The 57671-nt window shown below is 50.3% G+C and carries 46 protein-coding genes and 2 riboswitches (1 of these 48 running past the window's edge); of the genes, 20 read left to right on the plus strand and 26 right to left on the minus strand.

All coding sequences use genetic code 11. The annotated features are described in order from the left end of the window. Positions 1–428: 428 nt before the first annotated feature. Together IQ256_RS01460 and IQ256_RS01465 are read left to right on the plus strand one after the other, a co-directional pair. A complete protein-coding gene (locus IQ256_RS01460) occupies positions 429–2744 on the plus strand; it encodes a heavy metal translocating P-type ATPase (protein WP_193853560.1) in 2316 nt (771 codons plus the stop codon). A gap of 45 nt (positions 2745–2789) precedes the next feature. Further along, positions 2790–3062, plus strand: coding sequence for a hypothetical protein (locus IQ256_RS01465; RefSeq protein ID WP_193853562.1), 273 nt, complete (start codon positions 2790–2792; stop codon positions 3060–3062). Positions 3063–3222: 160 nt separating this feature from the next. Here the strand turns inward: IQ256_RS01465 and IQ256_RS01470 are convergent, their stop codons facing one another. The 4 genes from IQ256_RS01470 to IQ256_RS01485 all read right to left on the minus strand — a co-directional run bounded on the left by IQ256_RS01470 (position 3223) and on the right by IQ256_RS01485 (position 8187). Further along, positions 3223–5070 carry a CHRD domain-containing protein gene (locus tag IQ256_RS01470; protein WP_193853564.1) on the minus strand — a complete coding sequence of 616 codons (1848 nt, stop codon included), beginning with the start codon at positions 5068–5070 and terminating at the stop codon, positions 3223–3225. Between the two features lie 36 nt (positions 5071–5106). Beyond that, positions 5107–5301 (minus strand): hypothetical protein, encoded by a 195-nt coding sequence (locus tag IQ256_RS01475; RefSeq protein ID WP_193853566.1) that lies wholly within the window; start codon positions 5299–5301, stop codon positions 5107–5109. Positions 5302–5563: 262 nt separating this feature from the next. Continuing rightward, positions 5564–6784 (minus strand): family 10 glycosylhydrolase, encoded by a 1221-nt coding sequence (locus tag IQ256_RS01480; RefSeq protein ID WP_193853568.1) that lies wholly within the window; start codon positions 6782–6784, stop codon positions 5564–5566. A 59-nt stretch (positions 6785–6843) separates the two neighbouring features. Continuing rightward, a complete protein-coding gene (locus IQ256_RS01485; protein WP_193853570.1) occupies positions 6844–8187 on the minus strand; it encodes an alpha/beta hydrolase in 1344 nt (447 codons plus the stop codon). 138 nt (positions 8188–8325) lie between these two features. Between IQ256_RS01485 and IQ256_RS01490 the strand changes: the two genes are divergently transcribed. After that, on the plus strand, positions 8326–9237 hold the full coding sequence (locus IQ256_RS01490; protein ID WP_193853572.1) for a pirin family protein: 912 nt from the start codon (positions 8326–8328) through the stop codon (positions 9235–9237). Between the two features lie 303 nt (positions 9238–9540). Next, positions 9541–11268 carry a SulP family inorganic anion transporter gene (locus IQ256_RS01495; RefSeq protein ID WP_193853574.1) on the plus strand — a complete coding sequence of 576 codons (1728 nt, stop codon included), beginning with the start codon at positions 9541–9543 and terminating at the stop codon, positions 11266–11268. A gap of 23 nt (positions 11269–11291) precedes the next feature. Here the strand turns inward: IQ256_RS01495 and IQ256_RS01500 are convergent, their stop codons facing one another. From IQ256_RS01500 to IQ256_RS01515, 4 genes are all read right to left on the minus strand, one after another. Then, positions 11292–12560: an amidohydrolase family protein gene (locus tag IQ256_RS01500; protein WP_193853576.1), complete on the minus strand. Its 1269-nt coding sequence runs from the start codon at positions 12558–12560 to the stop codon at positions 11292–11294. An 88-nt stretch (positions 12561–12648) separates the two neighbouring features. Then, positions 12649–15141, minus strand: coding sequence for a branched-chain amino acid ABC transporter ATP-binding protein/permease (locus IQ256_RS01505; protein WP_193853578.1), 2493 nt, complete (start codon positions 15139–15141; stop codon positions 12649–12651). A gap of 3 nt (positions 15142–15144) precedes the next feature. Beyond that, positions 15145–16014 carry a branched-chain amino acid ABC transporter permease gene (locus tag IQ256_RS01510; RefSeq protein WP_193853580.1) on the minus strand — a complete coding sequence of 290 codons (870 nt, stop codon included), beginning with the start codon at positions 16012–16014 and terminating at the stop codon, positions 15145–15147. Further along, on the minus strand, positions 16014–17264 hold the full coding sequence (locus IQ256_RS01515) for an ABC transporter substrate-binding protein (protein ID WP_193853582.1): 1251 nt from the start codon (positions 17262–17264) through the stop codon (positions 16014–16016). The genes IQ256_RS01510 and IQ256_RS01515 overlap by 1 nt, the downstream gene beginning before the upstream one ends. Positions 17265–17621: 357 nt before the next feature. Here IQ256_RS01515 and IQ256_RS01520 point away from each other — a divergent pair, with 357 nt between their 5' ends. The 4 genes from IQ256_RS01520 to IQ256_RS01535 all read left to right on the plus strand — a co-directional run bounded on the left by IQ256_RS01520 (position 17622) and on the right by IQ256_RS01535 (position 23274). After that, positions 17622–20126 carry an ATP-binding protein gene (locus tag IQ256_RS01520; protein WP_193853584.1) on the plus strand — a complete coding sequence of 835 codons (2505 nt, stop codon included), beginning with the start codon at positions 17622–17624 and terminating at the stop codon, positions 20124–20126. 180 nt (positions 20127–20306) lie between these two features. After that, a complete protein-coding gene (locus tag IQ256_RS01525) occupies positions 20307–21140 on the plus strand; it encodes an aldo/keto reductase (protein ID WP_370623322.1) in 834 nt (277 codons plus the stop codon). Positions 21141–21223: 83 nt separating this feature from the next. Further along, positions 21224–22018: a hypothetical protein gene (locus IQ256_RS01530; protein WP_228024471.1), complete on the plus strand. Its 795-nt coding sequence runs from the start codon at positions 21224–21226 to the stop codon at positions 22016–22018. Positions 22019–22146: 128 nt separating this feature from the next. Next, entirely contained in the window at positions 22147–23274 is a 1128-nt protein-coding gene (locus tag IQ256_RS01535) for a hypothetical protein (RefSeq protein ID WP_193853587.1), read from the plus strand. A 52-nt stretch (positions 23275–23326) separates the two neighbouring features. Here IQ256_RS01535 and IQ256_RS01540 read toward each other — a convergent pair whose 3' ends face one another. From IQ256_RS01540 to crtD, 3 genes are all read right to left on the minus strand, one after another. Next, entirely contained in the window at positions 23327–24370 is a 1044-nt protein-coding gene (locus IQ256_RS01540; RefSeq protein WP_193853589.1) for an alpha/beta hydrolase, read from the minus strand. Between the two features lie 856 nt (positions 24371–25226). Next, a complete protein-coding gene (locus tag IQ256_RS01545) occupies positions 25227–26096 on the minus strand; it encodes an N-formylglutamate amidohydrolase (protein ID WP_228024472.1) in 870 nt (289 codons plus the stop codon). A 39-nt stretch (positions 26097–26135) separates the two neighbouring features. Beyond that, on the minus strand, positions 26136–27644 hold the full coding sequence (crtD, locus tag IQ256_RS01550) for a C-3',4' desaturase CrtD (protein ID WP_193853591.1): 1509 nt from the start codon (positions 27642–27644) through the stop codon (positions 26136–26138). 190 nt (positions 27645–27834) lie between these two features. Between crtD and IQ256_RS01555 the strand changes: the two genes are divergently transcribed. After that, complete coding sequence (locus tag IQ256_RS01555; RefSeq protein ID WP_193853593.1) at positions 27835–28176, plus strand: hypothetical protein; 342 nt, start codon at positions 27835–27837, stop codon at positions 28174–28176. 70 nt (positions 28177–28246) lie between these two features. On the opposite strand, the gene IQ256_RS01560 is transcribed toward IQ256_RS01555, so the two are convergent. Together IQ256_RS01560 and purM are read right to left on the minus strand one after the other, a co-directional pair. Further along, positions 28247–29086, minus strand: coding sequence for a prohibitin family protein (locus IQ256_RS01560; protein ID WP_193853595.1), 840 nt, complete (start codon positions 29084–29086; stop codon positions 28247–28249). Between the two features lie 79 nt (positions 29087–29165). Then, complete coding sequence (gene purM / locus IQ256_RS01565; protein ID WP_193853597.1) at positions 29166–30230, minus strand: phosphoribosylformylglycinamidine cyclo-ligase; 1065 nt, start codon at positions 30228–30230, stop codon at positions 29166–29168. Positions 30231–30803: 573 nt separating this feature from the next. On the opposite strand from purM, the gene IQ256_RS01570 reads away from it, so the two are divergent. Next, positions 30804–31865: a septal ring lytic transglycosylase RlpA family protein gene (locus IQ256_RS01570; RefSeq protein WP_193853599.1), complete on the plus strand. Its 1062-nt coding sequence runs from the start codon at positions 30804–30806 to the stop codon at positions 31863–31865. A 295-nt stretch (positions 31866–32160) separates the two neighbouring features. Here the strand turns inward: IQ256_RS01570 and IQ256_RS01575 are convergent, their stop codons facing one another. Then, entirely contained in the window at positions 32161–33042 is an 882-nt protein-coding gene (locus IQ256_RS01575) for a universal stress protein (RefSeq protein ID WP_193853601.1), read from the minus strand. A gap of 77 nt (positions 33043–33119) precedes the next feature. Continuing rightward, complete coding sequence (locus tag IQ256_RS01580) at positions 33120–34622, minus strand: SulP family inorganic anion transporter (RefSeq protein WP_193853603.1); 1503 nt, start codon at positions 34620–34622, stop codon at positions 33120–33122. A gap of 267 nt (positions 34623–34889) precedes the next feature. Between IQ256_RS01580 and IQ256_RS01585 the strand changes: the two genes are divergently transcribed. Continuing rightward, complete coding sequence (locus IQ256_RS01585) at positions 34890–36524, plus strand: bifunctional pantoate--beta-alanine ligase/(d)CMP kinase (RefSeq protein ID WP_193853605.1); 1635 nt, start codon at positions 34890–34892, stop codon at positions 36522–36524. Positions 36525–36570: 46 nt separating this feature from the next. Further along, entirely contained in the window at positions 36571–37149 is a 579-nt protein-coding gene (locus IQ256_RS01590) for a 5-formyltetrahydrofolate cyclo-ligase (protein ID WP_193853607.1), read from the plus strand. Between the two features lie 149 nt (positions 37150–37298). On the opposite strand, the gene IQ256_RS01595 is transcribed toward IQ256_RS01590, so the two are convergent. Both IQ256_RS01595 and IQ256_RS01600 read right to left on the minus strand, forming a co-directional pair. Continuing rightward, positions 37299–37997 (minus strand): ROK family protein, encoded by a 699-nt coding sequence (locus IQ256_RS01595; protein WP_228024473.1) that lies wholly within the window; start codon positions 37995–37997, stop codon positions 37299–37301. 195 nt (positions 37998–38192) lie between these two features. Then, a complete protein-coding gene (locus IQ256_RS01600; RefSeq protein ID WP_193853609.1) occupies positions 38193–38999 on the minus strand; it encodes a creatininase family protein in 807 nt (268 codons plus the stop codon). Between the two features lie 493 nt (positions 39000–39492). On the opposite strand from IQ256_RS01600, the gene IQ256_RS01605 reads away from it, so the two are divergent. Continuing rightward, the gene (locus IQ256_RS01605) at positions 39493–40776 is read left to right on the plus strand and encodes a S41 family peptidase (protein WP_228024474.1); all 1284 of its coding nucleotides are present in this window, start codon (positions 39493–39495) and stop codon (positions 40774–40776) included. Between the two features lie 29 nt (positions 40777–40805). On the opposite strand, the gene ribBA is transcribed toward IQ256_RS01605, so the two are convergent. The 3 genes from ribBA to psaM form a co-directional block, all read right to left on the minus strand. Further along, positions 40806–42572, minus strand: a complete 1767-nt coding sequence (ribBA, locus tag IQ256_RS01610) for a bifunctional 3,4-dihydroxy-2-butanone-4-phosphate synthase/GTP cyclohydrolase II (protein WP_370623323.1) — start codon at positions 42570–42572, stop codon at positions 40806–40808. A gap of 79 nt (positions 42573–42651) precedes the next feature. Next, complete coding sequence (locus IQ256_RS01615) at positions 42652–43065, minus strand: hypothetical protein (RefSeq protein ID WP_193853619.1); 414 nt, start codon at positions 43063–43065, stop codon at positions 42652–42654. Positions 43066–43600: 535 nt separating this feature from the next. Continuing rightward, a complete protein-coding gene (gene psaM / locus IQ256_RS01620) occupies positions 43601–43696 on the minus strand; it encodes a photosystem I reaction center subunit XII (RefSeq protein WP_193853621.1) in 96 nt (31 codons plus the stop codon). Between the two features lie 464 nt (positions 43697–44160). Between psaM and phoU the strand changes: the two genes are divergently transcribed. The 5 genes from phoU to IQ256_RS01645 all read left to right on the plus strand — a co-directional run bounded on the left by phoU (position 44161) and on the right by IQ256_RS01645 (position 51702). Further along, positions 44161–45117, plus strand: a complete 957-nt coding sequence (gene phoU, locus IQ256_RS01625; protein WP_370623324.1) for a phosphate signaling complex protein PhoU — start codon at positions 44161–44163, stop codon at positions 45115–45117. Between the two features lie 473 nt (positions 45118–45590). Further along, positions 45591–47969 carry a ribonuclease R family protein gene (locus tag IQ256_RS01630; RefSeq protein WP_193853623.1) on the plus strand — a complete coding sequence of 793 codons (2379 nt, stop codon included), beginning with the start codon at positions 45591–45593 and terminating at the stop codon, positions 47967–47969. A 71-nt stretch (positions 47970–48040) separates the two neighbouring features. Next, the gene (locus tag IQ256_RS01635) at positions 48041–48652 is read left to right on the plus strand and encodes a flavin prenyltransferase UbiX (protein ID WP_193853745.1); all 612 of its coding nucleotides are present in this window, start codon (positions 48041–48043) and stop codon (positions 48650–48652) included. A 175-nt stretch (positions 48653–48827) separates the two neighbouring features. Further along, a complete protein-coding gene (locus tag IQ256_RS01640; protein WP_193853625.1) occupies positions 48828–50081 on the plus strand; it encodes a hypothetical protein in 1254 nt (417 codons plus the stop codon). 91 nt (positions 50082–50172) lie between these two features. Further along, positions 50173–51702: a hypothetical protein gene (locus IQ256_RS01645; RefSeq protein WP_193853627.1), complete on the plus strand. Its 1530-nt coding sequence runs from the start codon at positions 50173–50175 to the stop codon at positions 51700–51702. 42 nt (positions 51703–51744) lie between these two features. Here the strand turns inward: IQ256_RS01645 and IQ256_RS01650 are convergent, their stop codons facing one another. The 3 genes from IQ256_RS01650 to IQ256_RS01660 all read right to left on the minus strand — a co-directional run bounded on the left by IQ256_RS01650 (position 51745) and on the right by IQ256_RS01660 (position 53088). Then, positions 51745–52182: a ferredoxin gene (locus IQ256_RS01650; protein ID WP_193853629.1), complete on the minus strand. Its 438-nt coding sequence runs from the start codon at positions 52180–52182 to the stop codon at positions 51745–51747. Between the two features lie 149 nt (positions 52183–52331). After that, a complete protein-coding gene (locus tag IQ256_RS01655) occupies positions 52332–52724 on the minus strand; it encodes a DUF1257 domain-containing protein (protein ID WP_193853631.1) in 393 nt (130 codons plus the stop codon). 121 nt (positions 52725–52845) lie between these two features. Next, positions 52846–53088, minus strand: coding sequence for a DUF2997 domain-containing protein (locus IQ256_RS01660; protein ID WP_193853633.1), 243 nt, complete (start codon positions 53086–53088; stop codon positions 52846–52848). Between the two features lie 336 nt (positions 53089–53424). On the opposite strand from IQ256_RS01660, the gene IQ256_RS01665 reads away from it, so the two are divergent. Continuing rightward, a complete protein-coding gene (locus IQ256_RS01665) occupies positions 53425–53880 on the plus strand; it encodes a nitrate reductase associated protein (RefSeq protein WP_193853635.1) in 456 nt (151 codons plus the stop codon). Positions 53881–53939: 59 nt separating this feature from the next. Here the strand turns inward: IQ256_RS01665 and hypB are convergent, their stop codons facing one another. Genes hypB through IQ256_RS01680 form a run of 3 tightly spaced genes read right to left on the minus strand, consistent with a single transcriptional unit; the run spans position 53940 to position 56213 of the window. Next, entirely contained in the window at positions 53940–54620 is a 681-nt protein-coding gene (hypB, locus tag IQ256_RS01670) for a hydrogenase nickel incorporation protein HypB (RefSeq protein WP_193853637.1), read from the minus strand. Between the two features lie 31 nt (positions 54621–54651). Then, positions 54652–55014, minus strand: coding sequence for a hydrogenase maturation nickel metallochaperone HypA (gene hypA / locus IQ256_RS01675; protein ID WP_193853639.1), 363 nt, complete (start codon positions 55012–55014; stop codon positions 54652–54654). A 5-nt stretch (positions 55015–55019) separates the two neighbouring features. Next, positions 55020–56213 carry an agmatinase family protein gene (locus tag IQ256_RS01680; RefSeq protein WP_193853641.1) on the minus strand — a complete coding sequence of 398 codons (1194 nt, stop codon included), beginning with the start codon at positions 56211–56213 and terminating at the stop codon, positions 55020–55022. Positions 56214–56361: 148 nt separating this feature from the next. After that, a riboswitch (guanidine-I (ykkC/yxkD leader) is annotated at positions 56362–56472 on the minus strand. Between the two features lie 267 nt (positions 56473–56739). Further along, positions 56740–56858: riboswitch (guanidine-I (ykkC/yxkD leader) on the plus strand. A 121-nt stretch (positions 56859–56979) separates the two neighbouring features. Between IQ256_RS01680 and IQ256_RS01685 the strand changes: the two genes are divergently transcribed. Continuing rightward, on the plus strand, positions 56980–57671 hold the 5' end (the start) of the coding sequence (locus tag IQ256_RS01685; protein WP_193853643.1) for a sodium:solute symporter family protein. 814 nt of this gene lie beyond the right edge of the window; the window shows 692 of its 1506 coding nt (coding positions 1–692); the start codon lies at positions 56980–56982; its stop codon lies beyond the right edge, outside the window.

Raw genomic sequence — 57671 nt, forward strand, 5'->3', positions numbered from 1 at the left:
GAATAAAAGACAATACAGAGAAAATGTAATAGTTGCTGGGAACAATGCTAAACAAGTTGCCAGACGCGATCGCCTGCATGATAATCACCCTCAAACGGTAAGAATCTCTTCAACTATCCTTTTGACTGCTCCCCTAGATTGCCTTGGGATCAGACATCTCAGCATCTCCACATTCAGATATTTCTACATTCAAGTAAAAGCTTGATTTTGAACCATCGAGTTTCTTCGAGGTTAGGCGATCGGTTCATAGATAATGTCCAGTCGACTCATGAAAGTTTTCTACTATACCCCTTTACTCTGCAGCAGACTATAGGGTTTATGCTACTAACCACTCGTAGAAGGGATTGGTTAGTTGATTGCATCTATTCAAGCAAACTCTACTATCTTTTTCTCAGTCTACGTAAGCGCATACATAAGAGAGACTGCCGATGACAGCAACCATCTTAAAACTCAAGGGCATGAGCTGTGCGGCCTGTGCAAACAACATCGAATCTATAATCGCGCAGGTGTCAGGGGTTAGTCGCATACAAGTCAACTTTGCCGCTGAGCAGGCCAGCATTGAATATGACGAGTGCAGTACTACGCTCAAAAAGATTCAGACCGCTTTTGCCGATGCGGGCTACGAGGCTAATGCAAAGGAAAGCTTCAGCGCTAGACAAGAAGACAGCCAACTGCAGGAAGAGAAAAAAGCGTATCAGAAGAGACTACTGACTAAAACAATCGTCAGCGGTATGATTGGCGCGGTTTTGATATTAGGCACTTTGCCCATGATGCTAGGCGTAAACATGCCTAGCTGGCCAATGTTCTTACATAATCCTTGGCTGCAGCTGGTGCTAGCGACCCTGGTAATGGTTTGGTGCGGCCAGTCATTTTATGTGGGTGCGTGGAAAGCTTTTAGGCGTCGGACAGCGAATATGAATACGCTGGTGGCTTTGGGAACCGGATCTGCTTATCTCTATTCTCTTTTTGTCACGGTGTTTCCTGGCGTTTTACTTTCTCGCGATCTAGCTGCAGACGTCTATTACGAAGCCGCCGTTGTAATCATTGCGCTATTGCTGCTGGGCAGATATCTAGAGGATAGAGCCAGAGGCCAGACTTCAGACGCGATCCGTCAGCTTATGGGCCTGCAGGCTATCACAGCTCGGGTAGTCAGAAAAGGAGAAGCAGTTGATCTACCACTAGAAGATGTAATTGTGGGCGATATTGTTGTTGTTCGTCCAGGTGAAAAGATTCCGGTAGATGGCGATGTCATAGCAGGGGCCTCTACCGTAGATGAATCAATGGTGACTGGAGAACCGATGCCAGTCAAGAAAGAGCCGGGTGAGACCGTCATTGGCGCGACAATTAACAAGACAGGTAGCTTCAGGTTTAGGGCTTCGCGGGTAGGCGCTGACACCATGCTGTCCCAGATTGTTCAGCTTGTTCAAGCGGCTCAGGGATCAAAAGCGCCGATCCAAAGACTTGCCGATCGCGTCACCGGACTGTTTGTTCCAGTTGTGATTGCGATCGCGCTGCTCACATTTGTTCTCTGGTTCACCCTGATGGGGAACGTCACCCTAGCGTTGCTGACGACAGTCGGCGTGCTCATCATCGCCTGCCCTTGTGCGCTGGGCTTAGCGACGCCGACCTCGATTATGGTGGGCACAGGTAAGGGCGCAGAAAATGGCATCCTGATTAAAAATGCCGAAAGCCTAGAGCGGGCCCACAAGCTGCAAGCGATCGTGGTCGACAAGACAGGTACGCTGACTGAAGGCAAACCCACAGTTATTGACTATCTCACCGTTCGAGGCACCGCCAACAGTAACGAAATTCAACTGTTGAAGATGGCCGCCGCTGTCGAGCAAAATTCTGAGCATCCCCTAGCAGAAGCTGTGGTCAACTATGCCGAAACGCAGGGCATTGAGAAGAGAACGCTCCATGAGGTTCAAGACTTTGAAGCCATTATCGGCAGGGGCGTTCAGGCTAGCTTTGACGGCCATTTAGTGCAGATTGGCACCGAGCGCTGGATGCAAGAGCTGAGCATTGATACCGGGTCACTGCAATCTCAAAGGCAGGCGTGGGAACAGGCGGCAAAAACCACCGCTTGGATTGCTGTTGATGGCAAGGCCGAAGGGCTCATGGGTATTGCCGACGCTCTTAAAAAAACATCGGCTCAGGCAGTAAGCGCACTGCAGAAGATGGGCCTAGAGGTGATTATGCTGACTGGAGACAATCAGCAAACAGCCACTGCGATCGCCCAGGCAGTCGGTATCCGCCAAGTACATGCAGAGGTTCGCCCCGATCAAAAAGCAGATTGGATCAAGCAATTTCAGTCTGAAGCGTATGGGCGAAACAAAAGAAACAGGCGAAACGGCCAAAGCGGTCAAAACAGACAGGTGGCGATGGTCGGCGATGGCATTAATGACGCGCCCGCGCTGGCCCAGGCCGACGTTGGCATTGCCATTGGCACAGGCACAGACGTGGCGATCGCAGCTAGCGACATCACCCTGATCTCTGGCGATCTGCGAGGCATCGTTACCGCCATTCAGCTCAGTAAAGCCACGATTACCACTATCCGCCAAAATCTGTTCTTTGCCTTCATCTACAACATAGCCGGCATTCCGATTGCAGCCGGCATTCTCTATCCTCTCTTTGGCTGGCTACTCAACCCTATGATCGCTGGAGCGGCGATGGCGTTTAGTTCATTCTCGGTAGTGACCAACGCCCTGCGCCTAAGAAACTTTCAAGCGACCAATCTTTATTAGGAAAACGCGTCCACAAAAGCAGCTTCAATTCGCAGCTTCGATCCTATGAAAACAACTTCTATACTCAACCGCTCAAACAGAAAAAGACTACTCAGAAGAGCGTTGAATGTGAGTATGCTATCGGTTACGCTCGCATTCATTCTTCTGAGCATTGCTCAAACTGCTAACGCCCAGACTCTAGAATGCAAAGGTAAGTTTCACCGCATCGACCAGCCTACTAGTCTGAAAGCAGGCGTTGCAACTACCGGACTCGGCATGATTGGATTAGAGCTATGGTGGTTTCTCAGCAGGAAGATCAAGTCTAAAACGGAAAAGTAAGCCCTGAGCTGTTCATCCTGCTGAGGTATTGCAAAGTAATTTCTTTCAAAGAGAGAAGGACGCCAGATTCAAAGCTCCTCTCTCTTCGTACCTGTTTAGCGTCACCCTCAGGAGAGCCGCCGCTTGCGGCTGTCAACTTGACGCTACGGGCCTTCCGGGGCTATGCCAGCAAAGTCGTATCGTCGAAAACGACAAACAAACTTTCAGAAACTTCATCCACGCCTTTCAGTGTCGCTAGCCTCTCGTGGTCGGTCGATATGATCGTAGAGCCACTCCTCACAGAGATCAACAGATCTGCAAACGTTAGACCATCCGCTAAGCCAATTAAGTCTCTGCCAACTTCAAAATCCATAATATTGTCACGGCCTTCGCCCCGCGCTAGCACAAAGGTATCGCTACCCTTGTCTCTAGACGTATCGCCAAACAAGGTATCTTTTCCCTTACCGCCTCTGAGGATATCATTGCCCCCATCACCGTAGATCTTATCTTGACCAGAGCCGCCGTAGAGAATATCGTTGCCGCCCTTACCGCCGATCATATCCTTGCCTGCGCCCCCAAAGATGATGTCATCCCCACCTGGTTTGCCAGCCTGGGGACTAGACGAATCGCCATCGCCCCGTAAGATATCTCTTCCACCAAAGCCTTTGATGATGTCGTTCCCAGCTAAACCCGCCAAAACGTCTTTACCATTGCTCCCTAGCACAGTGTCGTCACCCGCCGTAGCTTCTGCTCTAAGGGCAACGTCAATCTGACCGCGTAGCTCACCGCTAGGATTGGCTTGTGTATGTAAGTTCACATACAAACCGTCAGCAATTAGCACCTCAACTTGTCTATTAGAAAGATCGAAAGCACCGCTAAACTTACCATCGGCTTCATCTACCGTCAGGTTTCTGATAATCGGACCGTTCTCGCCTGCTTCGCCAATATGAATATGAACAGCGCTTTCAGGGTTTCCCGCTGGGTCTACGCCGCCGATCTGCAAAAGCGGACTAGTGAGGCTATCAAAGCTGCCCAAGACAACCAGCCGGTTACCGTTCAAGGTTGCAGAAAAATTACCAGTAGACGCGGTATCGACAACATTTGAAGTTTGCTGAGATTCTTCTAGCGGAAGATTGTTGGGTTTGAGTTCGCTACTACCTAGATCAGTGCTGTCGATATTGAGCTGCGATCGCAGTTCACCACTAGGATTAGCTTGCGTGTGCAAATTCACATACAGACCGTCGGCCAGAAGACTATCGACCTGGCTGTCTTCGAGAGTGAAAATGCCGCTAAAGTCGCCACCGGCCTCATCTACCGTCAGATTTCTGATGATCGGCCCATTCTCACCCGCTGCAGCCATGTGGATATGGACGGGGCTCTCAGGATTACCAGCCGCGTCCGCGCCGCCGATCGGCAAGAGCGGGCTAGTCAGGTCGCTGAAGTTGCCTAAAACAATCAGCTTGTTTCCATTTAGACTGACTGAAAGCTCGCCTGTAGAAGCGGTATCTACAACGTCAGTTGGCTGCTGAGCTTCTTCTAGCGGTAGCCCCGTCGCCAAAACTTCACTAGAAATCAAATCGCTGCTTTCAACATTGACCTGACCGCGCAGTTCACCGCTAGGGTTGTTCTGTGTGTGCAAGTTCACATACAGACCGTCTGCAATTAGGCCAGCCACTTCGCTATCAGACAGCTTAAAGACGCCTGTAAATCTGCCTGCATCTGCTTGATTTGGCTTTTGGATAACTCTTAGGTTTCTAATGATCGGACCATTGGCACCCATCTCACCAATATGAATATGGACAGGGCTTTCGGGATTGCCAGAAGGGTCTACGCCGCCAACTGGCAGTAGCGGACTAGTTAGTTGGCTAAATTCACCAGAGACCCGCAGGACGTTGCCCTCTAGGCTGGCAACAAAGCTGCCGGTAGAGGCGGTTTCAATCACTGGGGCAGTTTGCTGCGATTCTTCTAGCGGCAGGACTGCTGTTGTCAGTAGAGCAGGAACTCGCTCTGTTATGCTAATGTGAGCCATTTTCTAATATCTGCGTAAAGTTGTTTGATTGGGGGGCTATTCACAGCTCACAAAGATTGGGCTAATAAGAATTAGGCCAGTGATGCCAACGGAGGCCAGTGGAGAATCAGCGTTAGCCATTAGCATCAGGCAGTATGAGGTCTGATTGGAATGGGTGGCTGCGATCGCGCCTCGATTGCAACTGAGCCTGTACTGCGCCTGCCAAATGTTAGGGATTATGCGCGTCCACATATGTCCACATATTTAGCGTGCAGGTGGCAGTTGTTATTGTTCGCCTGGTTCGCCCAGATCTGTAATAGAGATACGCGGACATATCAACTTTGGATGCATTCATACGCAACTACTTTTGGATTAGATTTTCTATGCATCCAAATCTATCTCTTTGTACGTATTATTTTTGCATTCATCTTTTGCGTCCTTTTGTTGATGCAGGTTTAGCATCTGTCTCAGCGACTCTGTTTCGAGTGCCGTGACCTGGGCGATTTGAGACCTTTTACTTTGCCGCTCTCAAAAATTCTCCAAATCGTCTAGCTGTCTCTTCCGGCTTGCCATTAGCAGGAAACAACAGAACGCTTTCAACGTTAGGATTGTTCGCTAGTGCTTCTAATCGATCAAACTGCGTATCCGAAATTGAAATTCCCTGATACTGTTCAACGTAGTCTAGCTCTACGGCAAAGTTGGCATCGTTATACACCTGAATAAAGGCTCTATCTACCTGCCAGTTGGCCCAGTCGGCATCGAAATAGCGCTTTCCCCAATACGGGTTGTGATGACACACGTCAAAACTCACCGCTGGATTAGCCTGCTTGACTGCGGCCCTGATATCTCTCATAAACTGAGTGAGCACAGCGGTGCGATCGACTTCTCCTGGTAGCTCATCGTGATAGCCGACATAGTCGTCCCACTGCACGGCGTCTATTGTGGGATAGCGCCTGACAAACTCAGCCGAGATCGCTTTAAAGTAATCGGCTACCGCTTTGTTTTTTACATTTAGCAGATAGTGATCTACGCCGGGATAGGTTTTATCTATTCCAGGGACAAACCATCCTTTGGTCGTTGCCACCTCAAAGATAGGACTGTTTTTATCTAGCTTGATGCCTTTTTCAAAGTAAGCATGTACCTGCATCCCCTGCTGGTGAGCTTCATCAATCAGCCAGTCTAGCCAAGGGTCTTGAAACTGGTTAGGACAGCTAGGATAGCCAAACGTCTGCTGCATGACGTCGCTTTTGTACATAGTACAGCCGTTGCCCCAAACGCCATGAAGAATCGTGTTGATGCCTTGCTGTTTGTAATAGCGCACGCGATCGCGAATCATCTGCTCACTAGCCCGGTTCGTCGCCTGATACCGACTTAAGTAGATGCCTCTAAATACTTTCTTAGACCAAGCCTCTGGCAGAACCAGCGTAGAATCATCGGGCGCTACGGCTGGCGGCGGCTCACTAGGGCTAACTTCAGGCAAGCTCATCTGAATGATTTCAGCAGGCGGTTCGGGTACGGCGGCGTTCAGTCCACCTGGCCTAGCCGAGTCAGCAACTAGCTCAGAGTCGGGAAGGGGCGTGGTTAGCTGTTTAAAAACGCCGATCAGATCGCCATCTCTAGCCGTCTCAATATCTATTCGCCCTAGTCTAGGAAAGATCCAGACGCCCGCTCCGACTACTAAAAGCAGCAAAAAGAAGAAACAACCACAGCCGGATTTTTGGGATGAAGCAGACATCGTCAGTGCCAGTCGATAGAACAGTCTTTTATAAACAATGCCCTTTATAAAAGCGCCCTTTACAAAATCGTCTCTGCCAAAAAGCGCTCTAGAAAATGAAGTGCCATCTGATTGCCTACACCGTTGAAGATTTTGTCGAAGGCATGCTCGGCCCAAGGAATTTTGACCCAGACGGCTGTATTGCGCGATCGCAATATCTGCTCATACAGATAGCTGCCATACTTCGCTTCTACAATATGATCGCGCCCACCATGAATTAGCAAAACGGGGGGCAAAGAGTCTGGCGTAGCTGCTTTGACATAGGTGATTGGCGACGCTTCCGTATAGGCAGCGGGCCGTTCGTCTGGCGATCCGCCTAGGTAGTCTTCTAGCACCTGGCGGACATCTAATGGATCGGGCCGAGGGGGGTTGCGATAGCCGTTCGCTAGATCGACCGGGCCGTAATAAGAAACGATGGCCCGCACGGAAAGCTGATTTGCTGTAGATGGCAAATTCAACGGCGTTTTGGACAACCGTGTTTCAGACAACCGTATTTCGGACAACGGTGCTTCGGATAATAATGCCTGGGACAACAGTGTCTGTGGCGCTTGAAATCCAGTCAGCATCGCTAGCTGAGCGCCTGCCGACCAGCCCAACAGCGCGATCCGATCGGGCATAATTTCATACTCATCAGCATGGTCACGGATAAAAGCCAGTGCCGCCGAAATATCCTCTAGCTGCGCTGGAAACTGATACTGCGGCGAATGTCGATAGTCTGCTGCGACTACTACATATCCTCTGCTTGCCAAGAACCGACCAAGCGCCTCATTTGCACCAGAGCTGCCCGTTCGCCAGCCACCGCCGTAGATCATCATCACCGCCGGATAGCGCCCCGGCGATCGCGGCTGATACATATCTAAAAATAAGTCTTCACCCGCTGGACTAGCGAATGGAATTTTGGCCTGATGCCGAACATTTGCTTGCGGAATGCCTCTAAAAAAGTTGGAAAGGCTGAAAGCTGGGACGGGTGCCAGTTGATGCCTAGCTAGATCGTCTTTAGCTAGATCGTCTTTGGCTAGATTGTCTTTGGATGAATGAGAAAATGCCTGTGCCATTGAGCGTTCCGCAGTGGCTACCGCCCGAGGCTGCTGCAAAAGTGGCAGACTGTTGAGGGCGATCACTATCAGCAAAATAGCGATCACAGGGCGCGGCGGTGACTCTATTAGCCCCAGCGTTAGGAGTAGTGCGATCGCTCCTAGCCCGCCTAGCAAAGGACTCACAGCAGGTGCCCCTACCGCCAGCGGCAGCAGGAAAAAATTAGGCGCTGGCAGCACAATCCACAGACTCAAAAATAGTAGAGTGCCAATCGCTAGCCAGCTAGCCCCACTAGCAATCAAACCAACCACTTTAAAGAGTATCTGCATAAGTCTTCTAGGCGTATACCGTGCGTACACTGTCGTCTTTGTAACTACCTACACCTGCTACAGGCTCGAACAACGTTGGTAAAGTCGTAAGTTTCGGCGATATAGTTTTGGCAGATTGAAACTGATGAGAAATTTGAAATGGCGCTTGAGCAAATTCTTATTCCTGAAAAGCACGACCTTGGCGGATTTAGTGTACAGCGTAGTTTGCCTCATCGCGATCACCAGATGGTTGGCCCCTTCATCTTTTTTGATCACCTCGGCCCTGCCGTCTTTCCACCGGGCGAAGGTGTCGATGTCAGACCGCATCCGCATATCAACCTAGCGACAGTCACCTATCTACTCGAAGGTAGCCTGCTACATCGCGATAGTTTAGGCGTCGTTCAAGAGATTGTGCCGGGTGAAGTTAACTGGATGACCGCCGGTAGAGGCGTTGTGCATTCAGAGCGATCGCCCGACAGCTTCAGAGCAGCCAAATCCACCCTTCACGCCATTCAAACCTGGATTGCCCTGCCCAAAGAATTTGAGGAAGTCGAGCCGAGTTTTTCTCATCATGCTGCCGACGATTTGCCAAAGTGGAAAGAAAAGGGCACCACGGCCACGCTGATCGCAGGAGAATTTGGATCACACACATCGCCCGTACAGACCTTTTCTCCGACGATCTATCTATCTCTATCTTTTGCCACCAATAGCCAGTTCCAGCTACCTGTAAATAATCAGCAGCAGGCCATTTACAGCGTAACGCCTGGTCTATTCGTTGACGGCAAGCCCCTCAGACCAAACTGCCTGTCTATTGTTGAAACAGGAACTCCTGTAGAAATCAGCGCGGCGGCAGAAGCGCAGGCGATGGTCATCGGCGGTAAACCTTTGGGCTCTCGTCAAAAGTATTGGAACTTTGTTTCTAGTCGTGCAGAAAGAATAGAGCAGGCAAAGCGATACTGGAGAGAAAAGCGGTTTCCACAAGTACCCAAAGAGGAAGAGTTCATTCCGCTACCAGAGACAGCTTCTGATCGCGAATCTTCAAAAAGCAACAAACCTAACCGAGGAAGCTAGTCGGCTGCTTCTGCTAATCCACTTTCCTGAAACTAGCTTCTCTCATGGCTAGCTTGGTCATGGCTAATTTAGCTGCGATTGGTTTGAGTTGTTCTTTTTTCTCTGCTCAAATCAATTTGTTTTCGCAACAGCACTAGCTAGCTTGGATACACAGCGTTTTGTCTTGCCTTACAGATTTCCAAGCATTGACAGATTTTCAAGCATATGGATAAGACAGGAATAGTCTTTCTTGAACGTATAACTAAAGTTTGAGTCAGCATGAGAGACTAGGGTAAGAGATCGCGCCGAGGGCATACCTTATCTATGCAAAGAGCTTACAAATTGACTAATCAAATTAATTTTAAAAACGTTCGCGGTGACTTGTTTGGTGGCCTGACTGCTGCGGTCATCGCTCTGCCGATGGCGCTGGCTTTTGGCGTAGCTTCGGGGGCTGGGCCTACTGCTGGCCTATATGGTGCGATCATAGTCGGCTTTTTTGCGGCGCTGTTCGGTGGCACTCCCACCTTGATCTCTGAACCGACAGGTCCGATGACGGTGGTGATTACCGGTGTAATCGCCTCACTGGTCGCAACCAATCCAGAGAACGGCATGGCGATGGCCTTTACGGTCGTGATCATGGCTGGGGTGTTTCAAATACTGCTCGGCGTATTGAAGCTCGGTAAATACGTCACCCTAATGCCATACAACGTGATATCAGGCTTTATGTCGGGTATTGGACTGATTCTAATCATCTTGCAGATTATGCCAGCCTTAGGGCTTAGAGTCCTAGGAGAAGAGTCTCCACCTAGCGGAGTGCTGGGAACGCTGCAAGCCTTACCCGGATTGATTGGAGGGACTCATTGGAGAGATGCTGTTCTGACCTTGCTTACCGTTTTAATCATTCTCTTTTTTCCTAAAGGCCTGCGAAAGTTTGCGCCGCCTCAGCTAGTAGCCATGATAATTGGCACAATACTATCGCTGACGTTCTTGTCAGGCGATGTAGATATGGCCCGCATTGGCGAAATTCCTTTGGCACTGCCGACCCTGACGGTGCCTACTTTTAGCGGCGCTCAAATGCGCGAGATGCTGGTGGATGCCGGCGTACTAGGCACCTTGGGCTGTATTGACGCGCTACTCACTTCAGTGGTAGCAGACAGCTTGACTCGCACTGAGCACGATTCTAATAAGGAGCTAGTGGGTCAAGGCATTGGCAATATTGCGTCGGGATTACTAGGAGGATTGCCTGGTGCGGGCGCGACAATGGGAACGGTCGTCAATATTAAAGCGGGTGGACGGACGGCGCTGTCGGGCCTCTCACGGGCGGCAATTTTGCTGGTTGTGGTGTTAGGCGCTAGTACCCTGACAGAGAACATTCCGCTTTCTGTGCTAGCAGGCATCATTATCAAGGTGGGTATCGACATCATCGACTGGGGCTTTTTGAAGCGGGCTCATTATATCTCGCGCAAGTCGGCAGCGATTATGTATGGGGTCATTTTTCTAACGGTGTTTGTCGACTTGGTAGTGGCTGTGGGTGTAGGCGTGTTCGTGGCGAATATGCTGACGATTGAGAAGCTGAGTATGCTGCGTTCGGATAAGGGCGTGACAGCAGTGACCGACGACGACGATACGATCGCACTCAGCGCTGAAGAAAAATTACTACTAGACAAAGGGAAAGGTCGAATCTTACTGTTTAGTCTCAGTGGGCCTATGATCTTTGGCGTCGCCAAGGCGATTTCTAGAGAGCGAGCAGCGATGCAAAATTGCCAGGCGCTGGTGTTAGATATCAGCGAGGTACCGCACTTAGGCGTCACCACATCGCTAGCATTAGAAAACTCGATCCAAGAGGCAGTAGAAGGCGATCGCACTGTTTACATCGTCGGTGCCAAAGGCCAAACCTACAAACGCCTGACTCGTTTGGGTCTGCTAGACATTGTGCCTGCGGATCAGTTTTTGCCGAGTCGAGCAGAAGCGCTAAAGCAGGCATTGAGCGCGATCAATCAGCGCGGCCAACAGCAAGATAGTGACGTTGTCAGGCCGCAGCCAATCGCCTGATACACTGCAAGGGCATAGCGTTGTCAAACTATCTGGACAAGTTGGTCTTTTGGCGTTCGAGAGACCAGCGTTTGAGAGATAATGTTTCCTGATTTGATCGTGATGCGATCGCCCGGCGCAGCGCCAACGACTTGCGAGATTGAGTCTGCCCCGAGAATAACTAGATCAGCTGCGCTGCCCGGTTCGATACGGTGATCGCGCAGGCCGATCGCTTTGGCCGCCTGGGTCGTTGCCATCTCTAGACACAGAGCGTGGCGCTCCTGTGTGCCTAGCTGTAGCGTTTGGGCCAGCAGCGTGCAGATTTTGAGCGGGTCGCCATCCCCAAACGGGGTAAAGAGGTTCTGAATATTGTTGGTTGCGATCGCCGTATTCACATTGAGATCAAACAGCGTCTGAATCGGGGCAACGCCGCGACGAACGTTGTGCGTGTCCTGGCGAGCCATCATGTAGAGATCCGAAGCTGGCAAAGCCAAGATAGAAATGCCTGCCTCACGCAAAAGCGCTGCCGCCTCTTTTAGCTTTGCAGGCGAAAGCCCAGCTAGCCGAGTCATATGACCTAGGCAAACTCGGTTTTGCCAGCCGCGCTTGATGGTCTCACGCGCCACGATCGGAAACAGCAGCGGCTCGTCATCGTCGAGAAAATCAAGATGAAAATCAACGTCGCAGTCAAAAGACTGAGCTAGGTCAAAGACAATATTGATATTGCGTTCAGGGTCAGGGTCGGTGTAGGGCGCAGAGCCGATTACGTCACCGCCTAGCGTCAGCGCCTGATGCAAAAGCTGTTCGGTTCCGGGCTGGTTGGTAATGCCTTCTTGAGCAAAAATGGCAAGCTGGAGTGTTAGACGCTGAGCGTATTCTTGCTTTAGCGGCAGCAGCGCTTTGATCGAGGTGAGTTGCAGAATCGGATCGACTTCTACGTGGCTGCGAATAGCGGTAATGCCAAAGCCGATCGCATTTTCGATCACCCGACGCGATCGCGCTTGAATATCCTCGATCGTAAACTCTTTTTTTAGCCGCAGCGTTTCTTCTAGCGCTTCTTGAAAGGTGCCTGCTTGAGCCGGAGATTTTTCTAGTAAAAAGGCTTTATCGAGATGAAGATGAGGATCGACAAGACCAGGAACAACAATGCTTCCTGCCGCATCAAGGGTTTGCGCTGCGGGCGGAGAAATGACTGGCGCAATCTGGATAATTTTTCCGTTTCGTATAGCAATCGTCTGCTGCTCTGACTCTTTTGCTAAGGTCGCATTCTCAATTTTGAGATCGATCTCAAAATCAATAGATTGATTCTGCATCATTGTTTATCTAGACTTGTTAGGAGACTTTAAGAAGCTTTTATTAGAAGGCTTTAAGAGACTTTTGTTGAAAGATATTAAGAGACTTTTATTGGGAGACGGAGCCGCCTAGATACACCTGAGAAATTTCAGGGTCATTCCGCCAGTCTCTGGCATCGCCAGATCTGACAATCTGGCCAGTCTCTAGTAAATAGGCGCGATCGGCAATCTCTAACGCCAGTGCCGCCATCTGATCTACCAGCAAAATGGTCATGCCTTCATCTCGAAGGCTTGCCAAAGTTGCGTAAAGACTACTCACCAACTGAGGGGCCAGCCCTAGAGAAGGTTCATCCAGCAATAAGAGCCGAGGCTTGGCCATCAGACCACGGGCGATCGCCAGCATCTGCTGTTCGCCGCCAGACAGCAGCCCTGCCTTTTGCCGCCGCCGCTCTCGCAATCGGGGAAACCGATCTAGCATTTGTTCTAAATCCTTATCAATATGCGCGTCCTGACGATGAAACCCACCTAAACGCAGATTATCGATCACGTCTAATTCCTTGATGACCTGACGACCTTCTGGCACCAAGACCAATCCACTCGCGGCCATTTTGTGTGCTGGAATTGTCAGCAGCGGCTGTCCTAGAAAGGTGACTTCACCCGACCAGATAGGCAGTGAGTTGACTAGGCTTTTGAGCAGCGTGCTTTTGCCTGCGCCGTTTGCGCCAATGACTGTCACCAGCTCGCCCTGGTTAACCGTTAGTGATAGATCTGATAAGACTTGCAGCGTATCGTAGCCCGTCGTCAGTTTCTCTACGCTAAGTACAGACGCTTGAGCGGCTATGGTCTCCCGGCTAAGTTCGGCTTCGGCGCTACTGACACCTAAATAAGCAGCCAGCACCTTCGGATCTTGTTTGACCTGAGTCGGTGAACCTAGCGCGATCGCCTTGCCGCTATCCATTACCAGCACCTGGTCAGAGATTTCCATTACCAGCTCCATATCGTGCTCGATCAAAATCACCTTTAGTCCGCTGCTGGCGATTCGGCGAATCAGCTTAGCCAACAGCCTTTTATCTTCTTTGCTTAGCCCCGCAGCCGGCTCATCGAGCAGCAATATCTGAGGACGGGTCACCAGCGCCCGTGCAATCTCAACCAGCCGCCGATCGACGAAAGGTAGGTTTGCCGCCACCGTATGCACATCGCCTCGATAGCCGACAAACGACAGCACTTCCAGCAGCGCTGGCTCTGGCTCAGCAGCGATGCCAATGCCCAGCAGCGCCTTCAAAACCAGACCCAGCCGCTTACCGACTAACGCAACCCGCAGGTTGTCTAAGACAGAAAGCGTATTGAACAGCCGAGTCGCTTGAAACGTGCGGCTGATGCCCAAATCGGTGATCTGACGGCTAGACAAGCGATTAAGAGAATATTTGTCAAGCTGAATACTGCCTGAGCGAGGGCGATAGAAGCCGCTAATTAGGTTTAGCAGTGTAGTCTTACCTGCACCGTTCGGCCCGATCACCGCTGCAATCGTGCCAGGCTGCACGGTTAGGCTAACGCCATCGACTGCTTTGATACCGCCGAACTGGATACCGACATTGTTGATTACTAAGGGCGATCGCTGTTTGTTTTCAGCGACAAAGCTAGGCAGATCGGGCGGCACCGCCAGCGGTCGAACAGCAGGCGCTGGCGCTGACCAGCGGCTGAATAAACTAGCGATACCGTCTGGGGCTAACCGCAGAGCCAGCAGCAGCAGCAAACCAAAGACCAATAGCTGATAGTCGGTAAAATCGTGTAAAAATTCTGGCAAAATCACCAGAATGCAGGCACCGATAAACGCCCCTTCTGCGGTGCCTAAGCCACCTAAAATAACAGCGAGTAAAAATAAAACAGAGCGGTTAAACGTAAAGCTATCAGGACTGACAAATCCGATCACTACCGCGAAAAAGACCCCTGCTAAACCCGTCAGCGCCGCCGATAGGGCAAACGCCATCACTTTCACATAAAAAGGATTGAGGCCAACGGCGGCGGCGGCGATCGCATCATCACGTACGGCCCGAAAAGCCTTTCCCCAAGCGTGACGTTTGAGCAGTGCAAAAGAGACGACAGACAAAAACGCCAGCACGATCGCTAAAAGAACACTCTCTCGCAGCGCTGGCTGCAATCCTAAAAAGGTCGGGTTGGGAATGCCTGAGAGCCCACCAAAGCCACCCGTCAACCCTACCCACTCGATCAAGACCCGCTCGACGATAATGCCAAAGGCAATCGTCACCATTGCCAGATAAGGGCCGCTGACTTGCAGCGCCGGGCCGGAGAGCGCCACGCCCATACCCGCCGCTGCGATCGCCGCCATCACTGCCGCCAGTCCAAAATGCCACTCGGCCCTTAGCATCAGCAGACTACCGGTATAGGCCCCAATCGCAAAAAAGCCCGCGTGGCCAATCGAAATCTGCCCCGACAGCCCGGCTAGAATGTTCAACCCAACCGAGACAATCGTCGTCACCGCGACCATGCCCAGCACAAACAGATAGTAAGTATTCGGCGCGATCAGCGTGGCGGCGATCGCCAGGGCAAAGACAATCAATCCCCCAATCAGACGACCTTTCATGAACTACACCTTCTTGATATTCGTTCTCCCAAACAGTCCATTGGGTCTGACAGCCAAAACCGCAATCACCACCAAAAATCCAATAATTTCTCGATAGCTGCCGCCCAGCATCCCAGCGGCGATTGATTCGACCACGCCGTAGAGCACACCGGCAACCATCACGCCCCACGGATTGCTCAGTCCGCCAATAATGGCAGTCGCGAACGCTTTGACCCCTAGCAGTGTCCCCATCGTGGCAGACACATTCGCAATCGGCGCAATCAGCATACCGGCCAGACCCGCCAGCGCTGTAGACAGGCCAAAAGATAGGGCAATCAGCCGAGTAACCGGTATCCCTAGAATCTGAGCAGTCATCGGATTTTCGCTGGCGGCGCGAAAGGCTTTGCCCCACAGCGTTCGGTTAAACAGCAGCCAAAGGCCAACAGCCGTAGCTAGCCCAACGACCGGAATCACGATCTCCAGCGGAAACACGCCAAAGTTCAAGATAGAAACCGTCGTCTCAGCTAGCGGTGAAGGGTAGCCTCGCACTTCTTTGCCAAAAGTAAGCATCGCCACGTTTTCAGCGATGATGCCAAGCGCAATTGTGCTCAGCAGCCAAGACTGAGAACCCTTACGAGCAAAAGGGCGCACGATCCAACGTTCGATCACGAGGCCAAGGGCAGCACAAAGAGCAAGAGTGATCGGAACAGCAGCGATCGCAGGGACGCCCCAGGCAATGTTCAAGCAGTAGCAAATCACCGCGCCCACCATCACAAACGCCCCTTGCGAGAGATTCATGGTATTTGAAACGGCGTAAGTGATCTGAAAACCCAACGCAACCAGGCCATACATACTGCCGATTGCCATCCCCGATAAAATCAGCTGCGGCCACATCAGGACGCTACCGGCACAATCTGATCGCCGTCCCACTGCACCAAAATATAGTCGTCTTCGTTAAGCGCATCGTGATTATCAGGCGTGAAAGGCTGCTCATAGGTTTTAATTAGCCCCTCATAAGCTGGCAGGTTATAAAAAGCCTCTCGCAGCACCACACCTTCAACCGATTCAGCCGTATCCAATGCTAGCGCCATCAGGTGCATGGCGTCGTAGGCATTCGCCGTTCCTACCGGGGCTAAGATATCTGCTGGCCCGGCTAGATCGTATTTCTCTTGTAGAGCAGCTAAGACTCTTTCACCGACTGGGCTTTGCTCACCAAAAAAGCTGTAGGTTTGCACAAAGGTCACCTTTCTCGCGGTTTCTTCTCCAGCTAATTCAGGAAACCGTCCTCCAGAAATACCCCAGTGAGACACCACCGGCACATCCCAGGCCAGCCGCTCTAAAGACCGCATCATCTGCGCGCCCGGTGCGGCATTCGCAACTAACAGCAGCGTTTCAGCGCCGCTAGACTGCAGTCGTCCTAGCTGAGCCGAGATGTCGGTATCCCCATCGTTAAATCTTTCGACGCCGACAATCTCTACGTCATATTCAGGAGCCCACTCTTCAAACCCGACCTGATTCGACTCGCCCCAAGGATTGTTGATTAGCACCAAACCGACTTTAGAAGCCCCAGTTTCCTCTTTGGCGTAGCGAATTAGAAAGCTATCGACAATATTGTCATTGGCAGAAACGCGAAAAGCATAGTTGGGATCAAAGTCGTTGCGCGTGATCCCAGTTGCCGCTGCCCATACCCCCATATAGGGCGTCTCTAGCTCATGAAGAACAGGCAGCATCGCCAGCGAGACTGGCGAATCTAGGCCCCCAAAGATGGCGGCAACTTGCTCTCGCTCAATCAGCTCACGGGCAGCCGCAACGCCCCTTGCCGGGGTCGATTCATCGTCTCTAATGACCAGCTCAATCGGGCGACCTCCCATCACGCCGCCGTTTGCATTAATCTCGTCTATGGCAACTTCTAGTCCCCGCTTGATCGACTCGCCAGAGAGCGCCGACGGTCCAGTAATAGCTGCGATCAGTCCGAGTTTAAGCGGCTCACCCCCGCTTTCTGACCCACCTTCTGAAGTAGAGGGCGTACAGCCAGTCAGTTTGGCGATCGCAACTGCCGAGCCAAACCCTGCTATCCCTCGCAGGAAAGTTCGACGATGAAAACCCTTTTGCCCAACTGTTCGGTGATGGGGTTTAAAGACCATGGAGAAAGTATCCTATCGCTGCGAGACATCAAGACAAAAGCGTTGTCCCAGACAGAATACTCCACATTTATCAATGCGGGTAAGTTCGTTTGCGAAATTTCTCTTCCAATCTTTGCCTCTTATTCTCATATTGCTCATTTTCTTATATTGCTCATGGATGCGTAGTTGACGACGCGGGTGATACTTGTCTTTTGTTGGTCGTCACGCAGTCGTCACGAACTAGCAACCCCGAATAAGACAAGCTTCGCTAAATATTTCCCCGTAGTGTCTATATCCTCCAGGTTTGATATCGAGCAATGGGTATTCTAAATTCGGAAAAAGCCCATCTCGCTTGCTTCGATATCATTCTCAAAACATATGGACGCTCCATACACTGCAGCGGCTGCCAACTTCAGCGGTGATCTTCGTCATCTCGTAGCACAACAAACTTTGCAGGTAATGGCTTGCTACGGTAGCGACTGTCGATACAGCGCTGTGAGCCCAGCGCTATCCGAGCTGCTGCAATGCTCAGAGCAGATGCTGATTGGCCAAACAGACCAAGCGCTGGTGAGCCAAGCACAACGCCCGGATACAAGCCAAGACTATTGGCAACAAGCGGCTGATGCTCTCTCGGTAGTTGTGCAGACAGAGCGGTCTGTTCAGCGGATTTTCACTGTATCGACTACAAGCGGTGAGCAGCAGTATCAAACGACGTACACTCCGCTCAAAGACGAACACAGTCAGCTATGTCAGATTTTGGCCATCAGCCAGGCCGTCAGCTTAGTCTATTTACAACGCCCAAACCTGAATAACCCAGTTATGGACATCGAAATGCCCGGTCTAGAAACAGCCTCTCTAGCAGATTTATCAACCGCAAAATCACACATAGCTGCCGATTCTTGTGATGCTCATACTAGTCAGTCTGTAGATAGCTCATCTTTTGTAGGCGATCGCACCACAAACGACGAGCCTAGCAATCCCAGTGCCAAAGACGGGGTCTCAACCTATCACATGGCCGAGCTGATGCAGATCGTGCTTGATAGCATTCCTCAGTACATCTTTTGGAAAGATAAAAACGGCGCATATTTAGGTAGCAATCATCGCTGGGCTAAAATGGCCGGATTCAAAGATTCGAGTCAGGTGGCGGGTATTACCGACGATGACCTACCTTGGACTCCAGAACAAAGAGCTTGGTATCGGCAGTGTGACAACCAGGTGATGGAGACTAACACGCCTATGTTGCGAATCAAGCAGTCTCAGCGTCAGGCCAACGGGCAGCTTAGCTGGCGAGAAACCAGCAAATTTCCTTTGCATGATGCTAAGGGCAACGTGGTCGGTCTTTTAGGAACTATCGAAGACATCACTGAGCGTAAGGTTGCTGAAGATTTGCTCAAGCAGTCTGAGGCGACCTTTCGTAGACTGGCCAAGCAGAGCGAGATGCTCAACCAGCTCTCGACTCAAATTAGGCAGTCTCTCAAAATAGAATCTATTCAGCAAACAACGGTGGATGAAGTTCGCCAGTTTCTATCTGTCGATCGAGCCTTGATCTATCGCTTTACCCCAGATTGGAATGGCCAAGTTGCGGTAGAGTCCGTGGCTGACAAAAGTTTTTCTGCACTGGGCAATGCTGGAATGAACAATCAGTTTCACCGTGAGTATGTTGAGCAATATAAACAGGGCCGTATTATTGCGATCAGCCACGTTTCTTCAGCGTCACTCGAAGCTCAGCATCGAGACTATCTAAAAAGTCTTGGGGTTCAGGCCAAATTGATAGTTCCTATCCATGTACAAGAAGCGCTTTGGGGTCTATTGATTGCTGACCAGTGCTCTGATGAAGAGCCTGGCACAAAAGATACAGAAGAGAAAGCCGCTAAGACCAGAGAATGGGAAGCGGACGAGATTGATCTACTACGCGCCTTAGCTGGGCAAGTGGGCGTGGCGATCTATCAAGCGAATCTGTTAGCACAGGCAAAGCAAGGCGCTGTCGAGGCCGAAGAGAAGGCAGGGCAGCTAGAAGCAGCTATTCAAACGCTTCAGCAGGCACAAGCGCAGCTAGTTCAAACTGAAAAAATGTCTAGCTTAGGACAGATGGTGGCCGGCGTTGCTCATGAGATCAACAACCCGGTCAATTTCATTCATGGCAATATTAATCCTGTAGAAGACCACACCCAAGACTTGCTCGATTTCTTGCAGCTCTATGAAAAGCACTATCCAGCACCGCCAGAAGAGATTCAAATAGCGGCTGAAGAGATTGATATTGAGTTTGTTCAAACCGATCTAAAAAAGATACTGGTGTCTATGCGAGCAGGCACACGGCGAATCCGCGAGATTGTTTTATCTCTGCGTAATTTTTCTCGAATGGATGAGGTTGGATGCAAAGCCATCGATATCCATGAAGGCATAGAAAGTACGCTATTAATTTTGCAGCATCGGCTCAAAGCTCAGACCAATCGGCCTGCGATTGAGCTAGTACGAGACTTCGGTAATCTGCCCCTCATAGAATGCTTTGCCAGCCAGCTCAACCAGGTTTTTATGAACATTTTGGCAAATGCAATTGATGCGCTAGAAAGTGAGCTAAAGGCTAATCCAAACGGTGAGAAAGTGCCGCGAATCACTCTGCGTACAGAAGCACACGGTGATCGCATCGTTATCAAGCTAGCGGACAATGGCACTGGCATGCCAGCTACGGTCAGAGACCGGATGTTTGACCCATTCTTTACAACGAAAGCTATCGGCAAGGGTACGGGTATGGGCATGTCCATCAGCTATCAAATCGTGGTAGAAAAGCACCACGGCCAGATTGAATGTTTTTCTGAAGCAGGAGTTGGCACAGAATTCGTCATCACCATTCCAGTGAGTATGAAGGAGTGCCGGGTAGAGTAAAAATCCTGGCGCGTAAACATGATTCGCGCGTCAGCTTGCCTACGGTGGCCAAATAGTTTTAGTGATATGACTGTCTTGATGCAGTCTGACAGGTGCAGCCTGTTATTGCAGTCTAATGGGTGCTATGCAATCGAGCGTACTCGCTAGAATGGACAAAAGAACATCGAGGGGAAAGGCACCGTGCAAGCAATTGAGCTGCCAAGCGGGCAAAAGATTCCTAGGCTGGGCATGGGCACCTGGCGTATGGGTGAACAAGCTGTGAGCAAGCCAGATGAGATTGCAGCCCTTCGGCGCGGCATGGAGTTAGGGTTAACGCTCATTGACACCGCAGAGATGTACGGTGAAGGCGGCGCAGAAACTGTCGTAGGGGAAGCTATGACCTCACGACGCTCAGATATCTTTCTAGTCAGCAAAGTATATCCGCATAACGCATCGAGAAAAGGAGTGATTGCGGCTTGCGATCGCACCCTAAAGCGCCTAAACACAGACTATCTCGATCTATATCTACTCCACTGGCGCAGCGCTGTGCCGTTAGCAGAGACGCTAGAAACTTTTCAAGCCCTAAAGCAGGCCGGAAAAATCCGTGACTATGGCGTCAGCAACTTTGATACTGATGATATGGCAAAGGCCGCTGGACTAGAAGGTGGCGAGTCAATAGCGACTAATCAAATTCTCTACAACTTGAGTAGGCGGGGCGTAGAGCTAGATCTACTGCCGTGGTGCAAACAGCATCGCATTCCAGTAATGGCCTATTCACCGATTGAGCAAGGTAGACTCTTGAACAACCCAGCGCTCAAGCAGCTTGCCCAAACGCACGATGCAACAGCCGCTCAGATCGCGATCGCCTGGCTACTACATCAAGAGAACATTGTCGTCATTCCCAAAGCCAGCAAAATTGAGCATGTAGAACAAAACTACGCCGCTTTAGACATCGCTCTAGGACCAGAAGAGCTGGACGCGCTAGACTCAGCCTTTCCAAGACCTAGCCGTCCTATTCCACTAGAGATGCTTTGAAAGAGGAATTGTGCGATCGCCCGCATTTGCCAACTAACCACCAACTAACTATGATTTGAAGCTAAATACTTTACTGGCTACATTTGTCAGCGATCGCAGTGGTTTTGAACCAGCAGTTCGGGTACCTTTCCCAGCACCTCACTCAGATATTAGCAGCCGTGCCAAAGGTGGATGCCTTTAGCCAGCTTTGGGGCTTAGTAAAAGGCGTGATCGCCTTGCGGCCCATCACTTTTCAAACCCTGCAAAACCAGCCTCATAGTCTACCCGCTGCTCTCACTATCGTCTTTATCGCTGGCATCGCCCAGTCGCTCAGCCAGATCGTTGTCCTCTTTATCAACCAGGTTCGCCCACTACGGTTTATTCTTAGCCTGGTTATCTCTGCTATTCTCTTCGTGGTTGGCTTTGGCTTTTGGGCCCTCAGCACCTGGGTAATGATCAATACTGTCTTCAATAGCTATCTACCGCTGAGCGCCGTTATTCGGACCATCGGCTTTAGCTACGCGCCGCTGATGCTAGGGCTGTTCGTGGTTATGCCTTACTTTGGTAGCGCCGTCTTTATTTTGCTCTCTATCTGGACACTACTGGCTGTCGTTGTTGGTATAGATACTATCAGCACGCTGGCTCTCTGGGAGGCTTTCGGCAGCGTTGCCCTTGGCTGGATCGGCATTCAGCTTATCCAGAAGACGGTCGGCCAGCCCATCGCTTCTCTCGGTCAGTGGATAATCAACTGGGTCGCTGGTGAAGATTTAATCCGAAACCGTAATCGCCTAGCCGAAGAACTCTACGCCGGACTTAGAACTCAGATTGCCGGGTCTGACTCTCTTAGCCAAACACAGCCTGTTCGTCCAAGTAATGTTCCTTTCCATCCTAGAAAATAAATCTTCTAATAAACAACAGAAAATTTATTCAACTGCTGGAAAACCTAGCCCCTTGCCAAAGCAGCTTTACCCCTACAAGACTTACAGCCAGTTTCATTTAGCCAGTTCCATTGTCGCCTCGTTCGTTTATGCGCCGCTATTTTATCCAGCTCTGTGCCGCTATCTTTCTGGCAATTGGCACCATTGTTTTACTATCACCTGCCAACGATCAGTGGCTGCAATGGTATATAGCCTTCAACAGCAAACTACTTGGCTTCATTTTTGATCTCATTCGCGTCGGTCTTATTGCCCTAGTTCTAGCTGGCCTGCTCTCTCCTTTTGAATCTTTGGGATGGTGGGCTGGCTGGTACGGTGACGGTATCGAAACTCATAGCTTCCTCATCCCCCAGACGCTTTCTTCCCCACAGGCTACGTCTGCTCACATCCATCCTCCCTCCCGTGAAGAGGCGACTGAACAGGCGATCGCATCCCCACATTCCCTGCCTCAGCGATATGTCATCTATCTAGACGGCATTTCCCAGAGCTGCGCTGACTATCCCAAGCGCGTCCAGAATTTTCTAGATACGCTAGAGGCTGCCCTGCCTAAAGAGATGGTTTTCATTCAAGACATCATGGCCTACTCTGCGCTCAATCGGCCCCTGACTAGCCAAAGACCCTTTGCCTCATTTTGGCGCTGGGTGAATCGGATTGAAGTCAGCAATCCTAACAGCCCGCTAGATATTTTGATCAACCTTCGCAATACCTTTCAGGTTGCCGTTTCTACGGATAATCGCTACGGCCCTGTTTTTAATAGAGGCACCGCGCAAGTCATTCTCAATAGTTTGCGACAAAGAGGCTACCAGCTAGGCACACCGATTACGCTGTTAGGCTACAGTGGCGGCGCACAGGTTGCTCTAGGTGCGGTCACCTATCTAAAGTATGCGCTAGATGTTCCGATTGATGTGATTTCGATAGCGGGCGTTGTCAGTGGCGACAATGGCGTCGCCGAAATCGAGCGGCTCTATCACGCTAGAGGCGATCGCGACATGCTGGCCAAACTAGGGGCAGCTATGTTTCCTAAGCGCTGGCCAGTGATGGCCTGGTCTAGCTGGAACAAAGCGAGAACAGAAGGTAAAATTCAGTTTATTTCGCTAGGCCCAGTGAGTCATAACGGTGCTACTGGACCGATCGACCCGGTGGCCAAACTGCCTAGCGGTCAAAGTCACCTTTCTCGCACCATGGAGATTATTCTCAATATCTTGGCAGCCCCATCCTAAATTCAACAGATCAGAATCACCTGGTAACCGAACGCTCGACCTAATGCCCGACCTAATGCCCTGAAGGGAGCTGGTATCGACGACATAGCCAGATCAAGCCAATTGCCACACCGATGCTGCTGACCCAGGTACTGGGTTCAGGTACGGCTTCAGCCTCCACGCTGACTACAATCGGATCTTGTCCTGCCCCCGTATCGAGCACATACTCTAGGGCGGCTTCATCCTCAAGTAGCGTACCTCTCAGGAATAATCCGCTCCACCGAGCAGTCGTTTCGATCGATACAGTTTGATCTACGGTCTGAGCCGTTGGATCGGGAATAGCCCCGTCTGGCATATTCACATCGGTGATGCCAAAATGATTGACGCCGCTAAGTGTGATCCGTGCTCTAGGCGGCGATTGAACCTGGTCGTAGGTCAGCTTGGCGCGAAGGGGTAGGGCTCTGCCATCGCGATCGCCTTGAATAAGCGCAACGCCAACGCCGTCATTTTTAATAGGGAGATAAGCATCATTACGATCGCGTAAATTCGCCCCAAAGAATGCGCCTGCCATTAGTGCTTCTGGCCGCTCAAAAGGCGCTGCACATTGAACGGGCAAGCAAACTTCACCGATAGTGGATAGTCCCACAGCCCCGCCAAAAGAATGGCCTAGAAGACCGAGCTTGCCAGTATCAATCTTGCCATTGAGCGGAGAATCCTTCATCCCATTTTCAACGGTGAGCTGATCGAGTACGGCCTGTGGCTGAGAGGTCTCAGATAAAAGGGCATCGCCAAAGTCAGGAGTCGTTTGAAAATGGTTGGGTACAACAACCGCAAAGCCATGACGAGCAACTTGACTGGCATAGTCTGAATAAAAACTCTTATCAACGAGCGCACCTTGCAACATCAGGGCAATCGGGAGATCATCTGCAGCAGAAGCATCCTCTAGAGTCGGATAGTAGATGTCGGTAGCATCGCCGTTGAAGGGATTGGTAGTGCTATAGCTTGAAAAGGTTTGATAGCGAGGAGTGGCGTCAAAGGAGGTCGCCCAGGCAAACTTTGGTAGGAGCGCAGTGAAGACTATACCCGATGTTAGGGCGATCATAGATCTAGAAGACATCAGAAAAACCATCAGAGAAGAGCCATAGCAATACAATAGACGAAAAGACTGGACTAGTAGCCATAGATGCAATCATCGGGTAATGCTTCTAACCGCGTCTCGCAGGAGCCAATTGCCGCGCTTAAAAGTGTCAATAGCTATCAGCTTCTCAAGTCTGTAGCTCCAAAATTATGCACTCTGCTGGAGAATATGTGGGTCAAAGTGGCTGGCGCTGTAGTCCAACCTACGTAAAAATACAAATGCCGTTGAGCCAAAAAAAGAACATACTGAGTCTCAGTAACACCAGCTTTGCTGTACTTACCAAACAGCTTTATAGCTTTGTTTTTGATAGGAGAGCTTGTCAATATGCCTTCTTTTTCTGTAGACCAATTTGTAAAGTCTGCTGTTTTATGCGGGTTGATGCTGGCCTGCTGCTCTCTATTTTTGGGGGTTGTTAGCGCCGCTTAGTTGCTGTAGCTTCTGCCCGGTAGCGAGCCAGAGACGATCGCAGTTACTTGAGAGATTTGGGTGTATCTCCCAATACTCTAACAACGAAGTCAATAGCCTATCCCTTACTTCATATTGAGTAGGGGATTTTTATTTGAATTTTATCTATAGCAAAGCGCGGATGCATACTCTTCGAGAAGGCACTAGCGAAGCCATGCCGAAGGCTATAGCCTACGCACTTTGTCTTGGTGAGCATTCCCTAGCGCCGCAAAGCGACGCGGGGTCTCACCGCTGCTATGGCACTTGGCGCTGTATGGCAAGGGCTGTAGCCTTTCGTGGTGTAGTAAGCAAAGAGCGGAAAGCTATACTTGATATTGTTTAGCTGGGTTATTTGCCTGAGGTCGGCTAGCGTCCGTAGGTGTAGCTTTCTCTATGAGTATGGAGCTGATGAGTATGGAGCTGATGAGTATGGAGCTGATGAGTATGGAGTTGGCGCTAGCTGATTGACGATTTTAGCAAAAACAGCCTCAAGTCTGCGTTTGGCTGCGTCGAACTTAGGGCTTTGCCAATCGGGAATGGTTTCGGCTTCTAGCCGATCATCCGGCAGATAGACGGGGTAGCGGATCTCGATTTGCAACGCTTCTACGTTGGGGTGTTGACCATAATGGCGAGTAATATGACCGCCTGTAAATACTTTGTTTTTCACCACTTGATAGCCCTGCTGGAGGAAGCTGTTGTTGACAATCTCAAGCGTTTTTTCACCGCACGTTTTTCCTTTGGCGTTACCTAAGCAAACGTCATCGCTGATCAATCCCATGAAGCTATGAAGGTCTAGTAGATAGACTTTGCCGTGAAGCGCGATCGCATTATTCAAAAGCTCAGCTAGCTGCCGATGGTATGGCTCGTAGTATTGTTCAATACGCGATCGCACTTCTGTCGCATTCGGTTTAGTGAGATAGATATCTTGCTTAAAAGCAGTCCGCTCTGGAACTACCGCCGACCAAAAAGAACCAAACAGCGGCGGCTTTACCGCCCGGTTTAGATCCACTACATAGCGGCTGTAGTTGGCCTGCATCAGCGTGACGCCTAGGCTAGGAAGGAAGTCGTAAAGTGGCTGCAAGTGCCAGTCTGAATTCGGCAGCGTCTGGAGCTGGTGAGGTGTGAAGGTATGAGCGATCGCTTCAGGCACTTGCAATCCGCTATGAGGCAAATTTGCAACAATTGGAACGCTTCTATCTCTAGAAAGACCTTCAGAAGAAGCTTTAGGAGAAAGAACGGTGAATAAATTAGTAGGTATCAAGGTAAAAACTCCATCGCTGCGGCAATCTCTGGTCAGGCGCTAAGACTCCCTTTCCTCAATCTGTCTGACTGCTGTCATTGCCGAATAGCTCACGCCCGCTGTGCCCTCTCCTGGGTGCGTACTGTCGCCGACTAGCCAGAGATTTTGAACCGGCGTACGGGTGGCAAAGCCAAATGGCCCAAAGGTAGGTACGCGCTGCCCAATGCCACCGACAATACCTTGCGATCGCCCGGTAAATGTCTCGAAGCTTCTAGGCGTAGCTGCCTCTACATGCACCAAATGTTCTGGCCGCAGATCGAAGTAGTCTTTCAAACGAGAAATTGCCGTCTGAGTATAGTCATCTTTCATCACTTTGTATTCTTCTTTATCGCAGTCATCCCATGGCTGCACATCAGTAAAAGAAGAGGCGATGATAGTTGCTTTCCCTGCTGGCGCACGACCGTCACCGGCTCTACTCACTGAAACAAAAAGAGAATTGTTTTCAGCAATCGGGCCGTCGTAATCGTACAAAAATTGTAAGTGAGGCGGACAATTGTCAGGCACCGCTGATTGTTCTACACCCAGATAAATAACAAACGCACCCGAAGAGGACGGTAACTGTTTTACTCTTTTTTGGTAGCCATTCATTTTGTTGCTGTCTGCCAGCTTCACTAGATTTTGCACGGTGACATTCGCCACGACGTGATCAGCGGTTTCTAGCCAAGACTCTCCTTGTTTGTTGGTTACTTTTACCTGGATAGGGTTACCCTCTTCTATCTTAATAGCTTCAGCTTTGTGCCTCATGTAGAGTTCACCACCGTTTTTTTCTAGGGCGGTGAGCAGGCGATCGCTTAGCACCTGCATACTTCCTTTTAGATGAAACAATCCGTGCGGAGCCTGCGAAACCCCAAGCGCGGTTGCTGCATATAGAGCTGCTGTTTTATCTGCTGTTGTCTGTGAATACAGCTTCAGCTGCATATCTAGAAAAGTGCGTAGCCGCCTGTTCTCATACAAGTCATAGCCTTTAAGGATGTCGCCTACTGTCGAAAAGGTAAACGGCACCGTCAGTAGCGTATCAGGGCGTAGCGCCTTAGTTAGCTGCCATACATCCCACAGGTTTCGTGGCGGCAGCACTGGATCTCGCTGTTGAAAGCGCCAGCTATAGTCGAACATCGCCTTCATGAAGGCCCAAAAAGGAGCGCTGCCGGGAAACTGTCTTTCCCGTTCAGCTTTCCACTTCTGCGCGTCGCGCCACACGTTAATCGGCTCAGTCTCTCCAGGTAAAAAGACCGCGCAGGCCGGATCGCATTCACTCGCGGGCGGCAGATCAATACCTAGCTCTTCAAAGATCTGATGATGAATGCCCCCGCTCTCTAATCCGGCAACTTGGGTTGCCCCCACATCAAACGTAAATCCTCTGCGTTTGAATGTGGATGCACACCCCCCCGGTACAATTGCCTGGTCAAAGACTTTTACAGGGTACCCTCGATGAGCTAATAGCGCGGCGGCTGTTAACCCTCCAATTCCAGCCCCAATCACCACCACTTTCTTTGACGCACTGCTAGCCATGCAACCGTTACATTTCTTAAAATCTATTTCTATTCTAGCGTCCCTGCTAGGCTCTACGGTTTTAGAGGCTACTTTCTTGGCAACCCATTTTCAAAAGATAAATTCCAAAGATAAAATTTCCACCATCCGGTATATAGTGCTTACTCTCACCGATTCGTAAGCTGTGAAAGCCGCAACATAGGTGAAACAAATGGCAGATCCTAACAACATTCCTCAAGAGGCTCAGCAGCTCAAGGAAGAGCTCAACAAAGAGAATCAGGACACTACCGAGAACGAGGAAACTAGCGAACAGACCAAACCAGAAGTCGCCGATACTGACTTCGACAAGGAGTATGACATCGCCGAGCAAAATAAAACAGGTCCAGGCAATCAAACCAGCAACCCCAGCGCAGTAGGTCGTAAAGATACTGACGCCGGCGATCATGCTACTAGAAAGGGCAAGGTCGATAACATTGATAGCCCCGGCGATAGTGACCCAGACGACTATATGGATATGGCTAAAGACGTCAACAAGAACGTTGACGCTGACTAAGTGATGGCTGCTGAGTTGGGCTCATTCTGTCCTGAGCCCAACTTGTTTGCATACGCTGCATAGGGCTAGCTTACTGATCGCCTTGTGCCAGATTGAAAATAAACGGTACGCCAGCGCTGTCTGCACCGCTAGTCACTAGAACCCGAGGCATTTGAGCACCGCCCTCTTTCCAAGCTTCAATCGCTTCTTTTTGGAGCACTAGATTACCACCCTGCGCTTTTAGGGTTTCGGCGATTAGCCTTTGGGCCTCAGCTCGACCCTTTGCTCGGTTGATTTCAGCCTGCGCTTCTTGCTCGGCTTCTTGCGCTACATAGACAGCTCTTTGGGCTCGCTGTTCTGCTATCTGCTTTTCTTCCACCGCGCGCGAGAACTCAGGAGAGAAGGTCAGATCGACCACACTGGTATCTAGCACGTCAATCCCATATTTTTCCAGCCGCTTGGCTAGCGCATTATCAAAATCTTCTTTTAGTAGCTCTCGCTGCGTGATTGCCTGCTCGACCGTGCGCCGCGCGGCAGCTACTTTGAACGACTCTTGAGTCTGTGGGGCAATGATCTTGTTGACAATGTTTGATAGTGAACCTTGCTCACGTCGAATATCGACAACTTCTGTAGGCTGCAAACGAAAGTTGATCGCGAATCTTGCTCTTAGATCTTGAAGGTCCTTGGTCGAGCTTTCAGCCGGCACCTCAAACTTTTGCACGGTAATATCGTAGATATCTACGTAGGACACGAACGGCGGCTTGATATGAATTCCTTCTAATAAAGCGCCGTTTTGCGCTTTACCTAGCACGCTCAGCACGCCTGCTTGACCCGGATTGATAATCACAAAACTGCTGGCCAGAATTAAGGCCACTACAGTTGCGATCGCAGCAATCACCACCGGCTGACTGTTTCCTTTGGTTGCACTCAACTTGCAAAACTCCTCTTATATATAAGTGTGATTGATAGCTGTCATTGACATAGGCAATCAATTGCTGGCTAAGACATTTTTAGGCAGTAGGCACGCCTAGCAGATCTCCACGCCCAGAAATGACCTCGCCCATGTCGTAAGCAGCGATGCCCTCCTGCTCAAACTGCTGACAGGCAGCTACAGACTGATCGGGCGGCACAATCACCACAAAGCCAACTCCCATATTAAAGGTATTAAACATATCGCGCAGGCTGACCTTGCCTGCCGCCTGCAACCATTTAAATATAGGAAGTACTGGCCAGCTCTCTAGATCGATCTGGATCGACTGGCCCTTACCCAGGCAGCGCGGTAGGTTCTCCGGCAGCCCACCCCCCGTAATATGTGCCATCGCGTGAATGGTCAGACTAGATCTCAGCACATTCAAAATCGGCTTCACATAGAGCTGAGTTGGCGTCAGCAGCACCTCCCCTAGCGACTGACCGCTTAGGATCTGCGGCTTTTCGGTCCAGTCATAGCCTGTGGATCGCCCGGCTGATTTAGGATCGCGATCGCCTTCTGCCACGATCTTTCTCACCAGGCTAAAGCCGTTGCTATGAACGCCGCTGCTGGCTAGTCCGATGACGCGATCGCCCACCGCTACCGCCGAGCCGTCTAGCATCCGATCTTTTTCCACAATACCCACACAAAACCCCGCTATGTCGTACTCTCCAGGCGCATAAAATCCTGGCATTTCCGCCGTCTCACCACCTAGCAGCGCGCAGCCGGACGTTTTACAGCCATTCGCTACGCCAGCAACCACCTGAGCGAGCTGCTCAGCCGCCAGCTTGCCAGTAGCCAAATAATCTAGAAAAAACAGCGGCTCCGCGCCAATCGTCAGGACATCGTTGACGCACATCGCGACTAGATCCACACCTACCGTATCGTGCTGGTCTAAAGCCTGGGCCAGCTTTAGTTTTGTGCCTACCCCGTCTGTACCCGATACCAGCACTGGGCGTTGATACCCGCTTGGCAGCTCAAAACAACCCCCAAATCCACCGAGCCCGCCGAGTACCTCAGGCCGATAGGTGCCCTCCACCATCGCCTTGATCCGATCAACAAATGCGCGGCCCGCATCCACATCGACCCCTGCCTGCTTGTAGTCCATCACTCGCCTTCTCCAGAACGCTTTATATAGCGTTACAAATCACAATAATCGCAGAGCATACTCCTATATAGCGCTCAATAGCCAGTCTCAGACTCTCATAACGCTATCTAAGAGACAAACTCGTCCCTAAAGGAAAAGAAAAAAGAATATAGCTCCAAATTTCAGCGAGTGATTGCTTCTGAAATGTGTGGTTTTATATGCAACTAACTGCATAGTCCATAAAAAACTATTCCACTATGCACATTAAAAAAGGGCTCTTATTGATTAGTTATCCAGATTAAGTAGCATCTAATACATAAGCATCACAAAATATCAGCCCACAGGCTGAAGGCTCTGAAAGCCCTTTACATTTCGTCACTTCAGGCTTTTGGAAAGTGATCAAAAAAACATTTTGATAGATCGCCTTTGCGAATACCCGGATTTTTACTCAGATTGGTTCGTGTAAATTAGCCACTGTTGGTTTAATTCATGCCGAGGTTAAGCACTGCTCTAAAGCAGCAGCTCAGTGAACCGAGATAAAACCGGTTAGACAAAACACCGTCTAGCACTCATGCTGTCGCAACGTAGTCAATTATGTTTTTGCTCTCCCAAGGTCTGCTCAAGAAAAAGTCAAAGCAGCAATTTGCTACTGGTCTGGCCGCAGCCGTTCTGCTGTCAGGAATCACCACTGTTGGAATCAGCGCTACTACAGCGGGCGCTCAACCCGTTAACCGTACCAGTGAGTCTGAGGCGGCTGATAAGCCTGTTCAACTACCGGGCGCGGTAGCTACTGGCAGTGAAGCTGGCGGTGAATTAGAGACGGGTTCTGACTTTGTTTCTGCTCCCGAACTCAGCGGTGATGTTCTGGTCTATCCCCACGATGTTGACGGACGCCAGGCTGCCACGCTTTATGTGAAGGATATTCCCGTACTTACTTTTCTAGGTACAGACGTAGACAGCCTCGCTAATGGCACAGGTGGTGAGGCCATCGAAGGGGAGTCTAGTGCTGCTACAGCGGATGAAGCTTCTATATCAGAGGATGCTTTAGAGAACCCTGTAGCGCGAGCAACTGAGCTGGGCACTCAGCTTGACCCAGAGGCTATAGAAGCAGCTGATATCTCAGTGCGCTGGCAGGAAGAATCCGAAGGATTTGTGGTGACGTTGGCAGATGAAGCGCTCATTGCCCTAGATAGTCGTACGATTCTAGCGGACACCACAGACGATGCGGCTGAAGATGCTTTGCAGGTGACTAACCGCCTGCGTCGCCTGATGGGAGGAGCAGAGCCCGTCTCGGAAATCGAAAACATGCCCGAGCCTGAGCCTGTGGTCGAAGTAGCACCCGTTCAGCAAGTTGCGATTGTTTCTAGTACCACTGGCACTGCCTCCTGGTACGGTCCTGGGTTTCACGGCAGACGAACTGCCAATGGCGAATCCTTCAATCAGTATGCGCTGACGGCGGCCCACCGAACGCTGCCTTTCGGCACTAGAGTCCTGGTTACCAATCTCTATACAGGCAGACAGGTCACTGTTCGCATCAACGATCGAGGACCGTTTTCCGGTAACAGAATCATCGACCTATCCGCAGGCGCAGCCGCTGAAATTGGCCTGACTAGCGCGGGTGTCGGTACTGTTCAGATGGACGTGCTGGGCTACTAACCTAACCGCCAGCACGGCGAATTCTACCCTATAGCCTGTACCGGATGCATACTCTGCGAGAAGGCAAAGCCTACGGTACAGGCGCGTCACTTGACCCGTTTCAACATAAAGCTTTCAGCCTGAAAACTGTATTTCAGTCAAGTGACCAACGCTATAGAAGCGTTCAACCTTTCAGGCGCTGCGTCTCTGACGCTACCGCCGCTTTGTCTGAACGCTTTACTCGCTTTAAACGAAACGCTTTACTTTGACAGAGCAGATTAACTTTGCAGTCAGCACCTGCTAAAAGGAAGAGGATCTAACGGAACAGGAGCACTGCAATTTCGCTACTTCTAAGCAGTTGAACCGTAGTGCTACCAATCACGAGATGTCGGATGCGGCGGTGTCCATAAGCACCCATTACCAGCAGGTTAATCTGATGTTGGTCGATGTATTGGGCGATCGCCTTTTCAGGATCGCCGATCAGTAAGCTTGACTGTAGCGTTAGCCCAGCCTGTTGAAGCTGCTGCTCGGCCTTGACTAGCTGCTTTGATCGCTTAGTCTCTGAGTCCGCCTTAGCCGCGTCTGTTTTAGCTACCGTCAGCAGGTGAATCGTGACATCCTTGAATCCGTAGGCATTAGCCGTCAAAAATTTCAAGATTCGTTGGCCAGTCGGGCTGCCGTCGTAGGCCACTAGCAACCGCTCGATCGGAACAAAGGTCTGAGGTGTTACTAAGCAAGGTTTAGTGCTGCTGCGAACAATCCGGTCGATATTAGCGCCTAAGTGGCCCGAGGCAAACTCTGCCGCCTCACCTCGCTTGCCTAGCACCACCATGTCGGCTTCTGCCTCAAACTCATGGAAGCAGTCAACCAAGAAACCAGTTTGGTTGATTAGCTCTACTGTCTCTACGCCTTCAGTCTTGAGCACCTGACCAGCGTTTTGCAAAATTAGCCGCGATCGCTGATTGTTGAGCTTAGCCTTTTCGTACTCTAGGTTGACCAGTTCGTTTAGCAACTGCTCCGAAGCGCCCAAACCAATGCTGCCACTAAGATTGCCAGTAGAGACAACTTTTTGTCCGCGAATATCAGTCACAAACAGAACCTTGGCTTGGGCCTGAAAGCGGCGAGCAAACCAGGCACCGTATCGATAGATGCTATCTGCAAAAGCCGACCCGTCAGAGCACAGAAGAATTGTTTTCATATCGTTATTCATGCTGCGGTTTTATCTAGTGTTTGATCTAAGCAACTATTGAAACTGAATCGGTTGTGAGAACAAGGCTAGGACTGACCGCTAGCGACCAGTTCTTCATCGGTAGCCAAGCGATTGAGCAAGGTGGCACTGGCTTCATTCAGCCCGATCACAGTCACCTCGATGCCGCGACGACGAAATTTTTGCACGGCTTTGTCCAGAACTTCTACAGCCCCTTGATCCCATAGATGAGCCCGGCTGAGGTCAATAGTCACCTGCTCAACTAGCTCATCAAAGTTGAAAGAAGCTAGGAATTCGTCTCTAGATAAAAAGAAGATATGCCCTGACACCTTGTAGATGCGGTGAGCGCCCTCTTCTATCAAAACGCGATCAAAAAGCACGAGCTTGGCAACTTTACGAGAGAAAAATACCGTACTCATGACGATGCCCGTGGCTACCCCCAGCGCAAAGTTGCGAGTAAAAATGATGACAAACATAGTCGTCAGCATCACAATTACCTCGCTGCGAGGAACGCGGCGCATGTTCGTAAAAGACGACCAGCGAAAGGTGCCGATAGAAACCATAATCATCACGGCCACGAGCGCGGCCATCGGCATCTGCCTAACCCAGTCCTGTAAAAATAGGATCGCCACCAGCAAAAAGACGCCCGCAGACAGCGTAGAAAGACGCCCTCGACCTCCTGATTGAACGTTGATCACCGATTGGCCAATCATGCCGCACCCAGCCATGCCCCCGAAGAAAGCAGTTACGATATTGGCAATGCCCTGTCCTTTGGCTTCTTGATTTTTGTCGCTAGGCGTGTCGGTAAAGTCATCGACTAAAGAGGCGGTTAGAAAAGAAGCCAGCAACCCGACGATGGCCAAAGTCAGGGAATAAGGCAGGATAATTTGCAGGGTCTCAAGCGTAAAAGGAACCTGCGGTAGAGAAAACAAGGGGGGTGCAGTAGGCAGCTCACCCATATCTCCGACAGTGGGCACGTCTAAACGCAGTGCGATCGCAGCTATTGTCATTACCGCTAAGGCAACCAGGGGCGAGGGCACCGCCTTAGTAAAGCGCGGCAGGATATAGATGATCCCTAGCGATAGCAATGTCAAGACGTAGACCGTTGGCGGCACGTTAGTCAGCTGCGGCAGCTGCGCCAAGAAAATTAGCACCGCCAGGGCATTGATATAGCCAATCATGACGGCCCTAGGTACGAATTTCATCTGACGACCCAGTTTGAGCAGCCCGAATACCACCTGAAAAATGCCCGTCAAAAACGTGGCCGCTAGCAGGTATTGCAGACCATGATCTTTAACGAGATCCACCATCAGCAGAGCCATAGCACCTGTGGCCGCTGAGATAGATCCCGGTCTGCCGCCCAAGAAGGCAGTGATCACCGCGATAATAAAAGAGGCATAGAGTCCAACTTTGGGATCTACGCCAGCAATAATCGAAAACGCGATCGCCTCAGGAATTAGTGCGAGTCCTACCACCGCTCCGGCTAGTAGATCAGCCTTGGGATTAGGCAGCCACTCTCGTTTGAGCGTACGTAAATTCGGTGAGCGAACGTTGAGATTGCGAATGTTCAAGGATTCTCCTGTCTAGAGTTACTACCGTACCCAAGAGATTAGTCTCTCATATTTATAGAGATTGACAGAGATTGACTATCCGTATAATGCTGCGAACGACGGCCCGAACAATGGTCGGAGAACAAGCAAAAAGAATCATCCCTAGTGAGTAGATTTGTTCGATATTGCTGATAGCTTTTTCTACGCGACGTTAGTCTTAGCTACCCCAGAATCTGCGTTAAATTGATGTGTGCTGATTTGGTAGCCTGATTCAACTGGAGGATAGTTGTGCAGATACTTCATACGCTTCATGAACTGCATTCCTATCTAGAAGACTGTCGCCGACATAGAGATTCTCGAAGTAGCCATCCGCTAAGTGTTCATCCGCCGAGCGTAGGCTTAGTACCGACGATGGGAGCACTACATGCCGGGCACCAGAGTTTGATCGAGCGATCGCGTCAAACCGATCAAATCGTCATCGTCAGCATCTTTGTCAATCCGCTGCAGTTTTCTCCAGATGAAGATCTAGAGCGCTATCCTCGCTCTGACCAGGCGGACAAAAGTCTGTGTCAGGCGGCTGGCGTAGATGCCATCTTCATGCCGACGGTGGCCGAACTCTATGGCACACCGACGCTGGACTTTGCGAAGGTCACCCAGGTCGTACCGCCTACAGCCCTAGCGGCTCATCTGGAGGGGCGATCGCGGCCTACTCATTTTCGAGGCGTTGCCACTGTCGTCACGAAGCTACTCAATTTGGTTCGCCCCACCCGCGCCTACTTCGGACAAAAAGACGCTCAGCAAGCCGCCATCATCAAGCAGCTACAGCAGGATCTCAACTTGCCTGGTGAAATCGTCATCTGTCCCATTGTTAGAGAGCCGGATGGTCTAGCGCTCAGTTCGCGTAATCGATACCTAACAGATTCTCAGCGGCAGCAGGCAACAGTACTTAGCCGGAGCCTGCGAGCTGCTAAAAGCCGCTTCAGTCGCGGAGAGCGCACCGCTGCTGAACTGATTCGAAGGGCAAAATCTGTCCTAGCCACAGAACCTAAAATCGCCTTAGACTATCTAGCCCTGGTTCATCCTGATACACTGGAGCCTTTGCAAGTAATCGATACCGTAGGCATGATGGCAATCGCAGCAACCGTAGGAACCCCTGAAGAGAATTTAACGAGACTACTTGACAATATTATCCTGTGCGATCGCCAGCCTATTATTGCCATTGATGGCCCTGCTGGTGCCGGCAAGTCTACGGTCGCTCGTCAGATCGCGCACAGTCTCGGACTGCTGTATCTTGACACTGGCGCTATGTACCGGGCGCTTACCTGGTATGCCTTACAGCGAGGCGTCGATCTCAAAGACGAGGAGGCGATTGCCCAGCTACTACCGCAGTGCAAGATTCAGTTAATTGCCAATATCGAAGACAATCAGCCACAGCCGCCGCAGGTTCGAGTAAACGGTGAAGACGCGACCCAAGCCATCCGTACGCCAATTGTGACCGAATCAGTCTCTACCATCGCCGCCCAGCCCGCTGTGCGATCGCACCTAGTTGGCTTGCAGCAACAGTATGGCGAGAAAGGCGGTGTCGTCGCTGATGGCCGCGACATCGGTACCAAGGTCTTTCCAGACGCTGAGCTTAAAATTTACCTAACTGCCTCTGTTGAAGAACGGGCTCAAAGGCGCTATCAAGATCTAGAGAATGCCCAGTCAGGAAATGACCAGTCAGAAGAGGCCCAATCAGAGAACATTCAGTCGCTGCCTAAGTTAGCTGAGTTGACTCAGGCCATTGTAGAGCGCGATCGCAAAGACAGTACCCGCAGCGTTTCTCCACTGCGTAAGGCCGAAGATGCTATTGAAATTTTCACTGACCATCTCACAGCAGAACAGGTGATTGCCAAAATCTCAAACCTTTATCAAGACCTGTAGTTTCTCTTTTGATAGTTTCTAACTAATCTCCTCAGCCTGCCCTTGAATGTCTTTTTCTAGCGACATAACTGACAAAGAATCGCAGCGGCGATCGCTGCTAAAAGCAAGACAGGCCATGCCCCAGCGGATCAGAGCCGAGAAGTCTGGCAGAATATGCCAGCACCTCTATAGCTGGGCCGTTTTTGGCCAATCTAGACTCACCTTGGCCTACTGCACCTCTAATGGTGAACCAGATTTGGGCTCACTTTTGCAGCAGCCGCGAAGCTGGGGACTGCCTCGCTGTGAAGGTAAAACACTCAAGTGGCATCGCTGGTATCCAAACAGTCCTTGGCAGCTACGTTCTGGTGCCTATGGCATCACCGAACCCGATCCCGAATCACCACTTGCCGATCCCGGCAAAGTTGATTTAATTCTGGTGCCCTGTATTGCTTGCGATGTTAGCGGCTACCGACTCGGCTACGGCGGCGGCTTCTACGATCGAATGCTCAGTAGTCCAACTTGGGCAGATAAACCTACTATTGGCATTGTTTTTGAATACGCTCGTATTCCCCAGCTACCCAGAGATATTTGGGATATTCCGCTAGACGGGATCTGCACAGAAAGCGGACTCTTTTTCAGACGGTAGCTCTCGCTTTTTTTGGAACAGTAGCCTTTAGAGCTTCCTTGAATAGTGGCTCTTAGCTTTTTAAACAGTAGCTTTCAGCACTTGTTTGAACGGTAGCTTTCAGCACTTGTTTGAACGGTAGCCTTCAGCACTTGTTTGAACGGTAGCTTTCAGCTCCACAGCTTGATTCCTCCGAGTAGCCCTAACAAATTGGAGACTACTGTCACATTCTTGGGTAGTTCCACTTCGATGTGCTTTACTTCACCGCCACCTAGGTAAAGCCGATCGTAGTTGAGTACGCGCGATAGAGACTCAATTGCCTTTAATAGCCTGGCATTCCAGGTTTTAGCACCAATCTTTTTTAGAGCTGCCCTTCCTAGCTGTTCTTCATAAGTCTCGCCCTTGCGAAAGCGATGATGTGCTAGCTCTATATTCGGCACCAGATGGCCCTCGGTAAACAGCGCCGTTCCAAACCCTGTTCCCAGCGTGATCACCATTTCTACGCCTTCTCCAGAGATCGCTCCCATCCCCTGTAAATCAGCGTCATTGGCGACTCGTACGGGCTTGCCAACGCTGTGCGAGAGCTGCGTCGCTAGATCGTACTCTTGCCAGTCGGGGTGAAGATTGACCGCTGTATAGATCACACCTTTGCGAACAATTCCTGGAAATCCGACTGAGACCCGATCGAAATCCCCTTGTCTTTGGGCCAGTTCTACGAGCAGACCCATGACCGCTTTGGGCGTAGCAGGCTTGGGCGTTTTGATGCGATCGCGCTCTCCCAAAGGATTTCCCTGCTCGTCTAGTAACAGCGCTTTGAGCCCGCTGCCACCAATATCTATCGCCAGCGTCTTCATTCTGCCCTCTTCCATACTCTTTTAGCGTTCCTTTATCTGACTGCTGCGGCTGTTGATTCCTACCTATTAGACCATCTAGTTAGTTGTAATAGTCGGTTAGCTAAACCATCTGTTTAAACTGCTCAATTGATAGTTGAGTGAATGATAGCTGGGTGAAAACGTCCGGTCGGCTGAGTTGCTACAGGGAGACTGCATTATTGAAACTGCCTGCTAATCTTGTCGGCTGAGTCCCTCAAATTGATAGATTTCTTCAAACACTCTGACCCAGCCCGCTACAACAGAATTCAAAATCGCCTCTCCTTTCTCTACTGTTGCCGCCGTTGCATCACCGACAACCCCGCTTCGGCTCAAGTCTTTCATCGTCCAAGACATGGGCAAATTTCCCTCCAAACTCAGCAGGCTCTCTGCGGGAAACGCCTTGGGAAACTCTCTTACCGCCGCTGCCATCTTCACTTGCTCAGGCAATAGCGCTAGCAGTACGCTGGTTTCAACATCTCCGGCGTGAATACCTTCGTCATATTCTGTTTGACCCACTAGCTCAGCCACCTGATGCGGCGCGCCCCATACAAATAGCGGAAACACCATCAAATCGTCATGCTCTGCGCGCAGATCGCGCGCCACAATCTCTAGAATTTGCGGCTGACCACCGTGACCATTCACTAGCAGCAGCTTCCGAAATCCAGCGCTGTAGATGCTCTCTGCCATTTCCATTAGAACCGCTGTTAGCGTCTGGGCAGATAGCGTGATCGTTCCTGGAAACTGAGCGTGCTCGTTTGACTTGCCATAGTAGAGCGGCGGCAGCGCATAGGCGGCGATCGCATCATCTAGCTGGTGTAGCGCCCCGCCAATAACTGAGGTCGCGATCGCCACGTCCACAACTAGCGGCAAGTGCGGACCGTGCTGCTCTATTGCGCCGATTGGCTGAATGATCAAAGTATTTGCCTTGTCTGGCAAATCTCTGATCTGTGGCCACCGCAGATAGGGAAAAAATCGCTGTGGCGGAATGTAGCCGTGCATAAGAATCCGGTAGAACAGTTAGTCAACTGACAGTTAGTCACCTGGTAATTATCTGGTCTTTCGAGCATACTTCCACTAAAAAGACCCATCACCACGCCCTCGTAATAGCCGCACTACTCTGAAGCCGCAGGTCACCAAATCTGCTAGGAACAGAGACATTGAGATAGCGTTCAAGACCTCAATATCAGCCCCTACAAGCGTGCTTGTATAAATAAGAGCGCGCTCTCTCTATAAAACTATGGAAATTACCTATTTACGTGCTTAGAATTAGCAACTAAGTTTAGAGAACTAGATATATCTTTTAATGTCAGTTCTGTAAACACTCGCCTTTGGTCTGTGTATGCTGAACCAAACGCTGGCCTTGCTGAGCGCATCACGTGCATCATTCGTCTGAACATCCTTTGCTGTCTTGCCCTAAATGAAAAATACTGCCTGTGTTCTAGGCTCGCTACAACGCTGCTCGTTAGGTGCGCTTTCTTTACTCCTACCGGCAATGGCGACAGGTGTCCTACCACAAACCACCCAACCTGCCGCCGCCTCTAGCTTCCGAAACAGCCCCAAAACTGTCTTAGATGAAGCTTGGCAGCTAGTGTACGAAGAATATGTAGACGGTGACTTTAACCGGGTTGATTGGTTGGGCGTCCGTCAAACCCTGCTAAGCGGAGACTATACTTCGACAGATGCTGCTTACGGAGAGCTGCGCCGCGTTTTGAGTAGTCTCAATGATCCCTACACCCGATTTTTGAATCCGGCTCAGTATAGCGCCTTGACAGAACAGACATCAGGAGAGGTATCTGGCGTTGGTATTCGACTACAAAAGCAGGGACAAGAGCTGACAGTAACAAGCGTTTTAGAACAATCCCCGGCTGATAGAGCTGGCATCCGATCAGGCGACAAGATTCTGATTATTGACGGTCGCTCTAGTCGAAATCTGACCCTTGAAGGGGCTTCAAGGCTAATCAGAGGCGATAGCGGCAGTCAGCTCTCTTTGACGCTACGCCGTTTAGACAATAGCGAAGAAACCTTGATCTTGACTAGGGAGGTTGTTTTTGTTCCAACAGTTACCTTTGAGCTGCACAGAGATGAGGATGTCTCTGTAGGCTATATTCACCTAGATGAGTTTAGTGCTCATGCAGCTGAGCAGATGCTCGAAGCTATTGATAGTCTTACAGAGCAAGGCGCAGAGGCATTTGTCTTAGACCTGCGAGGTAATCCAGGTGGTTTGCTACAGGCAAGTATTGAGATTAGTCGGATGTGGCTGCCTAGAGGAAGTATCGTCCGCACGGTAGATAGAGACGGCCACGATGACGAAATTACGGCCAACCGCACAGCCGTTACCGATTTACCGATGGCTGTACTCGTTAACGGGCAATCAGCCAGCTCTAGTGAGATTGTTACGGGCGCACTAGGCGACAACGATCGCGCGGTTATTGTCGGGAATCCGACCTTCGGCAAAGCCCTTGTCCAAAGCTTACACGGGCTGTCTGATGGTTCTGGTATAGCAGTGACCGTTGCTCACTACTACACGCCTGATGGCACAGACATTAGCACGCGAGGAATCACGCCAGATATTAACGTCTCGCTCACGACCCAGCAGCAGCGCGAGCTAGAGACGAACCCAGCGCTAAGAGGAACCTCCGAAGACTTACAGTTTATCCGCGCCGTAGCGGCTATTCGACCAGAAGTATTAGCTAGGCGGCAGGTCAGTGCGCCAGTCTTAGCCTCTCCAGGAACAAGACCGCAGTTGCCAAGTCAGCTAGGGCGGATTGAACCTTAAGAACTGACAGAAGCCTAGATAGAAGAACTCTAGGTAGAAGAGTGCTGGGAAAAAACGTAGATTTGCTGCGTATCTAGATGCTGGCAGATCTCGCTAGGTATGACACTCTGCTGCTTCGTGCCGTCTGTGCTACTTGTAGCTAGCGGAAAGATCTGGCGAGCGAGCCGAACTTTGAGCTGGGTAAAGGGATCGCCACCATCAGAGACTAAGAACTCCAACTGTTCAATGTCTTGCCAGCAGATAAGCTCATCTAAAAGCGATGCGATCGCCCGCACATAAGGATGCGTAGAATCTTTGTACCAGCGTTCACTGGTTAAACCAGGTTGGTCTAGTCCTAAATGAGCGATCAGCGGCATCTGACCGAATACCGCTACCGCCACAGAGCGAGCCTCTTCCTGGAGCAAGAGGCCATGCTTTTCGCCTATCTGGCGGAGCTTTTCCAATTTTTCATAGCGCTCGGCAGCCGTATCTCGACTGAGATCCTCGGCGCTGCTCCACTGGATCGCCACCGTCACCAGATAAGTCTGCAATAAAAAATGGCCCAGCTTCTTCGCCTTGGTCGCCAGATATCCAGCATTGTAAGTAGTCGCCTCAATTAGCAGCGGGACTCGATCGACCATTTCTAACCCATAGCCTTTGAGTCCAGCAATTTTACGAGGGTTGTTAGTGATTAATCGAAACTGGCTGATCCCGAGATCCATCAGAATCTGAGCGCCCATGCCGTAGTTGCGCTGGTCTACAGGTAGACCAAGTCGCTCATTCGCCTCGACGGTATCTAGGCCCATATCCTGAAGGGAATACGCCTTTAGCTTGTTCACCAGGCCAATTCCGCGACCTTCTTGGCGCAGATAGACCACGACGCCCTTACCCGCACTTTCAATCATTTTTAACGTGGCCTGAAGCTGCATGCGACAGTCGCACCGCAGCGATCCCAGCGCATCTCCAGTCAAACATTCAGAATGCATTCGCACCATGATTGGCTCCTGGGCAAACGTCGCGGGATCGCCTTTAACTAGGGCCACATGTTCAGAGCCATCTAGCTGATTGCGATAGGCATACACCTTAAAACTACCGAACTTAGAAGGCATTTCAGCGACAGCCTCGCGTTTAACAAACCTTTCGTGTCGTAGTCGATAGCTGATTAGATCCGCAATGCTGATGAACTTCAGCTCGTGTCGCTTGGCATAGTCGATCAGGTCTGGTCGCCTAGCCATAGAGCCGTCAGGATTGGAGATCTCGCAGATAACAGCCGCCGGATAAAGCCCTGCTAGGCGAGCTAGATCCACGCCTGCCTCAGTATGTCCAACTCGCTTTAGCACACCGCCTTCTCTAGCCCGTAGCGGAAAGATGTGTCCGGGCCTTCTTAAATCGTGCGCTGTCGATTTGGAATTGATGGCAACCTGGATAGTTCGCGCTCTATCTTCGGCAGAGATTCCCGTAGTCACGCCCCATTTCGAGCCAGCGTCAATGCTGACGGTAAAGGCTGTTTGTTCGCTTTCGTCTTCAAATGGGCTATTAGTGACCATCAGCGGCAGATCGAGCTCATCTAGACGCTCTCCTGTCATGGCTAGGCAGATCAGGCCCCTGGCTTCTACTGCCATAAAGTTAATCATATCGGGGGTGGCGAACTGAGCGGCGCAAATCACATCGCCCTCATTCTCGCGATCTTCATCATCGACTACCACCACAGAACGCCCCGCCGTTAGATCAGCGAGCGCGTCCTCTATCGAATCAAATTGAAAGCTATCATTCGAGCGGCCATCGTTACGGGCATCTACCACGGGCGTTCCTTGCACAATCTAGAAAAGTCTTGCTTTTCGATTGTATCGCCAGGGTTGCTTCATTCGCAGAAGTTGTGGCGGCTAGAGGATGCTCTTAGTCTAGTGGCTTTGTCCAAATTACTTTTTTCTGATTTGGATAGCCCATGCCGCTCTGCTCCTGCATGATTTGCGCGGTTTGGGCCGGATCGAAGTTACGATCGAACTGCTCTCGCAATTCGGCGTTTTTTTCCTTCTCTTGGGCAACAGAGTGCTGTAAGGTGCCTAACCGCTCTTGCTGAGCCTGGTAGTAGGGCACTAGCTTAGCAATCGTGGTGCTGGCAATAACGGTCAGCAGTAAATTGACGGTGAGTTTGACCGAAGACTCGAATGCGATCGCTCGCCGTACACCCGAAAAAGGGACTCTTCTAGGTTGATAAGAACGTCGAGGTTTGGTTGGATGAGCTATTTGGAGAGGCTTTGATTGAAGAGACTGAGACGAAGAAGAAATCGGGCGCTTAGCAGCGTTCATAGAGCGGTGACTACCAAAATAGCGAGCTGATCATAACGGACGGTGTAGATAGTATCGTCCGGGGAATTACGGTTCAGATGATACTCGCACACATTATGGACAATTTCCCATAGTTTGCAAGTGCTTCAAAGTATTTTTTGGGTTCTAAGTGTCGAATTCTACTGTCAGAACACCGGAAGCTTGAGGAAAGATTGCCTAAAAAGCCCTTCCTAATAAAAATTCCCAGCCAACAGCTTGTTAGAGCTATCAACTGGGAGATTACTATTAGAAGCTTCCTACTCTGGATATGGATGAATTGGATATGGATGAATGGACGGTTGTGGCTACAGATGCTTTTGCTACAGATGCTTCCAACGTTTGCTTCTAACGTTGATCCACCACTTCTAGGACTACATACGGCTGTCAGATGTGTAGCCGTTAAGAGCACATCCGCTGACGAGCAGAGCAAAAGTAGGCATTCCCTTATCCATAAAACCCTACTTCTCGTAGGAGTTTTCGTAGGAGCCGTTTCTTCGTAAGGCTTCTTCGTAAGGCCTTATTTGTAGAGTTCAGTGGCTAAGCGCAATGCCAAAAAGCCGGGAATAAGGGCTAGACCCAGCGCCAAAAATATCTGAGAGTCTGATAATGCCATGGTAATTATTATCCTTACTTGAAACCTAAAGTAACGCTCTACATAATTCTTTCTTAAATTGTCAATATGTGATCCTGTTAGTTACTAACTGTTACACAGAGGCTCTCCGACTAGGTTTCTATGTCACAGACTTCAGCATTTTCTTCGGCTAACTAGTATTCAGTGCGCGTATCAGTGGGCGGATGTCGTCTGAACAACAGCCATCTGTACGCTCTCCCACTATATGTAGTAGGGATATAGTAAAGAAAGGCCACACTAGAAAATAGCGTAAGCCATTAGGGCAAAAGATAGGACAGAGTGAAAGATTAAGACGGAGCGATAGACAGGTAGCTATAACAGTATTGGTGATTATAAGCGATGTAAACTGGCGTTTTTGCTAGCTTTGTAAACAGCTCAAAGATTGTAAGCATCCCAAAATCTAACCCTTGATGTGTTTGATGCTTATCCGATCAGAGTTGCTTTCTATGAGGGTAAAGTTATTCTTCTTTCAAGCGTGTAAGCGTGTCGGTTCTCTAAATGCTATTAATCTAAATCCATCAATCGAGATTACCTATGGGCAGCTCAAGCTCTCTTTCCACAAATGCGGAAAACAGCAGTGTAAAAAATCAGCAACGATAGGAGGAAACAACATCAGTGAAGGCAGAACCGGCCTGGGCAGTATGATTGAAAATGCTAATGGGCAAGAAAATGCTAACGGGCAAGAAAATGCCAACGGGCAAAAAAGCGCAGCCGCTAAGCCGGACTCTAAGCAGCTTGCTGCTAGGATAGCCACGCCGTCGATTAGCCGTCCTAGCTTAGATCGTAAGATTATCCGAGTACAGCGAGAAGTCCTGAAAATGGGAGCGCTAGTTGAAAATTCTTGTTTACTAGCCAAAGAAGCTCTGTGCGATCGCAGCCTAGACGCGGCCAAACGCATCCCTGTCCAAGATAAAAAGATCGATGCGCTCTATCGTCAAATTGAGGTGGACTGTACCAACCTTTTGAACTTAGAAGCGCCAGTCACACAGGATCTGCGGCTAGTCAGCGCGTTTATGCAAATCGTGCGCGATTTAGAAAGAATCGGAGACTATAGCAAGAGCATTGGCAACTCTGCAATCAAGCTATTTCCCTATCCGGTTCATGAGTCTATGCAAGAGATCGGTGTCATGCTAGATAGGTGTCGATCTATGGTGGCGCTGTGCTTGCGATCGCTCTCCGAGCTCAATCCCGAAGCAGGCGTACAGCTCAAACACAAAGACGACGTTGTGGACGACGACTACGAGCGGCTATATCAGCAGCTAGTCAACACACCACTGAGTGCAGGTTCGGTTGAGCCAATTGTCTTATTAGTGCTGATTATCCGTGCTCTAGAACGGATTGCTGATCACGCTACTAACGTTGGCAAGCGAGTCAGTTTTGTGGTGACTGGCGAGCGTCACTAGAGCAAGTAGAGTACGCTAAAGTGCATTAGGCAGGCTCTGTCTGATTAGGACATTTGACTAAAATATTTGACAGCGCTGACCTAGTACGGAACCATAAGAGGGCTGTAGGTTAGGAAGTTGGGTTAGGAAGTATAGTTTGAATAATTCAGTTTGAGGTGGTTTGGTTTAAGTCGATTCGATAGGCTTTCGCTCGAATGTTGTGCTTGTGCATCTCGACTGCAATTACGGCATTTTAACCACGGCACTTGAGCCGCAGTATCTAAGCCACGGTATCCTAAGTTACGGTAGCGCGATCAAAATAACACTGTTTCTCGATCTATTTTTCGTCCGATTACCTCTGTCCACTAGCTAGCTGATTAACTAGCTTGCTAAAGGTAGCTAAGCGCTTGCCTGCTGTTTTCTTACCTTGGGCTGCCAGCAACAAATAGCTTCACCATCCGAAATAACGGATTCACTCAAGGATTCATCGCTACATGGAATTTTCGATTGCGTCACTATTAGCTAACTTGTCTAGCGATAAGTTAGTTACCGTCAAAACTCTAGAGAAAAAGCTCAACTGTAATACTGAAGAGGCAGTGCGAGATTTGCAAATAGCGCTCACGGTGTTGGAGCGTACCAATGTCCTAGAAAAATCCCGTGGCAAGTACCGCAAACTCGAGGACGAAGATGTCATAGAAGGTAAGCTCAGGTGCTCTAGCAAAGGATTCTGCTTTGCAATTCAAGATGAAGAAGGCGCAGATGATATCTATGTGAGAGAATCGCAGCTAAATACGGCCTGGAATGGCGATCGCGTTCTAGTCCAAGTCACCAAAGATGGCAGCAGGCGGCGCAGCCCTGAAGGCGAGGTCAAGCTAGTTTTAGAAAGGGCCAATGAGTCAGTTCTAGCTAAAGTAAAAGCTGGCGTAAAAGCTGATGAAACGACAACAGAAGAAACGACAGCAGATGGCGTACCTAGTAAGTTCACAGCCGTTCCACTCGATGACAGACTGCTATTTGAACTAGATATCACTGAAAGCGAAGATGATTTGAGTGAGGCGATTGACCATCTGATCCACGTTGAAATCACCCGCTACCCTATCGCCCAGTACCCACCACAGGGAAGAGTTTCTCGCATTCTAGGCAGCGACGCTGAAGACGCGGCTGATATAGACATTGTCTACTGCAAACACGATTTGCCCCGGATTTTTTCAGAAGATGTTTTTATTGCCGCGCGCGGTCTGCCAAATCGAGTGCGAAAGTCGGATACCAAAGGCCGGTTGGATCTGACAGAAAATGCAGCGCTGACAATAGATGGAACGAACGCGAAAGTCATTGACGACGCTATCAGTTTAGACATCACAGATGATGGCTATCGCCGATTGGGCATTCATATTTCTGATGTAGCGCACTATGTCCAGCCCAATGACGTGATCGATCGGGCCGCTAGATCTAGAGGAATGGCCGTTTATCTAGGCGATGAGATCGTGCCGATGCTGCCGCCGCCGATTCCAAACGCCCTGTGCGCTCTAGTTCCTGACAAGGACAGATTGGCAATCTCTGTGCTGATTACGCTAGATGATGACGGTCAGGTACTAGAGTATGAAATTCAGCCTAGCGTCATTCAAGTTGGCCATCAGCTTACCTATGATCAAGCCCAGGCCATTTTAGTGAGAGAAGAGGATGAAGAGCTCGAAAAGCTAGGCTTTAGTCAAGATGACATCGAAGAATTTGAGCCAGTGATGGATCTCATTGACAGTTTGTATCAGCTGTCTCAAGAGGTCAAGCAGCGCCGTCATGAAAGAGGGTCTTTTGAGCTGAACTTGCCTCAGCATGAGTTTCCTGATGAGGCAGAGGGGCTATCAGAATACCTTTCGCCTAAGTTTCAGTATGACGATGAGGGCTCGTTGGGGGCTATGGTTGTCTCTGACCATATGCCAGCGCGGATCATCGTGACTGAGTTTATGCTGCTGGCAAATCATCTAGTAGCAAAGCACATCAAAGAGCTAGGCATTCCAGGACTGTACCGAGTTCATCGGACACCAGAGCTAGCGGATGTGCAAGAGCTAGTAAAGCTAGCTAACAATATGGAGCTTAACATTCAGCTAGAAGATGCAGAGCAGGTAAAAGCTAGCGACTATCGTAACTTTACTGAGCAGTTTGCTGAGTCCAAATCTGAGAAGGTACTGACCTATCTACTTTTGGCCACTTTAAAGCCCCCTCTCTATAGCGCTCAGCCCGGTCCTCACTTTGGTTTAGCTATAGACGATGCCTATACTCACTTTGCATCGCCCGTACGGCGCTACCCTGATTTGCTGGTTCACCGATTGCTACATGCGGTCTTTAAGCATGGGCGCGATCGTCGCTCTAGCCGCTCCAAAGACAGCGTGAATCTTCGCCATAGCTCCTGTCACGGCAAGATCAACTGGAGCGTCTTACCCTCTGCTGTTCAGCAGGAAATGGAAGAACAGCTCGCCCGCGCCCCGATCAAGCTGACCGAACGCGAGCGAATTACTCAAGATGCCGAATCAGACCTAGAAGGATTGAAAAAAGCAGCCTTTATGCAGGCGCACACGGGCGAGGTCTTTCACGGTTTGATTACAGGTGTACAGTCCTATGGCTTCTTTGTAGAACTTGAAGAGCTGCTGGTAGAAGGTCTAGTGCATGTCAGCTCGCTAAAAGATGATTGGTATGAATACCGCTCTCGGCAGCAGAAGCTGGTAGGTCGGAAAAATCGTCAGCAATATCGGCTGGGCGATCGCGTCGAAGTCGAAGTCAAAAGCGTTGACTACTATCGCCAGCAGATCGATCTAGTTGCCGTTGGCGGCGGCAGCGAAGCTGGTGAGGATGACGGTGAACCCGGTGAAGAAGAATAGAATATCAAGTGACAAACTCTTCCTCGCGCCCATCCCCTGATTTTAGCGCTGCTCAATCACCCACTACTTCTATCCCCTCGCGTCCTCTGATTCTTGGCATCAGCGGGGCTTCTGGCATGATCTACGCTGTGCGCGCGCTAAAGCACCTGCTCAGCACCGACTACACCATTGACCTGGTGGCCTCTCGTGCCTCTCAGCAAGTTTGGCAGCAAGAGCACGGCACGCCGATGCCCACTAATATAGACCAGCAACAAGACTGGTGGCGAAAGCAGGCCGATGTTGCCGCTGCTGGCAAACTGCGCTGCCATGCATGGGGAGATGTCGGCGCGAGCATTGCCAGCGGTTCATATCGGGCTCGCGGTATGATTGTAATGCCCTGTAGCATGAGCACAGTCGGCAAGCTCGCGGCGGGCCTAAGCTCAGATCTGTTAGAGCGAGCAGCAGATGTGCAGGTCAAAGAAGGCCGTCCGCTGGTTGTAGTACCAAGAGAAACGCCTTTTAGCCTAATTCATCTTCGTAACCTGAGCGCACTGGCCGAGGCTGGTGTCCGAATCGTTCCTGCTATACCCGCTTGGTATCACCAGCCACAGACTATTGATGATCTCGTCGACTTTGTCGTTGCTAGAGCGCTAGATCAGCTAGCGATAGATTGCGTACCCCTACGCCGATGGAAAGAAAAATAGCCAACGGAAAGAAAAACCAAGCGTCCGGTGTGATCGTCGCATATCAACATCTATTCCTGGCGACATCTATTCGTGGCAACATTATTTATGTCGGCATCTGTCCGTGTCAACATTTGAGGGTCATTGTCCAATAGTCAGCACCTAGCACTGATACCTACCTTGGAGAGACTTAATCATGCCCCGTTTGGTTATCCTGCTGTTACCCATCGCTGCTTTGATTGTCTTGGCTGTTCAAAACAGAACGCCGATGATTGCGCTCACTTTCTTGGGGGGTGGCTTGCCTGCTGTGCCATTCGGGTTGCTGTTGGCGATCGCAGCTTGTCTGGGCGCATTGATCACGCTGCTACTATATGGGCTCATCGGCTGGCGGCGTCCACCGCAGAGCAAGTACAAGCCCATGGGTCGGCGTGTGCCTTATCCTGATTCTGGCCCTAGTAACTCACCCTCGTATCCGACGGCTACGCCATCGCCTTCATCGACCCCATCCTCTGCGGGCTATGCCTCGTCCAGCTATGATTCGGACTACGTTTCGGATGCCTTTGTTTCCCCCCCTCCTATCAGCGAACCCGCGCCAGATATTGACCGCCCGCCTGCTGACCGGCCACCTAGACCTCAAGATTCGCCTCAAGACTTGACCAGAGAAACCTATCAAAATCTGCCAAGAGAGAGCTATGACGTCGAGGATAGCTCGCAGCCGGCACCAGGCAGTACGTTCGTTGACTCATTAAAAAGCAGCTTGCCTTTCGTCAGCAAGAAGAGTCAGAATCGAGAAGGTACGATGTCTGAAGGCTCCAATAAACGGCCAGATAAGCGGCACTCTAATAGGCAGCCCCTAGACGAAAGACCCGTTGGAGACGACTGGGGTGAGAGACGAACTGCAGAGCACATCAATGACTGGGAAGCGATCAAACCTTCGGTCGTGGAAGAGGGTATCGACAGCCTATTCAAGTTTGGCAAGAGCGCTGGCACTAACGTAGGGCGAATAGCCGATGATATTGCTACTGGCTGGAATAATCAAAACGAGGCGCGGCAGCCGTCAGTACCTTCTTCTAGGTCTGACTACACCGAGTCGTATAGCGATGAACTAGACTACGGCTGGGAGCATTTTGATGATGACTATGGTGATTTGCCGCAGACTGGCTCTGCTCAACCTGGCAGTAGACGCACCTACGGCGATAGCCTATATGAAAGCGGGGAGCCGCAATCGGCAGCGGCTGACTATGCCGATGGTTATGCCGATGGCTATGCCGATGACTATCCACCCAGAGGTGACTATCTAGATCCGAGCCAGCCGACTGACGAAATCGGACCGGACGGCGTCTATGAAGCAGATTATCGAGTAATTGTCCCTCCCTCTAAACCGCTAGATGGCTCGCCGCTAGATGAACCGTCGTTAGATGATGCCGAAGACGACAGGTATTATTCATAGCAGTTTGGCTGTTTCCATATCCGTAACTAGTTGAAATCATCCCTGCCTTAGCCGCTATTGTTTGATAGGTGCGTTCAATTCCTAAATGGTTATGCCTGCTGCCGAGCCAACGAAACAACGCTACATCGCTGGTGGCTGCCTGCTAGAAGTTGAGGTGCAGCCATCAGCGCTATCGCAGTGGTCAGATCGGCTAGTGACTAACAGTGTGACGTTTAGGCTATGGCTATCAGACGATGCTGCCATGAGCTATAGAGATAGTAGTCATGCAGACGAGAGGCAGGCGTCTCAGCGGCTAGTTGCCGAGGGCGATCGCACGTTACTTCAATCGATCGCCCAATATATTCAAACTCAAACCCGTCAGACATTGGCTGTTGCTGCTCTCGGTGGGCTAACCAGAAATGAATCACTGAGTGCTGAGACGTTCACCTACCCTTCAGGATTTAACTATTCGCAGCCGCTGAGCTATCTCCAGCTTTGCGATCTCAATACAGTGCTTAGTCAATATGAGCAGGCGATCCTGACGCTGCCCTCACTGTTGGCAGAAGAGCTGACGGAACAGCTTAGCGAAAATGTTATTTTGCTCCCAACGATTCGCGATCGCCAAACCGATCCATCGACTAACGTTGTACGCCTCCCGCGCAGACGGAGAAATCGGGTAGACCGATGGGCCAGCTCAGCCGCCGCTGCTCTAGCGGCTGTTGGCTTGACTACAGCGCTTTGGTACAGGCAATCCAACTTGCAAGACCTGACGGTGGCAAATGAGGTAGCGACCAGTGCTAGAGTATCTGAATCAGAAACTGCCCAGTCACTAGAACCCACTTTAGAAGAAGATACTTCGGCGGATGAGACTCAGTCAGCCGACACTCAATCAGCCAGCATAGAAACAGCCGACACAGGCATAACTGACACAGAGTCTTCTGTACCTAATCTCTCATCTGACCGCCTATCCACTCAGGCGACTGAGCCTCTACCTAGAACACCCGCTAGGCCAACGCGCGATCCACGAGATCCAGTCGCACAGGCTACAGAGCCTGCGCCTCCATCTTCTACGCAGAATCCTACGCAGACAACAACTAGCGCACCATCGCCTGCTATCTCAGAAGCCGATACAGAGCCGTTGTTTGCCGAGCAGTCTGAGGCAGCGCCAGAAGCCGATGAGCTAGAAGCAGATGACTTGAAGATAAGTGAGTTAGAGCTAGATACGTCAGGAACAGATGAAGTAACACCACAAGCCGATGTTGAGATCGCTGAAAGCGAATCTCTTAGCCACAGCGAAATGAGTAGTGCGCCTGCTCGCAGTGCCGTTGCTTCAGCACCGAGCGCCGCGCCGCCTGCTGCATTCATACCCCAAACTACGTCTACGGTGGGCCAGGTTCAAACTTATTTTCAGCAGCGTTGGCAGGGGGGAGGCGAGGCCGCGCTGCTATACGACCTGAAACTATCGGCAACAGGGGAAGTGGTTAGCTTTACAGCAATTAATGAAGCAGCAGCACGACAGCGTGATCGCCTCTTTCCCAGCGCCGCTCCTCCTTCTTTCTTAACCAATGCAGACGACAGTAGTTCGACCCTGCGCGTCGTATTAAATAGCGATGGCACTGTGCAGGTGATCGAGACTCAGTAGAGATACTTGTCGTAATTCGTCCAGTGATTAGATGTTTTTTAATCAGCTGTTCTTTCTATGGAGCTTGGCGTTGCGCCGACGCCTTTGGGTGGTAATAACTGCCTTCTCGACGGGAAAACCCACTACAGGGATTACCTGCGTTAGGCGATCGCGCTCCAGTTGTTTCAGCTCGGTATAGTCCACCCGGTGAATACAGTCAACTGGACAGGTATCGATAGCCTCTTGAACTAAAGCTTCTGAATCACCATCTTGGCGAATCACTCGGGCTCGGCCATAGTCAGGCTCTATATAAAACGTGTTGCGAGCAACGTGGGCACAGTGCGTACAGCCAATACAAGAGATCTCGTCTACATAGACACCATTTTGCCTAAAAGCGCCTCCTAGCTCAGGTTCCAAGCCTGTACGCTGCTGAGCAGATCGTAGCTGTCCACCTAATTCTGGCTCCAGACCCGAACGATCGATTCCTTGACTCTCAGACACTCGTGCTATCCTCACTCAAACGCACGTCCTCACCTTCTAACTCCCTAACTTTAGCTAGCTTTATCTATCACCTGGCATCTATCACGTGGCTTTGAGGTCACCTAGCTTTAGGGCTACTCAGCTCTGCTACTCCAATTAAGCACTTCAGCCTAAGCACCCCAGCGCTGAAGCACCAGGCGGATAGAGCCATCTTCATTAGTCGCCTGCTCAGAAACTTGAAAGCCCTGGCCAACAGACTCATTCAAGACAGTATGGTAAGCGTAGCGCTGGGTCACCTTGTTCAAAAAGCCTTGCACAGACAGCGGCTGCTTCCAATACTGCAGATCGGCTACCAGTTCGTAGTTACCGGTTTCTAGATCCTGCTTAAAGCCGACATCGTAGCCATTGTCTTGCTCAATGACGATTTCTGCAGTCTGAGTATCACCTTGATAGCCTCTGACTGCCTTAGGGCCAGCTTGCCAACGAACGCCTGCATCGCTTAGCGCTAGCTGTAAGGAAGAAAGGTTACGAAGCTTAGTTTTAATTTGGCTGAAATGAGACATTTTAGAACCCGGCTAAACAAACAGTAAGTAAAGTGAAAGATGGTAAGAACAAGGCGATAATATGGCCAAGGCAGTGTCGAGAGGCGAGCATGGCTAGTAGGCCACTGCTACTAGTAAGCTGCTACCAGCGGCTAGAGACCTGAGCTTGGGCAAAGTTTTGGGTGAAACCGCCAACAGATGAACGAGTAGTGCTAGACACCTGGACCGGTTGAGCATAGTACTCAGAGGTTTTCTCATTGGCTACAACGTCACCTAGCTGAGCTTCAATTGCAGCAGTGACTTCAGCGCAAGATGCGCCGACGATGCCGGTGACGACTTCTTTTACCCGTCCGTCTGGATAAATTACAAACTCAAGCGTTTCCATAAAGTTCAACTGGCCCCTAAAAGGCTCTCTATAAGGCTGTGCGACTAAAAAGTCGTATGATTAAACGGCTATTACGAAGGATAAGTCCACGCTTTAACCAGCTATACAAAGCTAGTCGCTAACCAGATTGCTCATAATGTAGTCAATCTCACTCAAATAAACTAGTCATGTCGCAGCAAAACTTTACATTCGTTAGCAAGTATTGCTGCGACATGAGAGTAACCACTCATTAATACTATAAAGCTCCCTTAACGTTTGCGAAAGCGTCAAAAGGGCAAACGCGCAATATTTTTCAAAAATATTCCTCATAACCTATTTTTTCTTCTGGTCAGCTTTATGGCGTCACCTTTCTTTGAGTTTGAGCAAGATTTTGTCGGATCGCTGCGCTGTATTCCAATGGTCGTTCGCCATCACTTAGATACTTGCGGCGTCAAGCTAAAGCTAGAGCATTGGAATCATTTTACTCAGGCTGAGCGGCAGGCTCTGGTAGATTGGCCCTGCCAGTCAGCCGCCGAGGCTCGGATTTACAAAGAGAAACTGCAGGCGCTAATTACGGCTCAGACCGGTACGCCAGCTAAAACGCTAGCGACTCAACCACAGCCGCCGTGGGCCGATCTATCGTGTGTGCCGAAAGCGGTATGTAATAAATTTGCCGAACAGCAGGTACCGTTAACACTAGATCAGTGGGCCCAGCTCAGCGAGTTACAGCGGTTTGCTCTGATCAAGCTGAGTAGACCTAGCCACGAAAACAAAAACTTTATACCTGCTGTCAAAGAATTCGGGCTGATATGAGTTGGGACTGATATGAGTTGGGACTGATATGAGCTTGGACTGATCTGGAGTCGTCGCTATCAGCAGCAGCTAGCTGGCGTTTTCTGTCGTATCCAATCGAGCCAGTGATCTAAGCCTTCACCCGTTTTGGCAGAGACTAGAAAGATATCCGCTTTAGAATTTATCTGACGGACGTTGGCTACGATAGTTTCGATATCTATCTCTAAGAAGGGCGCTAGATCTATCTTGGTAATTAGCAAGCAGTCTGCTTCTCGAAACATAATCGGATATTTCAGCGGCTTATCTTCGCCTTCGGTAACGCTCAACAGCGCAACTTTTGCATGTTCTCCTACTTCAAACTCTGCTGGACACACTAGGTTTCCAACATTTTCAACAAAGACTAGATCAAACTCATTAGGCTGTTGCTCGTTGGCAAATTGAAGCAGACCGCCAGCTACCATCCTAGAGTCTAGATGGCAGGCTCTACCCGTGTTGATAGCAATAACAGGAACGCCGCATCTACGAAGGCGCTCAGCATCTAGCTGAGTAGTCATATCGCCTTCGATAACCGCCATTTGAAGCTCAGAGTTGAGCTGTTGCAAAGTCTTCTCTAGTAACTGGGTTTTACCTGAACCTGGACTACTCATCAAGTTCAGACAGGTAATGCCCCAGCTATCTAGCTGAGCACGATTCTTGTCCGCTCCGTGCTGATTGGCATGGAGCAAATTCATCTCTAATGTCGCGTCAAATGTTTGGTGCATAATGAACGAATCTCCTAGATAGAGAAAACTATTAAACAGACGTCGGTTGAGAAAATTCGACCCGATTGATCTTGAGCTCTCGGCCAGAAAGGATATCTTCTAAAGGTGATTGACAGACAGGGCAGGCGTATTGCAAACCGATTTCGGGGCGATATTCTTGCTGGCAGGGATGACAAAAGGCCAGCAGCGGCGTCTCTTCAATCACTAGATCGCTCTTTTCTAAAAATGTCCCTTGAACCTGAGCGCGAAACGCAAACTGTAGGCTAGCAGGCTCAACACAAGTGAACTGACCTACCGTCAGATGAATTCGCTCTACTACAGGGTGTCCTGACTGCTCTGATAGCCAGTCTTTTACGGTCAAAATCAGAGCTTTGGTCATGTCGGTTTCGTGCATAAAGACTACTCCCAATCGCTACCAAGACTCATGTTAGCAGTTTCAGTGATGTAGTCAGGCTTGCTCTGACGGGGTAGCTGACCCGAAAGGACTAGATGCGCCATAGTATCGCAAATGACCCGAGTAGCCATCAGCGCAGTCATGTCGCTCACGTCGTACGGCGGCGACACTTCAACAACCTCTAGCCCACAGACTGTTGTTTTTTCCACAATCTTTCCTAACAGATAAAGTGCTTCACGGGGCAACAGTCCGCCCGGTTCTGGCCAGCCTGTTCCTGGGACAAACCCAGCGTCGATACAATCAATATCAAAGCTGATCCACACGCAGTCAGTGCCATCGGTGGCACGCTCTACCGCAAAATCGACCGCTGCATCTAACCCCATTTCTGTAATGTCTGTCACCGTTAAGATATTGGTCGATCGCTCTCGGCACACCTTGACGCCTGGACGAGGCACTTGCCAACCGCCGATCCCTAGCTGAACGAGGTTTTTTGCGGGTGCATTTACCATATTTGTCGCATGAAACCATGGGCAGGTATGCATCCGCTCATCTAGATCGGTTTCTTGCGTATCGACGTGACGATCAAAGTGAATAATGCCTACTTTTTTATCCCCTAGATGACGACAGATGCCTCGAACTGTAGGAAACCCAATAGAGTGATCGCCGCCCAAGAGAATGGGTAAAGCGCCGGATTGAAAAACGTGAGCGACCCCTTTAGAGATTTGGTCAAACGATTTCTCGTTATTGGCAGGAATCGTGAAAATATCGCCGACATCGCAGAGTTTGATCTGCTCTCTAAGATCGACGCCCAGCTCAAAATTGTAGGGTGTATAGAGCGCCGAGATTTTACGAATGCCCTGGGGACCGAAGCGAGTACCTGGGCGATAGGTGGTACCGGAATCGTGAGGAACGCCCACAATCGCCACATCGTAGTCACCGACAAGGCGAACATCCTCTATGTAGGGAGCCTTCATGAAGGTATTGATGCCTGCGTAGTGGGGGAGTTCTCCTCTAGAGAATGTGGATATGGTGCGATCGCGAATACTTTCAGCAGCTTCTAATCCATAAGTCAAACCTTGATCTACTTCCTGCTGCCAGCCAGTGAGGGGAAGCTGAGCCTCTCGTTCTAGCGCTTGCTCTGCTTCAGACAGTCCGTTTGGACTCTGAAATTCAGGATTATTAGAAGAATCAGTTGTCATGGGAAAACCTCGAACGCAATTGAGAAAAAGCAGAAGATTAAAGTCTAAAAATCAAATATTAAGTTGGCAGCAGCAGTGGAATTGTCCACGAGGAATTATCCAAGATAAAAGCCCGAGAGAAATTAGGAGTGAATAACACTCTTACAATTTCTCCCGGGCTTTTATCCCGCCGTGTGAGTCAGTCATTATGACTGACCTGACTTCTCTCGACCCAGGCATCGCGCACAACAACTCGACCGGAACCCTAGAAGTCTTATGTTTTAATCGGCCTCACTATAAGACGAAGCCTCTTTGTCGGTCAAGCTATCGTTAACAATACTTGTCTTATGTGATGATACTGTGACAAATGCTGCTGATAGCAGATTATCCGTATCAAGCGACACTTTTGTGCCGATAGGACTGTTGTTAGATTGCGAACATAGCAAGAGTCGATACATCAAAGAGTCCCGCTAACCAACAAGGTTGTAGGGTCTAGTCTTTTTCTGAAAAGTGGAAGAAAGGTGTTTATAGCTCTGTCTCATTAAAAAATATTGGCTTCTAGGGTTCCGATCTCACTCAGTTTTGTGATGAGGTGTCTGGTCCGAGAGAGGCAGCCTGCGCGGTCTTTGATTGCTGGGTTCACGGCGGGATAAAAGCCCGGGAGGAACTATATCACTTGGATGAGTGAGCGTTCTTTCCTGGGCTTTTTTATTTTGGGTTGTTGCTTAGTCCCGTATAGTTCGCACGTCTTTGGCCGTAATCGAGTTCAAAACAGGAAATTCAACAGATGGAAAATCCGATTTTGTTTTGGGGAATTATTATATTTCTCTTAGGTACCTTGGGAGTCGGCGTTTGGGCCTCCAAACAAATTAAAGGAGATAGTGAGAACTTTTTGGTGGCAGGTCGAGGTCTGGTGCTACCGCTAGCTGCTGCTACTTTGATGGCTCAGTCCGTAGACTCGAACGCAACTTTGGGCAATACAGATTTGTCTTCTGAGTTTGGCTTTTGGGCAGGAGCTTCACTGCCAGTAGGACTGGCCCTGTGTTTGTTTTTAACCGGACTTTTTTATGCTAAACCGCTCAATCGGATGGGGCTAATTACGCTCCCCGATTTTTACCGCGTCAAATACAGCCGCCTGACTGAGATAGTCGCTGCCCTGATTATGGTCGTGAGTTTCTCGTTGTTGCTGGCAGGCAACTTGGTAGCGGGCGGCTATCTATTTCAAACGTTTCTAGGACTGAGCTACTTTGGCGGCGTCACGCTGCTCGCTGCTTTGGTACTGGTTTATACCGTGTCTGGTGGGTTGTTTGCAGTGGCCTACACCGATGCGATTCAAGTGGCGATCGCATTCTTTGGCTCTCTCCTTTTGCTAGGGTTCATCGCAGCTAATTTTGGTTTGACAGTTCCGGCTGGTCTAGGACCTTTGGATCTAGAGCAACTCACCATGCCCGAGTCTGGCGCGGTGATTAACTGGGCAAC

Source organism: cf. Phormidesmis sp. LEGE 11477 (genome assembly GCF_015207105.1).
GTDB lineage: Bacteria > Cyanobacteriota > Cyanobacteriia > Phormidesmidales > Phormidesmidaceae > Phormidesmis.

Excerpts from the sequence above, each read along its gene's own strand:
- IQ256_RS01470 (WP_193853564.1), bottom strand. The coding sequence starts at position 5,070 with ATGGCTCACATTAGCATAACAGAGCGAGTTCCTGCTCTACTGACAACA.
- hypB (WP_193853637.1), bottom strand. The coding sequence starts at position 54,620 with ATGCACCAAACATTTGACGCGACATTAGAGATGAATTTGCTCCATGCC.
- IQ256_RS01630 (WP_193853623.1), top strand. The coding sequence starts at position 45,591 with ATGGAATTTTCGATTGCGTCACTATTAGCTAACTTGTCTAGCGATAAG.
- purM (WP_193853597.1), bottom strand. The coding sequence starts at position 30,230 with ATGGACTACAAGCAGGCAGGGGTCGATGTGGATGCGGGCCGCGCATTT.
- IQ256_RS01515 (WP_193853582.1), bottom strand. The coding sequence starts at position 17,264 with ATGGTCTTTAAACCCCATCACCGAACAGTTGGGCAAAAGGGTTTTCAT.
- IQ256_RS01460 (WP_193853560.1), top strand. The coding sequence starts at position 429 with ATGACAGCAACCATCTTAAAACTCAAGGGCATGAGCTGTGCGGCCTGT.
- IQ256_RS01510 (WP_193853580.1), bottom strand. The coding sequence starts at position 16,014 with ATGTGGCCGCAGCTGATTTTATCGGGGATGGCAATCGGCAGTATGTAT.
- IQ256_RS01615 (WP_193853619.1), bottom strand. The coding sequence starts at position 43,065 with ATGAACGCTGCTAAGCGCCCGATTTCTTCTTCGTCTCAGTCTCTTCAA.
- IQ256_RS01640 (WP_193853625.1), top strand. The coding sequence starts at position 48,828 with ATGCCCCGTTTGGTTATCCTGCTGTTACCCATCGCTGCTTTGATTGTC.
- phoU (WP_370623324.1), top strand. The coding sequence starts at position 44,161 with ATGAGGGTAAAGTTATTCTTCTTTCAAGCGTGTAAGCGTGTCGGTTCT.
- IQ256_RS01505 (WP_193853578.1), bottom strand. The coding sequence starts at position 15,141 with ATGAAAGGTCGTCTGATTGGGGGATTGATTGTCTTTGCCCTGGCGATC.
- IQ256_RS01475 (WP_193853566.1), bottom strand. The coding sequence starts at position 5,301 with ATGTGGACGCGCATAATCCCTAACATTTGGCAGGCGCAGTACAGGCTC.
- IQ256_RS01480 (WP_193853568.1), bottom strand. The coding sequence starts at position 6,784 with ATGTCTGCTTCATCCCAAAAATCCGGCTGTGGTTGTTTCTTCTTTTTG.
- IQ256_RS01520 (WP_193853584.1), top strand. The coding sequence starts at position 17,622 with ATGGACGCTCCATACACTGCAGCGGCTGCCAACTTCAGCGGTGATCTT.
- IQ256_RS01485 (WP_193853570.1), bottom strand. The coding sequence starts at position 8,187 with ATGCAGATACTCTTTAAAGTGGTTGGTTTGATTGCTAGTGGGGCTAGC.
- IQ256_RS01555 (WP_193853593.1), top strand. The coding sequence starts at position 27,835 with ATGGCAGATCCTAACAACATTCCTCAAGAGGCTCAGCAGCTCAAGGAA.
- psaM (WP_193853621.1), bottom strand. The coding sequence starts at position 43,696 with ATGGCATTATCAGACTCTCAGATATTTTTGGCGCTGGGTCTAGCCCTT.
- IQ256_RS01540 (WP_193853589.1), bottom strand. The coding sequence starts at position 24,370 with ATGTCTTCTAGATCTATGATCGCCCTAACATCGGGTATAGTCTTCACT.
- IQ256_RS01645 (WP_193853627.1), top strand. The coding sequence starts at position 50,173 with ATGCCTGCTGCCGAGCCAACGAAACAACGCTACATCGCTGGTGGCTGC.
- IQ256_RS01495 (WP_193853574.1), top strand. The coding sequence starts at position 9,541 with ATGCAAAGAGCTTACAAATTGACTAATCAAATTAATTTTAAAAACGTT.
- IQ256_RS01600 (WP_193853609.1), bottom strand. The coding sequence starts at position 38,999 with ATGCACGGCTACATTCCGCCACAGCGATTTTTTCCCTATCTGCGGTGG.
- IQ256_RS01590 (WP_193853607.1), top strand. The coding sequence starts at position 36,571 with ATGTCTTTTTCTAGCGACATAACTGACAAAGAATCGCAGCGGCGATCG.
- IQ256_RS01490 (WP_193853572.1), top strand. The coding sequence starts at position 8,326 with ATGGCGCTTGAGCAAATTCTTATTCCTGAAAAGCACGACCTTGGCGGA.
- IQ256_RS01605 (WP_228024474.1), top strand. The coding sequence starts at position 39,493 with ATGGCGACAGGTGTCCTACCACAAACCACCCAACCTGCCGCCGCCTCT.
- IQ256_RS01655 (WP_193853631.1), bottom strand. The coding sequence starts at position 52,724 with ATGTCTCATTTCAGCCAAATTAAAACTAAGCTTCGTAACCTTTCTTCC.
- IQ256_RS01680 (WP_193853641.1), bottom strand. The coding sequence starts at position 56,213 with ATGACAACTGATTCTTCTAATAATCCTGAATTTCAGAGTCCAAACGGA.
- IQ256_RS01660 (WP_193853633.1), bottom strand. The coding sequence starts at position 53,088 with ATGGAAACGCTTGAGTTTGTAATTTATCCAGACGGACGGGTAAAAGAA.
- IQ256_RS01570 (WP_193853599.1), top strand. The coding sequence starts at position 30,804 with ATGTTTTTGCTCTCCCAAGGTCTGCTCAAGAAAAAGTCAAAGCAGCAA.
- crtD (WP_193853591.1), bottom strand. The coding sequence starts at position 27,644 with ATGGCTAGCAGTGCGTCAAAGAAAGTGGTGGTGATTGGGGCTGGAATT.
- IQ256_RS01465 (WP_193853562.1), top strand. The coding sequence starts at position 2,790 with ATGAAAACAACTTCTATACTCAACCGCTCAAACAGAAAAAGACTACTC.
- IQ256_RS01535 (WP_193853587.1), top strand. The coding sequence starts at position 22,147 with ATGCGCCGCTATTTTATCCAGCTCTGTGCCGCTATCTTTCTGGCAATT.
- IQ256_RS01575 (WP_193853601.1), bottom strand. The coding sequence starts at position 33,042 with ATGAAAACAATTCTTCTGTGCTCTGACGGGTCGGCTTTTGCAGATAGC.
- hypA (WP_193853639.1), bottom strand. The coding sequence starts at position 55,014 with ATGCACGAAACCGACATGACCAAAGCTCTGATTTTGACCGTAAAAGAC.
- IQ256_RS01500 (WP_193853576.1), bottom strand. The coding sequence starts at position 12,560 with ATGCAGAATCAATCTATTGATTTTGAGATCGATCTCAAAATTGAGAAT.
- IQ256_RS01665 (WP_193853635.1), top strand. The coding sequence starts at position 53,425 with ATGGCGTCACCTTTCTTTGAGTTTGAGCAAGATTTTGTCGGATCGCTG.
- IQ256_RS01595 (WP_228024473.1), bottom strand. The coding sequence starts at position 37,997 with ATGGAAGAGGGCAGAATGAAGACGCTGGCGATAGATATTGGTGGCAGC.